Annotated in this window: 51 protein-coding genes, 2 tRNA genes and 1 pseudogene (2 of these 54 running past the window's edge); 17 read left to right on the plus strand and 37 right to left on the minus strand. The window is 66.2% G+C overall.

All coding sequences use genetic code 11. From position 1 onward, the window contains the following. Positions 1-651, minus strand: the beginning of a protein-coding gene (locus tag G7Y50_RS00460) for a Sapep family Mn(2+)-dependent dipeptidase (protein ID WP_165047176.1). The gene continues 756 nt to the left of window position 1, outside the view; 651 of the gene's 1,407 nt are visible here — the first part of the coding sequence; the start codon lies at positions 649-651; its stop codon lies off the left edge, out of view. Between the two features lie 351 nt (positions 652-1,002). Here G7Y50_RS00460 and G7Y50_RS00465 point away from each other — a divergent pair. Both G7Y50_RS00465 and G7Y50_RS00470 read left to right on the plus strand, forming a co-directional pair. Next, positions 1,003-1,086: transfer RNA gene (locus G7Y50_RS00465), tRNA-Leu, on the plus strand. A 304-nt stretch (positions 1,087-1,390) separates the two neighbouring features. Further along, positions 1,391-2,605 carry a Fic family protein gene (locus G7Y50_RS00470; protein WP_165047178.1) on the plus strand — a complete coding sequence of 405 codons (1,215 nt, stop codon included), beginning with the start codon at positions 1,391-1,393 and terminating at the stop codon, positions 2,603-2,605. An 862-nt stretch (positions 2,606-3,467) separates the two neighbouring features. On the opposite strand, the gene G7Y50_RS00475 is transcribed toward G7Y50_RS00470, so the two are convergent. The 5 genes from G7Y50_RS00475 to G7Y50_RS00495 form a co-directional block, all read right to left on the minus strand. After that, positions 3,468-3,842, minus strand: coding sequence for a hypothetical protein (locus tag G7Y50_RS00475; protein ID WP_165056899.1), 375 nt, complete (start codon positions 3,840-3,842; stop codon positions 3,468-3,470). Position 3,843: 1 nt separating this feature from the next. After that, complete coding sequence (locus G7Y50_RS00480; RefSeq protein ID WP_165047182.1) at positions 3,844-4,074, minus strand: hypothetical protein; 231 nt, start codon at positions 4,072-4,074, stop codon at positions 3,844-3,846. Between the two features lies 1 nt (position 4,075). Further along, a complete protein-coding gene (locus G7Y50_RS00485; protein WP_165047184.1) occupies positions 4,076-4,654 on the minus strand; it encodes a UbiX family flavin prenyltransferase in 579 nt (192 codons plus the stop codon). Between the two features lie 117 nt (positions 4,655-4,771). After that, the gene (locus G7Y50_RS00490) at positions 4,772-4,978 is read right to left on the minus strand and encodes a non-oxidative hydroxyarylic acid decarboxylases subunit D (protein ID WP_165047186.1); all 207 of its coding nucleotides are present in this window, start codon (positions 4,976-4,978) and stop codon (positions 4,772-4,774) included. Positions 4,979-4,993: 15 nt separating this feature from the next. Continuing rightward, positions 4,994-6,415 (minus strand): UbiD family decarboxylase, encoded by a 1,422-nt coding sequence (locus tag G7Y50_RS00495; RefSeq protein WP_165047189.1) that lies wholly within the window; start codon positions 6,413-6,415, stop codon positions 4,994-4,996. 527 nt (positions 6,416-6,942) lie between these two features. Between G7Y50_RS00495 and G7Y50_RS00500 the strand changes: the two genes are divergently transcribed. Continuing rightward, positions 6,943-8,511 carry a helix-turn-helix transcriptional regulator gene (locus G7Y50_RS00500; protein WP_165047191.1) on the plus strand — a complete coding sequence of 523 codons (1,569 nt, stop codon included), beginning with the start codon at positions 6,943-6,945 and terminating at the stop codon, positions 8,509-8,511. A 136-nt stretch (positions 8,512-8,647) separates the two neighbouring features. On the opposite strand, the gene G7Y50_RS00505 is transcribed toward G7Y50_RS00500, so the two are convergent. Continuing rightward, the gene (locus G7Y50_RS00505) at positions 8,648-9,409 is read right to left on the minus strand and encodes a nitroreductase family protein (RefSeq protein WP_165047193.1); all 762 of its coding nucleotides are present in this window, start codon (positions 9,407-9,409) and stop codon (positions 8,648-8,650) included. A gap of 104 nt (positions 9,410-9,513) precedes the next feature. Beyond that, positions 9,514-11,073: an SLC13 family permease gene (locus G7Y50_RS00510; protein WP_165047195.1), complete on the minus strand. Its 1,560-nt coding sequence runs from the start codon at positions 11,071-11,073 to the stop codon at positions 9,514-9,516. Positions 11,074-11,461: 388 nt separating this feature from the next. Between G7Y50_RS00510 and G7Y50_RS00515 the strand changes: the two genes are divergently transcribed. The 3 genes from G7Y50_RS00515 to G7Y50_RS00525 all read left to right on the plus strand — a co-directional run bounded on the left by G7Y50_RS00515 (position 11,462) and on the right by G7Y50_RS00525 (position 14,921). Continuing rightward, positions 11,462-11,971 (plus strand): hypothetical protein, encoded by a 510-nt coding sequence (locus tag G7Y50_RS00515; RefSeq protein WP_165047197.1) that lies wholly within the window; start codon positions 11,462-11,464, stop codon positions 11,969-11,971. Between the two features lie 336 nt (positions 11,972-12,307). After that, entirely contained in the window at positions 12,308-14,590 is a 2,283-nt protein-coding gene (locus G7Y50_RS00520; RefSeq protein ID WP_165047199.1) for a molybdopterin-dependent oxidoreductase, read from the plus strand. Next, positions 14,583-14,921, plus strand: a complete 339-nt coding sequence (locus G7Y50_RS00525; RefSeq protein ID WP_165047201.1) for a 4Fe-4S dicluster domain-containing protein — start codon at positions 14,583-14,585, stop codon at positions 14,919-14,921. Before G7Y50_RS00520 ends, G7Y50_RS00525 begins: the two co-directional genes overlap by 8 nt. Positions 14,922-15,110: 189 nt before the next feature. On the opposite strand, the gene G7Y50_RS00530 is transcribed toward G7Y50_RS00525, so the two are convergent. From G7Y50_RS00530 to G7Y50_RS00540, 3 genes are all read right to left on the minus strand, one after another. Beyond that, entirely contained in the window at positions 15,111-15,671 is a 561-nt protein-coding gene (locus G7Y50_RS00530) for a hypothetical protein (protein WP_165047203.1), read from the minus strand. Positions 15,672-15,854: 183 nt separating this feature from the next. Beyond that, on the minus strand, positions 15,855-17,249 hold the full coding sequence (locus G7Y50_RS00535; RefSeq protein ID WP_165047205.1) for an RNA-binding domain-containing protein: 1,395 nt from the start codon (positions 17,247-17,249) through the stop codon (positions 15,855-15,857). A gap of 178 nt (positions 17,250-17,427) precedes the next feature. Beyond that, a complete protein-coding gene (locus G7Y50_RS00540) occupies positions 17,428-17,901 on the minus strand; it encodes a helix-turn-helix transcriptional regulator (RefSeq protein ID WP_165047207.1) in 474 nt (157 codons plus the stop codon). A 126-nt stretch (positions 17,902-18,027) separates the two neighbouring features. Here G7Y50_RS00540 and G7Y50_RS00545 point away from each other — a divergent pair, with 126 nt between their 5' ends. Genes G7Y50_RS00545 through G7Y50_RS00555 form a run of 3 tightly spaced genes read left to right on the plus strand, consistent with a single transcriptional unit; the run spans position 18,028 to position 18,604 of the window. Beyond that, positions 18,028-18,255: a hypothetical protein gene (locus G7Y50_RS00545; RefSeq protein ID WP_165047209.1), complete on the plus strand. Its 228-nt coding sequence runs from the start codon at positions 18,028-18,030 to the stop codon at positions 18,253-18,255. Beyond that, positions 18,252-18,401 carry a hypothetical protein gene (locus G7Y50_RS00550; RefSeq protein WP_165047211.1) on the plus strand — a complete coding sequence of 50 codons (150 nt, stop codon included), beginning with the start codon at positions 18,252-18,254 and terminating at the stop codon, positions 18,399-18,401. Before G7Y50_RS00545 ends, G7Y50_RS00550 begins: the two co-directional genes overlap by 4 nt. Positions 18,402-18,409: 8 nt before the next feature. Further along, positions 18,410-18,604 (plus strand): Sec23/Sec24 zinc finger-containing protein, encoded by a 195-nt coding sequence (locus G7Y50_RS00555; RefSeq protein WP_165047213.1) that lies wholly within the window; start codon positions 18,410-18,412, stop codon positions 18,602-18,604. 221 nt (positions 18,605-18,825) lie between these two features. Here G7Y50_RS00555 and G7Y50_RS00560 read toward each other — a convergent pair whose 3' ends face one another. Both G7Y50_RS00560 and G7Y50_RS00565 read right to left on the minus strand, forming a co-directional pair. Then, positions 18,826-19,197 (minus strand): DUF86 domain-containing protein, encoded by a 372-nt coding sequence (locus G7Y50_RS00560; protein WP_165047215.1) that lies wholly within the window; start codon positions 19,195-19,197, stop codon positions 18,826-18,828. Beyond that, positions 19,194-19,493 (minus strand): nucleotidyltransferase family protein, encoded by a 300-nt coding sequence (locus G7Y50_RS00565; protein ID WP_165047217.1) that lies wholly within the window; start codon positions 19,491-19,493, stop codon positions 19,194-19,196. Before G7Y50_RS00565 ends, G7Y50_RS00560 begins: the two co-directional genes overlap by 4 nt. A gap of 138 nt (positions 19,494-19,631) precedes the next feature. Here G7Y50_RS00565 and G7Y50_RS00570 point away from each other — a divergent pair, with 138 nt between their 5' ends. Together G7Y50_RS00570 and G7Y50_RS00575 are read left to right on the plus strand one after the other, a co-directional pair. Then, a complete protein-coding gene (locus tag G7Y50_RS00570; RefSeq protein WP_165047219.1) occupies positions 19,632-19,907 on the plus strand; it encodes a hypothetical protein in 276 nt (91 codons plus the stop codon). Beyond that, complete coding sequence (locus G7Y50_RS00575; RefSeq protein ID WP_165047221.1) at positions 19,904-20,170, plus strand: CopG family transcriptional regulator; 267 nt, start codon at positions 19,904-19,906, stop codon at positions 20,168-20,170. The genes G7Y50_RS00570 and G7Y50_RS00575 overlap by 4 nt, the downstream gene beginning before the upstream one ends. A 208-nt stretch (positions 20,171-20,378) precedes the next feature. On the opposite strand, the gene G7Y50_RS00580 is transcribed toward G7Y50_RS00575, so the two are convergent. The 10 genes from G7Y50_RS00580 to G7Y50_RS00625 form a co-directional block, all read right to left on the minus strand. Then, the gene (locus G7Y50_RS00580) at positions 20,379-21,317 is read right to left on the minus strand and encodes an aldolase (RefSeq protein ID WP_165047223.1); all 939 of its coding nucleotides are present in this window, start codon (positions 21,315-21,317) and stop codon (positions 20,379-20,381) included. Positions 21,318-21,449: 132 nt separating this feature from the next. After that, complete coding sequence (locus G7Y50_RS00585; protein ID WP_165047225.1) at positions 21,450-22,343, minus strand: TVP38/TMEM64 family protein; 894 nt, start codon at positions 22,341-22,343, stop codon at positions 21,450-21,452. Beyond that, positions 22,321-23,523, minus strand: a complete 1,203-nt coding sequence (locus G7Y50_RS00590) for a PRC-barrel domain protein (RefSeq protein WP_165047227.1) — start codon at positions 23,521-23,523, stop codon at positions 22,321-22,323. Before G7Y50_RS00590 ends, G7Y50_RS00585 begins: the two co-directional genes overlap by 23 nt. Positions 23,524-23,700: 177 nt before the next feature. Next, complete coding sequence (locus G7Y50_RS00595; protein WP_165047229.1) at positions 23,701-24,285, minus strand: YtxH domain-containing protein; 585 nt, start codon at positions 24,283-24,285, stop codon at positions 23,701-23,703. A gap of 157 nt (positions 24,286-24,442) precedes the next feature. Then, the gene (locus tag G7Y50_RS00600; RefSeq protein ID WP_165047231.1) at positions 24,443-25,453 is read right to left on the minus strand and encodes a D-alanine--D-alanine ligase; all 1,011 of its coding nucleotides are present in this window, start codon (positions 25,451-25,453) and stop codon (positions 24,443-24,445) included. Then, entirely contained in the window at positions 25,453-26,763 is a 1,311-nt protein-coding gene (locus tag G7Y50_RS00605) for a PLP-dependent aminotransferase family protein (protein WP_241156402.1), read from the minus strand. Before G7Y50_RS00605 ends, G7Y50_RS00600 begins: the two co-directional genes overlap by 1 nt. Positions 26,764-26,833: 70 nt before the next feature. Next, positions 26,834-27,235, minus strand: a complete 402-nt coding sequence (locus G7Y50_RS00610) for a hypothetical protein (protein ID WP_165047235.1) — start codon at positions 27,233-27,235, stop codon at positions 26,834-26,836. Between the two features lie 4 nt (positions 27,236-27,239). Continuing rightward, positions 27,240-28,442: a hypothetical protein gene (locus G7Y50_RS00615; RefSeq protein ID WP_165047237.1), complete on the minus strand. Its 1,203-nt coding sequence runs from the start codon at positions 28,440-28,442 to the stop codon at positions 27,240-27,242. A 30-nt stretch (positions 28,443-28,472) separates the two neighbouring features. Further along, positions 28,473-29,768 carry a serine--tRNA ligase gene (serS, locus tag G7Y50_RS00620; RefSeq protein WP_165047239.1) on the minus strand — a complete coding sequence of 432 codons (1,296 nt, stop codon included), beginning with the start codon at positions 29,766-29,768 and terminating at the stop codon, positions 28,473-28,475. 90 nt (positions 29,769-29,858) lie between these two features. Further along, complete coding sequence (locus G7Y50_RS00625) at positions 29,859-32,414, minus strand: hybrid sensor histidine kinase/response regulator (protein WP_165047240.1); 2,556 nt, start codon at positions 32,412-32,414, stop codon at positions 29,859-29,861. A gap of 159 nt (positions 32,415-32,573) precedes the next feature. Between G7Y50_RS00625 and G7Y50_RS00630 the strand changes: the two genes are divergently transcribed. Both G7Y50_RS00630 and G7Y50_RS00635 read left to right on the plus strand, forming a co-directional pair. After that, positions 32,574-32,771 (plus strand): DUF6724 family protein, encoded by a 198-nt coding sequence (locus G7Y50_RS00630; protein ID WP_165047241.1) that lies wholly within the window; start codon positions 32,574-32,576, stop codon positions 32,769-32,771. 2 nt (positions 32,772-32,773) lie between these two features. After that, on the plus strand, positions 32,774-33,643 hold the full coding sequence (locus tag G7Y50_RS00635) for a PfkB family carbohydrate kinase (RefSeq protein WP_165047243.1): 870 nt from the start codon (positions 32,774-32,776) through the stop codon (positions 33,641-33,643). A gap of 144 nt (positions 33,644-33,787) precedes the next feature. Here the strand turns inward: G7Y50_RS00635 and G7Y50_RS00640 are convergent, their stop codons facing one another. Both G7Y50_RS00640 and G7Y50_RS00645 read right to left on the minus strand, forming a co-directional pair. Next, on the minus strand, positions 33,788-34,891 hold the full coding sequence (locus G7Y50_RS00640; protein ID WP_165047245.1) for an ATP-binding protein: 1,104 nt from the start codon (positions 34,889-34,891) through the stop codon (positions 33,788-33,790). Positions 34,892-35,119: 228 nt separating this feature from the next. Further along, positions 35,120-37,360, minus strand: a complete 2,241-nt coding sequence (locus tag G7Y50_RS00645) for a serine/threonine-protein kinase (RefSeq protein ID WP_165047249.1) — start codon at positions 37,358-37,360, stop codon at positions 35,120-35,122. A 329-nt stretch (positions 37,361-37,689) separates the two neighbouring features. On the opposite strand from G7Y50_RS00645, the gene G7Y50_RS00650 reads away from it, so the two are divergent. After that, positions 37,690-37,776: transfer RNA gene (locus G7Y50_RS00650), tRNA-Leu, on the plus strand. 589 nt (positions 37,777-38,365) lie between these two features. Here the strand turns inward: G7Y50_RS00650 and G7Y50_RS00655 are convergent. From G7Y50_RS00655 to G7Y50_RS00675, 4 genes and pseudogenes are all read right to left on the minus strand, one after another. Then, on the minus strand, positions 38,366-39,772 hold the full coding sequence (locus tag G7Y50_RS00655; RefSeq protein ID WP_165047252.1) for an ABC transporter permease: 1,407 nt from the start codon (positions 39,770-39,772) through the stop codon (positions 38,366-38,368). After that, a complete protein-coding gene (locus tag G7Y50_RS00660) occupies positions 39,759-41,114 on the minus strand; it encodes an ABC transporter permease (protein WP_165047254.1) in 1,356 nt (451 codons plus the stop codon). The genes G7Y50_RS00655 and G7Y50_RS00660 overlap by 14 nt, the downstream gene beginning before the upstream one ends. Before the next feature lie 568 nt (positions 41,115-41,682). Next, positions 41,683-42,369, minus strand: a pseudogene (locus tag G7Y50_RS12230) (ABC transporter ATP-binding protein); the annotation flags it as partial. A gap of 109 nt (positions 42,370-42,478) precedes the next feature. Beyond that, positions 42,479-42,679: a DUF4177 domain-containing protein gene (locus G7Y50_RS00675; RefSeq protein ID WP_165047257.1), complete on the minus strand. Its 201-nt coding sequence runs from the start codon at positions 42,677-42,679 to the stop codon at positions 42,479-42,481. 154 nt (positions 42,680-42,833) lie between these two features. On the opposite strand from G7Y50_RS00675, the gene G7Y50_RS00680 reads away from it, so the two are divergent. From G7Y50_RS00680 to G7Y50_RS00690, 3 genes are all read left to right on the plus strand, one after another. Next, positions 42,834-44,228, plus strand: a complete 1,395-nt coding sequence (locus tag G7Y50_RS00680) for a sensor histidine kinase (protein WP_165047260.1) — start codon at positions 42,834-42,836, stop codon at positions 44,226-44,228. A 220-nt stretch (positions 44,229-44,448) separates the two neighbouring features. Next, entirely contained in the window at positions 44,449-45,168 is a 720-nt protein-coding gene (locus G7Y50_RS00685) for a response regulator transcription factor (protein ID WP_165047262.1), read from the plus strand. A 425-nt stretch (positions 45,169-45,593) separates the two neighbouring features. Continuing rightward, positions 45,594-47,558 carry an MDR family MFS transporter gene (locus G7Y50_RS00690; protein ID WP_165047264.1) on the plus strand — a complete coding sequence of 655 codons (1,965 nt, stop codon included), beginning with the start codon at positions 45,594-45,596 and terminating at the stop codon, positions 47,556-47,558. Between the two features lie 89 nt (positions 47,559-47,647). Here the strand turns inward: G7Y50_RS00690 and G7Y50_RS00695 are convergent, their stop codons facing one another. The 8 genes from G7Y50_RS00695 to G7Y50_RS00730 form a co-directional block, all read right to left on the minus strand. Continuing rightward, entirely contained in the window at positions 47,648-48,667 is a 1,020-nt protein-coding gene (locus tag G7Y50_RS00695; protein WP_165047266.1) for a hypothetical protein, read from the minus strand. Positions 48,668-48,804: 137 nt separating this feature from the next. Further along, on the minus strand, positions 48,805-50,139 hold the full coding sequence (locus G7Y50_RS00700) for a histidine kinase (protein WP_165047268.1): 1,335 nt from the start codon (positions 50,137-50,139) through the stop codon (positions 48,805-48,807). A gap of 57 nt (positions 50,140-50,196) precedes the next feature. Further along, positions 50,197-51,123 carry a sulfite exporter TauE/SafE family protein gene (locus G7Y50_RS00705; protein ID WP_165047271.1) on the minus strand — a complete coding sequence of 309 codons (927 nt, stop codon included), beginning with the start codon at positions 51,121-51,123 and terminating at the stop codon, positions 50,197-50,199. Positions 51,124-51,153: 30 nt separating this feature from the next. Further along, positions 51,154-52,524, minus strand: a complete 1,371-nt coding sequence (locus G7Y50_RS00710) for a glycosyltransferase (RefSeq protein WP_165047284.1) — start codon at positions 52,522-52,524, stop codon at positions 51,154-51,156. Positions 52,525-52,691: 167 nt separating this feature from the next. Next, on the minus strand, positions 52,692-53,741 hold the full coding sequence (rsgA, locus tag G7Y50_RS00715) for a ribosome small subunit-dependent GTPase A (protein ID WP_165047292.1): 1,050 nt from the start codon (positions 53,739-53,741) through the stop codon (positions 52,692-52,694). Further along, complete coding sequence (locus tag G7Y50_RS00720; RefSeq protein WP_165056901.1) at positions 53,741-54,409, minus strand: hydrolase; 669 nt, start codon at positions 54,407-54,409, stop codon at positions 53,741-53,743. The genes rsgA and G7Y50_RS00720 overlap by 1 nt, the downstream gene beginning before the upstream one ends. Further along, the gene (locus G7Y50_RS00725; RefSeq protein ID WP_165047301.1) at positions 54,406-55,929 is read right to left on the minus strand and encodes a TrkH family potassium uptake protein; all 1,524 of its coding nucleotides are present in this window, start codon (positions 55,927-55,929) and stop codon (positions 54,406-54,408) included. The genes G7Y50_RS00720 and G7Y50_RS00725 overlap by 4 nt, the downstream gene beginning before the upstream one ends. A 3-nt stretch (positions 55,930-55,932) precedes the next feature. Next, positions 55,933-55,987, minus strand: the end of a protein-coding gene (locus G7Y50_RS00730; protein ID WP_165047304.1) for a hypothetical protein. The gene runs 83 nt beyond the window's last position; 55 of the gene's 138 nt are visible here — the last part of the coding sequence; its start codon lies off the right edge, out of view; it ends in the stop codon at positions 55,933-55,935.

The raw sequence follows: 55,987 nt of genomic DNA on the forward strand, positions 1-55,987 counted from the left end.
GGCCGCCCCGCCCTCGAACTCCACGATGGCGCCGTCGCCGAGCGGCGCGCTCGTGATGCGCGCGTCGAAGCCGCCCTTCTCGCCGTAGCACACGGGGAACTCCGCGTCAGGCGTGAACAGGAACGTCGGGTCGGCGTAGCGCGCACGGTAGTAGGGGACGTCGCCCATGCCCGACTCCTCGTTCGCGCCGAAGAGGAAGCGCACCGTGTGGCGCAGCGGCAGGCCGAGGCCCGCGAGGAAGCGCATGGCGTGCAGCGCCACCACCGAGGGGCCCTTGTCGTCGAGCACGCCGCGCCCCACGAGGCAGCCCTCCTTGACCGTGACGTCGTAGGGCTCGAAGCTCCAGCCCGGGCCCGCCGGCACCACGTCCATGTGCCCGATGATGCCGATCTGCGTGCCGGCCGTGCCCTCGAGGTCAGCGAAGCCCATGTAGCCGTCGACGTCACTCGTCGCAAACCCCATGTCCGAGGCGATGCCGAGCACCGCGTCGAGCGCGGCGCGCGGGCCCGGCCCGAAGGGCGCGCCGGGAGCCGCGGCGCCGAGGTCCTCGAAGCTCGGGATGCGCACCAGCGTGGTGATGTCCTCGAGCATGGTAGGCCAGTTCTCTTCCACGTACTTATCGGCGGCGGTCATGACGTCGTTGCGTTCCATGGGCTTTCCTTTCGTCGGAGGGTTGCGTCAGGATGGCGCGTCGGGCGGTGCGATGGGCGGTGCGATGGAGCGTCGGCAGAGCGTCGGTAGAGCGCGTGGCAGAACGTTGGCGGGACGTCACGTCAGGCGTTGCAGGTGAGCGCCCCGTCAGGGCATTGCGGTGGAGCGTTTGCAGCAAGGTGCTGCGCCAGGTGCAGCGAAGCGCTGCGCCAAGATGTCGCGTCATAAGCGCTACCCTCCATTATGGCGGCTCGGCGCCGAAAAAGCACGCAGAACAGGGAATTGTTTTTCACCCGGAATCACGTCGAGCCCTCGACGCTGCGCAGCCGTTCCGCTATACTGGGTCGATGCGCCCGGGTGGTGGAACGGCAGACACGTCGGTCTCAAAAACCGATGCCGAAAGGTGTGTGGGTTCGAATCCCACCCCGGGCACCATCTTCTTCTTCTTCGCAATCCCACGCAACATGCCGCCAAGCGAAAGCCTCCCAGCCGCATCCAACCTGCCGCTGACTAACTCGAGCCGCTTCAACGTCCTGCCCCACATCAAGGTCCGCATGTCTGCACTTACCCGTGCAAACCCTGTCGAGATTTAACTTGGTTCCTCATTTTCGGCAAAACACTGTCGAAAATGAATGGTTTTTTAACTCAGTTTTTCATTTTTCACGTAAACCTGTCGAGACTCGACTTACTTTTAGCTCAAGTTATTGTGTCGAGTCGCATAACGAAATCTGGGAAAGCCATGGCCTACACTCCTTTGAAGAAGATCTTTCACATTGACTTCGTTCGCTACGAAGAGACGTACACGATGCGCTTCTCTTCTGAAGAGGCCGTCAAGGTCAGCATGAACGTGTCGGGCGACCCCGCCTTCTTCCTCATCCCGAGCGAGGCTTATCGAAACGAAGTTGAGGCCGCTCGCCTCGACAAGGAGATATACAAGCTCATTCACTCGCTTCCCCCGAAGGCCATAGGCGACTACATGAACTCATGCCTCATCGACGAGATTGTTCTCACCAACGAGATCGAGGGGGTGAATTCGACACGTCGGGAAATCGGCGAAGTGCTCGAGAGGCTCAAGCAGAACGACAAACGCGGGCGATTCAATGGCCTCGTGCAAAAGTACCTGATGCTCGCCGGCAGACGCGAAATCCCCGTCAGCTCGTGCGAAGACATCCGCGCCATCTACGACGACCTCGTCCTCGACGAGGTGCTCGCCGCCGACGCAGGCAACGCTCCCGACGGCGACCTCTTCCGCAAAGGCTCCGTCAGCGTATGCGACGCAACGGGAATTCCCATACATCAGGGCATCGAGCCAGAGAGCAGGATAAAAGCCTGTCTGGACGAAGCGCTTCTGATGCTGCACAGCGAGGATATCCCCCTCCTCGCGCGCCTGTCGGCGTTTCACTTCCTCTTCGGCTACATCCACCCCTTCTACGACGGCAATGGGCGAACCAATCGCTTCATCAGCAGCTCCATGCTCTCACAACACTTCGAGCCGCTCGTAGGGCTCAGGCTCTCCTATTCCGTGAAGCAGGGCATCAGAAAATACTACAAGGCTTACTCAACCTGCGAGCACAAGCTGAACAAAGGCGACGTGACGCCCTTCGTTATCGCCTTCTCCGATCTTGTCGTCGACGCCATGAGAAGCATGCGCGACTCGCTGGCCGACAGAAAAACGCGCCTCGAGAGATGCGAGGAAGCCCTTCGGAAGGCGATGCTCGACGAGCGCGAGGAAACGCTCCGCATGGCAAGTGCCCTCTGCGCAGCGGCCCTGTTCGCCGACTACGGGACGACGGCAGTCGACCTCGGCAAAGACTTCGGCATCTCGAGGCAAACGGTCTACAAGAGGATGGAACCGCTCAAAAGGCAAGGCCTTGTGGTCTCCGAGAAAGTCGGCGTCAAAACATATTACCGACTCGATGTGAAATCCCTGCTGGCGAAATCGGAATCGAAGTAACCCCCCAGCAGAGAGAAGGGTAGCGTGCTCATTGTTGGTGTTTGGCGATTCCGCTTTGGAGAGCAGGCCGTAGGGACTGGTCGAGAAAGCGGAACATCATCTAGAGCATGATCTACACGCATGATGAGCCGCATCGCGCCTCAGACAAGGAAAACCGTTCCGGGAGCTTGAGCCGATTTTAACTTTCTGGAATGCTCTTGCCGACCGCGCTAGGCGGAGGGAATGCGGCCAGATGCACAATCGCCCGCCCACGCTCAGCGCCGGCGGGCGCTTTGCTGTCCTGCCCGCTCTGGCAGAAACCGACGCAACGATCGTGCTACGATGAGGTAATACCGAATAGGGCTACCGCAGATAGGGCTAACATTGGACAGGGTGTTCGTGCTGGACAGGGTGACGGAGCGCCATCCCGAGCTGACGAAGGAGGACGCCGCCCATGCCTGGGAGTTCTGCATCACCTCGCCTGTCGGTCGCCGGCAACGTTACCGACAACGACCCTTTTCCATCCACCCCTCAAGTGATCCTGGATGAAATGAGGCCGTTATCGGCGATTTCTTGGAAAAAGTGGATGCAAAAGCGCCGTTGTCGGTGATTTTCGGGACTCGAACCGCCGATAACGGGCGTTTTCCATCCATGTTTTCAAAACTGTGGATGCAAAAAGGGCGTTGTCGGTCACTCGGGTCTCAAGGATGCGAAGAGGCTGCATCGGCTTCCAGCGGCCCCTCGACTTTGCGGAGTGGCCTGCTTGAAAGGATTCAAGAGCATCGAAGGGCGCGCAGGCTGCGGGGTCGACCTATGACGCGCTGCAGGAGTCGGCCTAGGGGAGCTTGCGGGAGTCGACCTATGGCATGCTACAGGAGCCGGCCTATGGGAGCTTGCGGGAGTCGAGCCAGATGCTCGCCGCCTTCTTCACGTTCCCCATGACGAGTTCTATGTCCTCAGGTGCGGCGTCGTTTACGTGGATGCCCGCCGTGACGGACGCCACCTCCCCCGTCCCCAGGGCGAGGGCGGTCGCAACCGACGCGGCTGCCAGGACATCCTTATGCCCGGGAACGCAAATCTGGGACACGTCGCACGTCAGCCCGTCTCCATTTGAGCGCGGTCGGGGCACCGCAACGGCCACGCCCCCCACATGGGGCTCGTCGCCGCCTGAGAGGAACGCGCACAGGCCACGTCCCCTCGTCTCCGCAACCTCGAGCCTGACCCTCAAGGACCCTTCGCCAACTTCAACGCAGGCCATGTCACTCGCCCCCGCTTACCGTTAGAGACTCCTGGTCGCCCAAGCCCGCGCTCCCGCGCGATGACGCGCCTGCCGCAGCAGGCGCCTTCGCGCCGCACGCGCTGCAGACGCTCGCCCCCTTCTCAAGGACGGCCCCGCAGAACAGGCACTTCCGAGGCGCGTCGTAGAACGCCTGCATCTCAGGCGACAGCGGCTTTCCGCAGCGGCCGCACCCCATGCAAAACAGGCACACGCTACTTCTCGCCCCCCTTCGTCACGCCCTCCCACGGCTGGAAACGATCGTAGTCAAGGTCGAACTGCATGAGGATCTTCCCGATGACGTGGTCGACCTGATCGACCGCCGTCGGGTAGCTGCTGTAGAAGGTGAGCATGGGGGGTATGATCGTGCAGCCCAGCTCGGCAGCTGAGAGCAGGTTTCTGCAATGCACCTTCCCGAGGGGCATCTCGCGCGGGACCAGGATCACCTTGCGGTTCTCCTTGAGGCAGACGTCCGCAGACCGCACGATGAGATTCTCGGCGTATCCGCACGCGATGGCCGAGAGGGTCTTCATGCTGCAGGGAACGACGACCATCCCGTCCGTCTTGTACGAGCCGCTCGAGATGCTCGCGCCCAGGTTGCCGTTGTCGTATACGACGTCAGCCGCCCCGCACAGCTCCTCGTACGAGATGCCGCTCTCCAAGGCAAGGGTCACCTTGGCGCCCTCGCTGACCACCAGATGGCTCTCCACCTCGGGAAACTGCCTCAAGGCCTGGAGGAGCCGGTACCCCATGCAAACCCCGGTCGCCCCCGTGATGCCGACGATGATCCTCATGCAGCACCTCCCTTTTCCACATCGCCTCACCTGCGGTCTCGCTCAAGCCCCTGCGCCCGCGAACCCCGCTCACAGCAGAGTCCACGGGCGCAGGCGCGTCAACCTCAAGCGCCTCGCCTACACGAAGCGCCCCAGATGCGCGATGTCCTCGTTCGTCATCTGGAACCGCGGATCCCTCTTCGCGGGATCCAATATGTAGTCCTGCTCGCTCGTTCGCCAGTTGTAGTGGCACGTCGAGCATGCGTAGACTTCCCAGGCGCCGCTTCCGTCAGGCGCGTCGGCTACTTTCTCCGCGGTGTCGTTACCGCAACGCAAGCACTTCATTCAGGTCTCCCTTCCTTACCCGCGGAGCCCCGCCAGAAGCTCCTTGAGCAGGGCCGCCTTCTCCGTCGTGTCGATCTCGATCTGCTGCACGTCCCTCATGTGGTCGGGATGAACCGGGGTCGTCGCGTCGATCATCACGCGACCCGAGACGCCGACGGGGTCGTTGCTGGGATCGAGGCCCATTCCGATGTCGTAAGGCGCGATGATGATGTCCTTGTCGGGGCGAACCCTAAACGCCATCTTGGTGAACACCTGCTCGTAGTCGAAGGGGTCCACCCAAGGGTCGACCACGATGATGATCTTGCCGTGGCCGAGGCCGGCCGAGGACGACGCCGCGTTGTACGCGACGGCCTTCGCGAAGTTCCCGAAGCGGTTCTTCGCCGCGATGATGAGCACCATGCCGTGGGCGACCATGGCGTTCACGGCGACGATCTCGTTCGGCATGCGCTCGCGGATGGCCTCCGTGTTGGAGATGCACGTGATGAGGTTCGACATGCAGTTCCCCTCGGCATGGCCGTCGCCCAGGTACAGCTCCTCCCAGATGGGGTCCTTGCGATGCGTTATGCGCGTGATCTTCACGCGGCACTGGTTCCTGACGCCCGAGTAGGTACCGGGGAACTCGCCGAACGGCCCCTCGGGCTCACGCACCCCGCACAGGACCTCGCCCTCGAGCACGTACTCGCTGTAGGCGGGCACCGGAAGCCCTGCGCTCGTCTTCGCCAGCTTCAGCATGGAGCCCTGCAGGCCTGCGGCATACTTGAACTCGGACTGGTCCGGGTTCAGCGGGATGCAGGCAAGGGACGACACGGCGGGCGGCGCGCCGACGCATATCGCGATGGGCATGTTCTCGCCGGCAGCCTCGTACTTGCGCAGATGCGAGGCCCCGTCGTGGTCGAACATCACCTGGAGGCCGCACATGTTGCGCTCTTGGACCTGGACGCGGTACATGCCGATGTTCGTCAGGTCGAGGTTCTCGGGATCATCGCGGTCAACCGTCACGATCGCCGGCTTCGCGATGTAGAACCCTCCGTCGCCGACGTTCGAGCGGAACACGGGGAAGTCGTACAAGTTGACGTCGTCGCCCTCGATGACCTCTTCCTGGCAAGGAGCGTTGTCGATGAACTTCACGCGACCGCGGCTGCACTTCGGCCAGCGCTTCTCCATGATCTTGTACTTCTCATAGACCGTCGTGTTCTCGTCGACGTCGAAGGCCGTCGCCCAGTTCTTCCAGCTGGCCAGCGTGTTCATCACCATGCGCTGACCCTTGAAGCCCCTCATGTTCTCGAACACGAGCGCCGGCCCCGCTTCGGGGTCAGCCAGCGCCGCCTTCGCGAACTGCGCCGCATCCGGCTCGACGTCAATCTCGTCGCAGACGTGCACGACCTGGTTCTTCGCCTCAAGCGCCTGGATGAGCCCGCGCAAGTCGACTATTCCCATATGCAACCTCCTTTGTCGCCTGTGGTATCTGGGAGACAAGCTGCCTCCGACATGCTGCCGTGCAGAGAGGCGGAGGCATGGCGAAAGCGGCCCGCCGATCGTTGAGCTTGTCACTCATCAATCGGAAGACGCTGCGACGCTGCCCGCTCCGCACGCAACCCAAGTTAAAGCCCCGTCGCTTGGGCCGCATCGTGCATCTTGCTCGAAATGCCCGCAAACGCCATGGCGTAAAACACCTGATTTATCATGCTATGCCTTTGACCTGGTCATTTGGGAGATCGGACCCCCTCGCGAAGAGGCCTCTTCCCGTTTATAATAAGTAATGGCGCGCATTCCGCGCCCCCTCAGGCTTCACGCCTTGACGCTTGACAACATCCAGAAGACATCCGTCACCCATTAACCGCCTGCCTCGTTGACGGTTTCTTCACCTATGACATAGAGCGTCGGGGGACGCAAGGTCTCGCGGCTCTCGATGCTTAGCATAATGAGCTCATGCGCACGCAAAAAAAAGGGGGGGGGGAGCGAGCATGAGAACAAACGAACAGCGCTTGAATCCGCCCGAGGAAAGGACGGCAGGGCCAAGGCTCTCTTTCTGCCTTGTCGGATTCGGCTTCTACCAAGCTTGGTTCGCGATGCTGCACAAGACGGCTATCCTGACTCCGCTCTCGGGACTTGACGGCGCGCCTTTCATCACGCTTCGCTTAGTCGGGATCATCTGCCAAACGATCGTCATCCTCGCCCTGTACCTCCTCTTCAGGAAAGCCGCTGCGTCTCCCGAAGACGGCCAGAGGCTCTGCCTCCTCGGAAGCCTGCTCGGCGTGCTCTCCACGCTGCTCATCGCAGCTGGCGGCAACCTGAGCGGCATTCTCGGAACGGCGGCGAGCGTCCTCGGCTGGCTGGCATGGGGCGTTGCCAGCGCGCTGATCATATTCCTCTGGATGAGGATCTACTGCGTCGCGAACACGCAGGAGCTCTGCCTGTACCTCTCCGGCTCGCTGCTCATCAGCGCAGCCGTCGTCTTTCTGCTCTGCAACCTGCCCGCCGTCATCGCCATCACCATCGCGCCCGCCCTTCCCCTAGGCGCGGCAGCCCTCTCCGTCCAAGCCGACCGAAGCCTCGGCCGCAGCGAGACGGCCTCCCAGACGCACGACGCCGCGAGCGAGGGCAAGACCATCGCCAAGAACGCCCTGGGCCTCTTCGCAGCCATCGCAATCTACGCGTTGATCGACTATGCGCTGGTCGAGCCCTTGGAGACGCGCCGTGGCTTGGGAATCGAGTCAAGCGGGGGCTTCATGCTCCTCGCCCCCGGCATCGTAGGGACGGCGCTCTTCGCGTTCTCGTGGCTCTCCTCCAGCAGGGCGTCCTACATCAAGCTCTACCGGTTCATCCTCCCGACCATAGCCCTCTCCCTGTTCATCTTCCCGTTCGCCTCGGGCTCGTCCCTCATCGCAGCCGGGCTCATAGGGACGCTCGGGTTCCAGTGCTTCAACATCATATCGATCATGCTCATCGCCGCCGTGGCGCAGCGAAACGGGCAGTCCACGTTCGGCTCGCTGCTGCTCGGACGCCTCTTCCAGAACGTCGGCATGGCGGCAGGCGGCGTCATGGGAGGCCTTCTGGCCGCGTTCGAGCTGTTCAAGGACAAGGACCTCTTCGCGTTCCTCTGCCTCGGCTCCGCCCTGGCGTTCATCGTCATCACCTCGACGCTTCTGCGCGAGGAGGTCCTGTTCGGATACAGGATCGACCTGGACCAAGGCGAAGAGGGCGCGAAGGGCGCGCCCGCCGACGCTCCCCGGGAAACCGTCGTCCTCCCCTCGTCGGAGGAGATCTTCCAGGAGAAGGTCCGGCGAGTCGCCACCCGCTACAAGCTGACGGCACGCGAGACTGAGGTCTTCTTCCTACTTGCGAAGGGGCGGTCGAACAAGCTGATCCAAGAGAGGCTCGTCATATCTCCCCACACCGTCGACTCCCACATCTCCCACATCTACCGCAAGTGCGGGGTTCACTCTCGCCAGGAGATCATGGACTTCATCGAGCAGGAGCACATCGAGGTACAGGAGCTCGTCGCGACGAAGGACCAGCCGCCGGTGCTCTGACCGCCCGGCCGCGCGCCGAAGGCCTAGGGCCCAAGGCACGTAAAATCAAGGCGCGCAAAAAAGGGCGATGCGCAGCTCGGCGCATCGCCCTCCCCCCAACGAGCCTCAAAGGCCGGCGAGAACTACCTCTTGAGAACTACCTCTTGCCGTAGTTCCCCTTGCCCTGACCGCGAATCTTCTTGAGGTGCTCGAGGAACTGCTCGCCCTTCATGAGCTTCGCATGGTCGTACTTCTCGTAGTGAACGAGGTCCTCGAGGGGGAAGCGCCGCGGCGGACCGGGCTGGTACGCGCGATGCCCCACGGGAACCATGGTGTACAGGCGAACCGGCTCCGGGATGTCCAGCACCTTCCGGTATCCGTCTTGGGAGTTCGTGTCGATGCGCGCGGAGCTGAGCCCCAGGGACGCGGCTGCGAGCTGCGTGAGCATGGACACGTGGCCCATGGAGCACGACAGGACGCTCACGCTTCCGTCCGCCAGGTTGGCGCGCGCCGACAGGACGGACCCGAACTGCTTGCGCGGGTCGTAGCAGATCGCGATCATGGCAGGGGCGTCAGCCCACCCCGTCGCACGCACCATCTGCTCCTCGATCTCCTCGGGCGGGTAGTTGAAGTAGGGATGCCGGTACTCCGGATCGCGCTGCTGCTCAAGCCAGTACGTGAACTGGTAGTCGTCGCTGACGTACACCTCGCGGAGCTTGCGCATGGTCTCCTTGTCCTTGATGATGATGAACTCCCACGGCTGGGAATTCGCACCGGACATCGCAAGGCGCGCTGCGTCAACGATCTTGAGCAGATCTTCGTCAGACACGGGCTCGTCGGTGAACTTGCGGATGCTTCGACGCCAGTTAAGCGTCTGCATGAGCGCATCATAGGTATGCGGAGTCTCAACAGGTTCCATATCTTTCCCTTTCCTTCCGTCGCCTTACGCAACGGATCTTGCCGTCAGGCGCGCGTCGAAGCGCGCCTGACTATGCCGACAACGTGCGAGCCGATAGGCGCCAGCTACAGAATGCCCACGCTGACGAGGAACGGCCACCACAGGTAGAACAGGATCGGCGTGGCGATCACCTTGCCGACCACGACGATGAGCTGGTACTTGATGTAGTCGCCCTGGGTGTAGCACCCGTAGTCCGCGCAGACGAGCGGGGCGGGCGCATGGTAGTACATGACCGTCGGCTGCATGTACCCCTGGAGAAGAGCCGCGTACACGGGGGGCAGGCCCAGACCGGACGCGATGGGGAACATGAACGGGACGAACAGCAGCGGCGAGCCGATCGCGAGGCCGAGCCAAGCGGTGATCTGGGCAAGCAGCCACAGGAAGATGACGAAGCCGAGCGAGCCGCTGAAGAACGGCATCATGCTGTTGAACAGCGTCGTGAACGCCTCGTTCATCCCGACGGCCTCCATCATGCTCGGGATGCCGAGGACGGCGCCCACGAACAGGATGATGGGCCAGTTGATCTTCTTGATCGTGTCGCGGAACTCGAGGCAGCCGATGCGCGGCAGCATGGCGACGATGGCCACGCCGAGGGCCGTGATGGCAACGTGGATGTGCGTGAAGGCGTTGGTCACCCACAGGACGAGCGCCACGAGGAAGAGGATGCAAGCCTTCTTCTCGTCAGCGCTGAACTTGCCCATGTCCTTGAGCTGTCGGATGATCTCCTCGCGACCGCCCTCGATGGTGGTCTTCTCAGGCTTCAGGAACACCTTGTAGGAGACGAGCACGATCACGGAGACGATGATGGTGTCCGGGAGGATCGCCAGGAACCAGCCGAGCCAGCTGATGCCGATGCCCGCGTCTTCGAGGCAGCCGAGCAGAACCAGGTTGTGCGAAGACCCCGACATCGACTCGTTGCCGCAGAGCAGCACGAAGATCGGAACCGTCAGCATGAGCATCTTGGCCACGTTGCTCTTCTCGTCCACGCCGTACAGCTTGATGAGCGGGTAGACCTGCGCGCCGAGGAGCAGGGACAGCACCGTGCCGGAAGGCACGACGAGCGTGAGCAGGAACGCCAGCACGATGACGCAGATGACGACCTTCCAGATGCTGAGCGACTTGCCGCCGAAGAGCTTGACGATGGTCAGGGTGATCCTCTTGTCGAGGCCCGACGTGGCGATCATGCGCCCGATGATCAGGCCGCCGACCAAGAACCAGGTCGTCGAGGACTGGAAGCCGCTCACGCCCACTTGCAGCTTCACGATGCCCAGGATGACGGGCAAGAACATCATCAGCATGCCCGTCAGCTCGGCGGGGATGGGGTTGAAGATCCAGAAGATCAGGCAGAGCGCGAACACGGCGAGCATGTGCATGCCGTTCGCCTCGAGGCCCAGCACCGGCGGCGCGAACCAGACGGCGATGAGAACGACGATGCCGAGCACGAACCCGAAGATCTCAAACGGCGTGCTCAGGGGCTTCTTCTTCGGACGCCCTCCCGGCCCTCCTCCACCAGGCTTTCCGGGACCTTTTCCAGAAGGGGCCGCGGCCTCCTTCGGCTTCTCCTGCGCTGGCAGCGCAGTTGCTGGAGCAGCAGTCGCTGTCGCAGCAGAGCTCTCGTCCTTCATTTTCCCTCCTTTTCCTTAGGTTGAAAGCGAGTCGCTACATCGATTGGCCTCAAGGGAAAGCTCGGATGAGGGCGCGCCAGGCCCAAGCACCGCGACCATCCTCCCCTCCCCCAGGAAAACCAACCGCACCTTGAACTCTAGGAAATGCGAAGGGGCGCTCCATCACCCGAATGCCCTGATACCTCGAAGAGGCGCCCATGAAGTTGGCGCACTTCCCCCATGAGGCGCCGCGAAGCGGACATCAGGTGCAATCCCCCATCTGTTTCAGGTGCCGTCAGTGATGATCCACGGCGGGCAATGAGTTATTTTGCATGCGTCATGCGGACGCCAAGCCGTCGAGCGCAGGCGCCCGCAGCGACCCGCAGCGTCTTCTCAGAAGGAGGCTCCCATGAAAGAGCATTGGAACAGCGGGGCGGACTGCCCGGGCAAAGACGTTCTCGAGGAAGCGATCCGAGGCAGGGTGACCGCCAACCGCAAGAACAGCGTGAAGTACATCGCCGCCACCTTCATCTTCGCCGCCGTGCTCTGCGCGCTCTCCGGCGAAAGCTACGCCCTGCTGGCCGCCGCCGCGTTCTCCATCGCGATCGTCCTCGTCATGACGTCTCGCGACAAGCGCTGCCTCGAGGTGTCGAGCAGCATCGCCGACGGGGACTTCCAATGGGTCGTCGGGAAGCTCGAGAACAAGTACCGCCGCGACCTTCTCGACATCAGCTCCTCCACTCCCGCCTACCAGATCCGGTGCAGAGGGCAGTGGATCGAGTCGGACGTCACCACGTACATGGACTGCAAGGTTGGCGAGCGCATCATCCTCGTCACCACGGACGAGCAGACCATCGGAGTCCCCTTCCCTGAGACCCTGAAGCTCAAGTGCGGGGAGCTTCTGCCCCGGCAGGCGTGAGCGCTCTTCTTCGATGATGCGCCTTTAAGTCTCTGACCTGGTGTTTCTTTGCCCATGCACCACCTTTGAAGCGCCATATCAGGTGTTTTCCACGATGCGCGCCCAGGCGGTTTGGCGGCTTACCGCTGATGCGCTCACGAGCCCTGGCTCCTATTCTTGGGTCGAGGATCTTCGCTTGAAGCCGACGGATCTGCATGTTCGCGAAAGACAGGTGCCGGCCGGAAGCCTTCGGTCGGCGCTCTTCAGGCCCTCGCAACGTGCGGAGCGAAAACCTCCTTGCCACGAAGCGCGGCGGCTGATCCTCGAGAGAATCCTGAGAGAAAGGAGAGGTCTGTAATGTCTGGAAGGCCATTGACCAAGAAGGAAGACATCATTCAGGTTCCTCACGTGCACAAGGAGCACCAGTGGCAGGAGGGCGACCTCACCGTCACGCGCGGCAGCGGCTGGTCGGGCCCCGGCTGCCATGACGGCTGCGGCGTGCTCATGTACACCGACAAGGACGGCAAGCTCGTCAAGGTCGAGGGCGACCCCGAGAACCCCTACAACCAGGGCCGCCTCTGCGTCCGATGCCTGAACCTTCCCGAGGTCGTCAACAGCGAGTACCGCCTGAAGTACCCCATGAAGCGCGCCCGCGACCAGCGCGGCAACCCCGACGCGTGGGAGCGCATCAGCTGGGACGAGGCCATCGACATCGTGGTCACCAAGCTGACCGAGATCAAGGAGACCTACGGGCCCGAGACCGTGTGCTTCTACCAGGGCACCGGCCGCGACATCAGCGCCTACCTCACCCGCATCTGCTACGCCTACGGCAGCTCGAACTACTGCTACGCGCTCGACGGCCAGTCCTGCTGGATCCCGCGCATGGCCGCCGGCTTCGCCACCGCGGGCGGCTTCTACGTCATGGACTGCTCCCAGCAGTTCCCCGACCGCTACGAGAACCCCGAGTGGCGCAGGCCCGAGACCGTCATCCTGTGGGGCAACAACCCCGTCGTCGCGAACGCCGACGGCTTCTACGGCCACTGGTTCACCGACATCCTCAAGCGCGGGAGCAAGCTCATCGTGGTCGACCCGCGCATCACGTGGCTCGCGACCAAGGCGGACATCGTCCTGCAGATCCGCCCCGAGACCGACGCGGCGCTCGCCCTCGGCATGCTCAACGTGATCATCAACGAGGACCTCTACGACCATGACTTCGTCGACCGCTGGACCTACGGCTTCGAGGCCCTGCGCGAGCGCGTCCAGGAGTACCCCGTCGACAAGGTGGCCGAGATCTGCTGGGTCGACCCCGAGAAGATCCGCGCCGCCGCCCGCATGTTCGCGACCAACGGCCCCGGCGCCATCCAGATGGGCTTGGCCATCGACATGTCCCGCGTGGGCATCCCCGCCGCGCACGCCGTCAGCGCCATCTACCAGATCTGCGGCTACGTGGACATCCCCGGCGGCATGACCCCCGTCGTCACCTTCCTGCTCCCCGACCAGTCCTCCGGCAACGAGTGGGTCACCGAGAAGGCCGCCAAGGCCCGCCTGGGCATCGACAAGTACCCGCTGCTCTCGTTCGGCGTGCAGCTCGCCTCCACCGAGGAGGTGCTCAAGGCCATCGAGACGGGCATCCCCTACAAGCCGCGCGCCTGCTGGTTCATGCAGACCAACATCCTGACCTGCACCTCCGCCGAGCCCCAGCGCGTGAAGAAGGCCTACGAGACGGTCGACTTCATCCTCGCGAACGAGCTGTTCATGACGCCGTCGGTGCAGGCCCTGTGCGACCTGGTCCTCCCCGCGCAGACCTACCCCGAGCGCAACGGCATCGTCGCCGGCTGCGGCATGCAGCGCGCCGAGGCCATCAACAAGGCGTGCGACGCCATCGGCGAAAGCAAGTCCGACCCCGAGATCGTCCTCGAGATCGGCCGTCGCCTGAACCCCGCCGCGTTCCCGTGGGACACCGTCGAGGAGATGTTCGGCGCCATGTGCGTCGAGGGCGGCCGCGACCTGACCTTCAAGGACCTCCAGGAGGTCTCGCCCGGGTTCCTCCCCTTCACGTACAAGAAGCATGAGAAGGGCCTCATGCGCCCCGACGGCCAGCCGGGCTTCATGACCGCGACGGGACGCCTCGAGCTCTACTCGAACTTCTTCGAGCAGGCCTGCCGGATCAACCCCATGCCCTACTACGAGGAGCCGACCTTCTCGCCCATCTCCACCCCCGAGGAGTTCGAGAAGTACCCGCTGATCCTCATCACCGGCGCCCGCAACGCGGCCATGTTCCACTCGGAGCACCGGCATCCGGGCCGCCTGCGCGACATGAACCCCGACCCGCGCGTCGAGATCAACCCCGAGACCGCCGAGAAGTACGGCGTCAAGGACGGCGACTGGGTGTGGCTGGAGAACTCCATCGGCAAGGCCCAGAGCAAGGTGAAGGTCGTCCCCACCATCAAGCCCGGCATCCTGAGCGCCGACCACGCGTGGTGGCGCCCCGAGGGCGATCCCAACGACCTGTACGGCATCGAGAAGCTCAACATCAACAACCTTCTCGTCCACCATCCCGGCGACTCCGGGTTCGGCGCCGACTACAAGGCGCTTATCTGCAAGATCTACAAGCTCGAGGAAGGTGAGCAGCATGCCTAAGGGAATTTTGGTCGACTACGAGTGGTGCTCCGGCTGCCGCGCCTGCGAGATGGCGTGTCGCGTCGAGCACGACTTCCCGAAGGGGGAGAACGGCATCATGGTGGTCCAAGCCGGGCCCTACCAGGTCTCCGAGGGCGAGGACAACTGGGTGTGGATCAACATGCCGGTGTTCACCGACCAGTGCAACCTGTGCGCCGAGCGCCAAGGGAAGGGCAAGCTCCCCACCTGCGTGCACCACTGCCAGGCGGCGATCATGAAGTACGGCGAGCTCGACGAGCTGCAGGCCGATCTTGCCGCCAAGCCCAAGCAGGTCCTCTACTCGCTCAGGTAGCTGTTCTGGTAGCAGGGGCCCCTTCTCACTCGAGCAGCCGCTCGGGCAGCAGAGGTCCCCTGCTCGCTCAGGCAGCATCAGCCGAGCGTTGAGGAGCAGGCGGTCGCCCATCCCCTCCCTTGTCGAGCTTCCGCCTGCTTTTCGCAAACAGCGCCCGCCCGCGCTCAGCGCCGGCGGGCGCTTTGCCAACTAGTCGGCGATTTTGTAGGTGCGGCTGACACTCTGCCCTTCGGCCACCACGATTCCCTTGTCGGCAAGTCGCCTGAGAACGTCACCGAGCGTCCTGCGCTTCATGCCCAACCCCTCGACTATCGCCGCCGCACCTGTTTCGCCGTGTCCGATAAGGTATTTGCACACAGCACGCTCGCTCTTGCCGAGCGCACCCCACGAGATCCTGTCGCCACAGCCGCCTTCCCTGTCTTGCTGACGGATTGCTGGCGGATTGCTGGCGAGCTTTCCGCTCGCTTCGCCAGCTCGAATTCTCAAGAACTCCTCGTTGATGCAGGCGGCGGCCATGGTGTAGTCATCGGTTTCGTTGTCCGGCGTGAATACAAGTGGGGGCGAACCGTTTGCTGCCATCGCGCGCTTCGCGCGGCGTATGCCCGATCCGTACGACTCAACGAGATCGAGGGCAAAGAACATATCCCTTATCTCGGGGCTCAGGTAGCCGCGACTGTCGAAGTCCTCGCGCTCGTTCAAGTCCCGTATGGTTACCGGCGGCAGCGGGCGGTTGTAGTTGACGAACGTCATCTTGTCGGGATATTTTATAAAGATAAGCAGCAAACGCGCACGGTACCGCCCGATTGATTGCTAGCGCCAATCGGACTTGTTTCTCACCGTGACCAGAAAAGGAATCACAAGAGACCTGAGCAAAACTGCACTTGAGATGGGCATTGATGAGCACTCATGTGTCTGGCACTTACCAGCTCTCGGCTACTCGATTACGTGCCAATGTCCCGACTTGTTCGATCCTACGCGCTCAATGGCCCCTGCCTTCTTCAGCGCCGCCACGGCTCTGTCAATGCTGCTTTCGCTGACGTCGAGAAGGGTTGCCAGGCGTGCCTTCGTAATGTTCGGATCGCTCCTCATAGCTGAGAGCACACGATCATGGAGCTTTTCTTTTGCAGATGGAGAGAGCTTTTGGGCTGACACGGGGCCCTTTTCATCCACGTTCCCATTCACCCTGGTAAACGGTATCGTCACCACAATGGAAGTCTCCCGGAATTCGAAGGACGACCGGCCGCAGCGCTCGACGATCCTGGGGACGCCACGTCCTGTTTTTTCGCTGATATGGAGTTGAAGGAAGATTTCCGAGAGCTTTCTATTCACTGGTACGGACTCGCCTGCAAAGAACCCACGCATGGTCTGACGCGGTGGCAACGTGCCGCGCGAGAGGATTTCGATACGGTCGGAGAACACCGTCACCATGGGCTCGTTGCCATCAACCCATGCGTTGTGCACGAATGCGTTGACGAGCGCCTCGCGAAAGGCCTCCTCATCAAAAAGGGGGATGTCCTTGCGCTCGACCACCCGATCCCGTTCGTCAGCCTGCATAACGTTCACCACATCTCCGTAGCGAAGTATCTCGTCGAGAGAGTAGAACAGACACTGATGCCCAAACTCTCGTATTGAGTACATATTGCTGGTCTTATCCTTGCCAGTGAAGATAGCGACACGTATGGGCATACCTGAATCGTCGGATAGAAGTTGCGCCAGGAGATTGTAACGTCCGTCATTCATTCGCAACCCCAGGTTGGTCTCGAACGTCTCCGGATTGAGCTTGACTCCCTTGGCGGCGTAATACACCAGAAGCTGGCTGAACGAGAGATTCTGGCGTTCGGACGGGGTGTTTTCGACGGTAGGGACTCCATGTGCAAGAACGCCGAACAAAGCAGCCTCTCGCTGAGGATACCTGCGAAGATTCTCTTTGCTGGATCCTATGCGGATAAAGCGGCTGCCATTAAACGCCGTTGGAGCGATTCGCGCACAGCCAATTCGGAGAACGACCACTCTTTTTCCGCCAACGTCTCCCTCGAAGAAGTCAAAATCCGCACTTGGCTCAAGTTGTCTCGCAAGAAAATGCTTCAATGGCTCTTGGTTGACTTCGCAATCGGGGTCGAAGCTAGTTCCCACCAACTCGTGGCCTTCCTCGTCGCTCACGCCCCATACGAAGTATCCGTGTTTGCGACCAAGCATGGCAGCGCTGTTTGAAATGGCGGAGACGTACTCGCCAAGTTGCGCAGGCTGCAGCCAATTCTCCTTGAATTCGAACCATTCTTTTTCAAAGCTGTAGGACCGAAGCTCGCTTACGAGCGCTGCTAAATCCATACTTATCACCCCATTTATCACTTCATGATTTTAGCATTGAAGTGATAAATGGGGTGATAAGTATGGCCAACAACAGATTTCGTAGTCCCAATAATGGCTTCTTAGGCGAAGCATGGCAATTTGAGACCATACCCGACATCTAGCAGTCTCGCACCTTCCACTACCCCGCATTCATCCGCTACCCATTGCCTCTGGCCGCCTTCTCTACCCAGAGTTGCAAGGCTTCAACAGATATTGACAACTGCTCGAGCTGCTCCTGTATCTTTACGAACTCGGCCTGCTCGGATTCGTCTATGTTTCCATCCGCCGCTATGGCGATAAGTCTATCCTTCATTGCGTTTACGTTGTTCAGCGTTGCGATCATCCCAAGAACAATACTGGGCAACTCCCTTGTGTCAACTTGAGGAACATACCGCTGCCCAATGCGGCATTGACCAGAGCAGTAAGCATTGCAAAGAGAAGGTTCACCATATTTGTCGGCAAATTGGAGGATATCATCGGGCGTTGCGGCTATACGTCCATTTTCAATCCCTTCGAGCCTGTCTTCAGTAATTCCATCTAATAACTCTGCGGCCTTTGCACGCGAAAGGCCGAGTTCCTCGCGTTTAATCTGATAAGGCGTTTTATTTAGCTTGGTTGACTTTCTTGGCATAACGTTCTCTATCCTGGGACTCTCGCAGTAAAACCCGTGCTTATTCCTGCAGCATAGACCCTAATCACGCTCTCCTACAACTAAGAAAATATACATCATCAAGGAAATAGCGGCGACACAAAGGAGGTGATCGACGCGGATGCTTCGACGCGTATTTCCCGCTTGAGGCTTATGTCGCTCATCAAAGCACATCCTGACTTCGCTAAAGACATAGGCATTAAAGCGCATTTGGCGCCTGCGCCTATCTTTAGACAAATTGGGCCTGAGTTAAATGGTGCGTTGGCAGCAACCACTGTGGGCAAAGAACGAAAATCGGCAAGGTTTGCAGTTCTTAAACGAAAGGAAGAGCAATGATCAGAAGAATTCGCAGCGACTGCAGGATAGGCACCCTGGAGAGAAAGCTTGGCCTTGGAGCCGGAGCTTTTCGCCACAAGAACGGTCGCGATATCAGGAGCGACATGAAGTTGAGCACGCTGCGTAAGATGACGAAAGGAAAGTGAGGAGTGCAATGAGCGCAAGGTTTCCCGGCACTGACTGGTGGTACGACCGCTGCGATGCCTACCTGAATGATCAAGACAATTTTGATGACCACCATTATGTCTGGCGCTGTATCGAATGCGGCCATAAAAACAGCATCTCGTCGGACAACATCTACGATTCCGAAGATGACTTCCGAAGCGGCTTTGAGGAAGATGACTGTTAAACGGCGGCGACAAGGAAGTCTCTGACGAGGGCATCTCTGTGCCCTCGATCTTCTGACAGCGACGCCCACTCTAACCGCAAGCGCTTTAGTGCGGGAACCGTCAGTCACCTTGAGCGGCTATTGCTTGAACTTTCCAGCACCTACTGAACAAGCTAGGCCGGCAAAAGAGCAGTTGCCGCGTTTATGCACGATATCGGCTTCCAACGTTGCGGAACGCGTAATCAATGCCATTCCCGCGAAGTGCCCACCTGCTCTTTTTCGGAGACGATCTCCTCGACCCTCTTGGTAAACGGAGCGAGGTCATCCGAGAGAACAGAGCCGATCATGGTCCAATTTGTGCCCTCGTAGTTGTGGGCAAGACGATGCCTCAAGCCAGCCACACTTGACCACGGCTGATCTGGATAGTCCTGAACGAACTCGGCTGACAAGCAGTTCACCTGCTCACCTATGTTGAAAAGAGGTGTCGCAACCAGCCACTGTTGTTTGAAATTAGCAGCCAGCGTTTCGGCCGTGATACCTTCTTCCTCAACAACCTCGAGCAGTTGATTGCCCATCTCCACTATGCGGCGGAGACGATAGAGATCGGTCTTCATGACAGCGGCACCGCCTCTGCCATGACGGCTTCGCGGAACGGCCCTTCTTTGAGCTCGGAGATCTCATAGACGTCAACGCGCTTGCCTGAGGCGCGATGAAGTTCCTCGGCAACTCCGAAGATATTGAGCGCCTTAAAGCCTTCGCCGCCTTCGAGAAGCACGTCAATGTCCGAACCCTCATTGGCTTCGCCGCGAGCGTATGAGCCAAACAGGCTCGCCGAGGCCATGTCGTACTTGCTCAGCAGAGGCACGATCATGTCACGAAGCTCATCGTGCGTGTAGATCTTGCGAGTCATCTCGGCACCTCCTCAAGCTGCGTCTCCAGGCGCATCATATCATAGCTTTATCGTCCTGCCCGCTCTGAAAGAAGTCGACGAAACGATCGTGCTACAATGAGGTAATACCGAATAGGACTACCGCAGATAGGGCTAACATTGGACAGGGTGTTCGTGCTGGATAGGGTGACGGAGCGCCATCCCGAGCTGACGAAGGAGGACGCCGCCCATGCCTGGGAGTTCTGCATCAGGAGCATGCCGAGGCTCGGCAAGGAACCGGAAGAGCACGTCGGCATCGGATACGACGCAAGCGGGCGACTTGTCGAGGTCGTGGCCATCAGGAGCAACGCGGGCGATTGGCTGATAAAGCACGCGCAGACACCGCCGCAGGAGTCGATAAAGCGCGAGCTTGGCCTCGGAAGGAGGAAGGCATGAGCGACAGGGATCTGTGCGAGATGTTCGGCACCACGCTTGAGGAGGTGGAGGCCGACGCAGAGAAGCACGAGAGCGGGGATTTCTCGAGCTTCGATTTCGGCAAGCCGATCGACGGGAGGCCGACCGCGAAGATGAGGACGACCTCGCTGAAGCTCTACGACTTCCAGCTCAAGGCGATAGACAAAGCCGCGGAGAAAGAGGGCGTCTCGCGCTCGGAGTTCGTGCGCCGCGCGATAGACAACGAGCTCGTGGCCCTGGCGTAACGCCCGAACACCCGCCGGCGCTGGTGGTGCAGGCGAGCGGTTGAGGGCCGCTGCGCAAAAAGGCGCCTGCCGCGGGGATGCGGCAGGCGCCTTCGAGATACGCGTCAGGCGGCTGAGGCCGCCAGGCTTGTCGGGTTCGCCAAGCTCGCCGGTCTTACCAGGCTTGCCAAACTTGCCGGACCCGCCAAGTTCACCGAACTTGCTTCGCTTACAGCGCGAACTCCTTCTCGCCGTTGAAGACCGCGAGGGCGTCCTCGACGCTGTAGTCGGCCAGCGTGATGGCGCTGATGGCCTTGGTCAGGCGCACGGCCTCGTCGAGCGAGCGCTGGTGGATGTTGCGGCCGGTGGCGTTGCCGCAGGCGCCGCCCACGTGGATCTGGTCGTGCAGCTGGGTGAGGAACGTCTCGGCGTCAACGGTGGAGCCGCCGGCGCACACCAGGCCGGTGCGACCGGAAGCCATCGACGCGATCTTGAGCGCCTCGGCCGGGGTGCGGCCGTCCTCGGGCTTCGGCGGGTTCACCTTCACGAAGTCGGCGCCCAGGCACAGCGCCACGCCCGCGGCGCCGGCGATGAGGTCCGGGTCCTTCTCAGCGGTGACGGCCTTGCCGCGCGGATAGATCCACAGCACCACGAGCAGGCCGTTCGCATGCGCCTGCGCGATGAGCTCGCCCGCCTCGGCCATCATGGTGGACTCGTACTCGCTGCCCAGGTAGATGGTGTAGCCGAGGCCCACGATGTTCACGCCCGCCTCGCGCATGGCAAGCACGGGCTCGAGGTCGGTGAGCTGCGGGGAGTACGGGTCCTCCTGCTTGGTGCCCACCAGGTTGGTCTTGGAGTTCATCTTGACCAGGTAGTTGATCTCGGGATAGTCAGCCGCGTAGCGCGCGATGAGGCCGCGCTGGCCGGCCAGCACGCCGCAGACGCCCTGGCTGCCGATCTTGAACAGATGCTCGGGCTCGGCGTCGGCGATGTCAATGCCCTCGCCGTAGAAGTCCTTGTTCAGGTGCTCGATCTTCTGATCGCAGGCGAACAGCATCAGGCGGCCCGTCTCGCGCGTGGCCTTCATGTAGTTGTCGACGTACACCTCACGCATGTCCGGCATGACGTCGGCCGGCACCTTCACCTGATCACGGGTGATCTTCGGCATGGGTTTCCTCCTTAAGGTTGGCTGTGCACGGAAGCGCCTCGCGCTTCCCAAACGTTCTTCTATTGTACCGAAAAGGAGCCGCCTGAGTGACGGCAGCGCGACGGCATCAGGGCGAAAGACCGGTTTTCCGGCTTATTTTCGCGACTCGTAGTCACGTGGGTCGAGCTTGTCGAGCTCGCCCGTGCCCTCGGGCACCACCGCGCGGCGCTCGAGCAGCTTTATGATGCGGTTGTAGCCCAAGATGCCCGCCACGGCCACCAGCGCGGCGACGGCGAATATGATGGCGCTCTGCAGGTAGTCGCCCTGCACAATGCCCGCCGCCGCGTACGTCGACACCACGATGCCCGGGATGCGCGCGATGTTCGACAGCAGCAGGAACGCCCGCATGCGCATGTCGGTGAGGGGCACCAGGTAGGTGAACACGTCCTTGGGCAGCCCCGGGATGAGGAACAGGATGAACACCACCATGTTCAGCTTGCCCGACGCCTCGAAGCGGCGGAACTTGTCGAGGAACTTGGTGGGCACCATGCCCTGCACGAACGGGGCGCCGAGCTTGTGGACGAGCACGAAGATGAACGCGCTCGAGAACACGCAGCCCACGAGCACCACGGCAGCGCCGCCCCACGGGCCGTACAGCATGCCGGCCGCGATCTGCACCACCTCGCCGGGAATGAAGGCCACCACGATCTGCAGGAACTGGATGGCCAGCAGGATGGCCACGCCCGCGGGCCCGGCGTGCTGCACCTTCTCCATGACGCGGTCGAGGCCGCCCGGCTCGAATATCTCGTGGACGTAAGGCCAGATCAGCACGCACACGCCGCACATGAGCACGAAGAACGTCACCAGCCCCGCGAACTTGAAGATGTCGGCGGCGCTCATGACGTGGCCGTGGACGACCTTCTCCTCGTGCGCCTTGTCCTTCAGCGCGTCGATGCGCGGGTGCTCGCGGTCGTGGTTGCGGCCGTGCACGGGCGCGCCTGCGGCCTGCCCTGCGGGCTCTTCGCTACTCTTTTCGCGCTTTGTCATATTCCTCCTTGAAGGCGGAGAACATGCCGCCTGCTTTCCTCAGGTGCGATCCCACCGCCTGCACCGCGCCCTCGGCCCCCGCGCTCGCGCGCGAGCCGGCGGCGGCAGCCGCGCTTGCCCGTGGCGGCTTGCCCGCCTCGATGACGACGTCGTCGGCGAAGTCGAACGCCTCGCCTAAGAGGCTCGGGTCGCTGATGACGTTTCCGTCCTCGTCGACGAACACCACCTCGTTGCCGTCCTCGTCGACGAACACGTACTCGACGTCCTCGTCCGCCTTCGATGCTGCCGCGGCCGCCTCACGAGAAGATGACGGGAGGCTTGCGGATTCGTCAGGTTCGCCAAGCTCGCCCGACGCTCCCGACGCGCGCGCCTTGCCCGAGGCGCGGGCGAACTCGTCCTTGAAGTCGGAGAACATGTGCGTCGCGCGCTTGAGCTGGCGGCCCGTGGCGTACGCGCCCTTCGTGGCCGCCTCGCCCGCAGCCGCCTTCGCCTCGTCGATCTTCGGCTTGGCCGCGTCAACGGCCGCGCGCGCCTTGTCGCCCGCCACCGCCGTGGCCTCCCCCGCCTTCTCGGCGAGACCGCCCTCCACGGGCAGGTCCTTCACGGCGTCGTCCACCAGGATGGCACCGCGCACCACGTCCTCGCCCGCCTCCTGGTCAGACACGGAGAGCTCGGCCCCCATGCCGTAGCGGAAGCCGCGGATCAGGCTGGCGGGCACGTGGCGCATGCCGAGAAGCGCGTTGGCCGTGGCGCCCTGCGTCACGTCGAGCGTGACGATGGCGCCCGTGTCGGCGTCGTAGGTGATCGAGCCCACGAGCCCGAAGGCGGTGCCGTCCTGGCACATCACGGGCAGGCCCACCCACAGCACGCACTCGTCCCAGTCCACGCCGAGCGCGTTGCACGCACCCTTGTCGGTGGCGGAGGGGTCGTCATGCACGAGGATGGCGCCGTCGAGCAGCTCATAGCCGTTGTACGCCACGAACAGGTCCTTCCGGCGGAACATGAGCGCGAGGTCGGGCCGCTTCACGATGAATCCCACGCAGCGCTTCTCCTGCGGGTGGAACACGCACGCGCGCACCTTTCCCATCCTCTTGGCGGCGTCGGGGTCCTTCTTCTTCGGCTTCTCGATCCAGACCCTCATGCCCACGAGGTCCTTGGTACAAATCAGTCGCTGCGTCACGAACTCGTCCTCACTACGAAAATGCGGTCAGGCCGGGGGTCGACCCCGTGCCTGACCGCATTATATCGGTACCGTATGAAGGGCGCGTCGGAAGTTGATGCTATCTTAGTGCAGAAGCGACGCGCGAACGCGGGCGCAGCCAGCGCGAGCGTACGCGGGTGCAGCTAGCCGCGAAGGCTACTGCGGGTCCACCGCGTCAGCCGCGCGCTCGGCGGCGTGCTTGGCGCCCTCGACCACGTCGGCGGCCTTGTCCTCGGCGGCGTCGACCACCTCGTGCGCCTCGGCGGCGACGGCGGGGATGGCCTCGTCGGCGGCAGCGGCGCTCTCCTCGGCGTTCTTCGCCACCTGGGCGGCGATGCGCGCACGCGCGGCCTCGATCTTGTCGCGCAGCTCGTCGTTCTTCTCGGTGAACACCGGCTTCATGCTGCCAGCCGCCTCCTGCACGTTCTCCACCACGTCAGCGCCCTTGTCGCGGACCTCCTCGACGACCTCGGCGCCCTTGGCGCGCACGTCGCTGGCGATCTCGGCGCCCCTGGCCGTCACGTCGCCCACGACCTCGGCGCCCTTCGCGGCAGCCTGCTGGTACACCTGCTGGGCGCCAGCCGCAGCCTGCGAGCCCCAGTCCTGGGCGTCGCCGAGCACGGCGTTCGCCTTGTCGGCGACGATGGCGCGCGTCTCCTCACCGGAGCGCGGCGCCGCGAAGAGCGCGGCAACGGCTCCGACGATGCCTCCGATGATAAATACTCCGAACTTGTTGGCCATGACTGCCTCCTTGGGATTGCTTGAGCGTTGGGCTCATTATAGGTGAGCCCCGCCCCCGCGCCCGCATAAAACATGAGGGTTCTACTTTTGGGAACCCCGCCGTTACCTGGTGGGAAGAAAGGCCCCGCGGCCGAGGGCCGCGGGGCGGGCAGGGAGGCTAGATCGCGTGGAACACGTCGCCGCGCGCGTAGGCTTGCTCCACCAGCTCGTTCAGCACGGCGGGCAGCGTGAGGCCGGCGGCGGCGCAGGCGGTGGGGAACAGCGAGCGCTCGGTCATGCCCGGCGACACGTCGAGCTCGAAGCAGCGCGCGGACCCGCCGTCCCAGATGAGGTCGACGCGGCCGAGGTCGCGTACGCTGTAGGCGCGGTACACCTCGAGGGCCGCGCGCTCGATCTCGGCGCGGATGGCCTGGGCCTGCGCCTCGTCGGGCGAGAGCGACGCGAGCCGCACGGGGCAGTGGAAGTCGACGAGCCCGTCCTTGATGCGCGCCTCGGCGTCGTAGAACGCGCCCTTCGGCACGATCTCCACGGGCGGCAGCGCGTAGGCGTCCCAGCCCGTGCCCAAGATGGCCACCGACACCTCGACGCCCTCGACCCACTGCTCGATGTTCACCGCGTCGTCGTAGGACAGCGCGTCGAGCACGGCCTCGCCGAGGTCCTCCTGGCAGTCCACGCGGTGCACGCCGAGCGCGCTGCCGCCGTGCGCGGGCTTCACGGCCACCGGGTAGCCGCCGATCACGCGCTCGGGAACCAGGTCGAGCGCCGTGGCGGCGCCCATGCCCTTGAACGCGTCGCGCGCGATGAACACGCCCTGCGGCCACGAGGCGACGGCCGCCTCGCCCGTGATGGAGCGGTACTTCTCAAGCGAGGAGTGCAGCGCGTCCTTGTTCCACGAGCGGTGGCACACGCTGGCGGGCGAGCCCACGAACGGGATGCCCAGAAACTCCAGCAGGCTCTGGATGGTGCCGTCCTCGCCGTGCTTGCCGTGAAGCGCGTTGTACACCACGTCGGGCCGCTCGCTGCGCAGCGTGGGGACCAGGTCGGCGTTGGTGTCGAGCGGAACCACGCGATGGCCCGCCTCCTCGAGGGCTGCGCATACGTTCTTGCCGCTGGCCAGGGAGAACTCGCGCTCGAACGACGAGCCGCCCATCAAAACCGCAACCTTCATCATTCGCTCCTTGTCTGCTCGAAGTCGGTGGCCTTGCCCGAATCCCTGCTTGAACCCTTGCCCAAGTCCTTGCTTGAGCCTTTGCCCAAGTCCTGGCCCAGGTCCTTGCTCGAGTCCTTGATCGCGCCCGCCTCCAAGAACACGCGGTAGAGCTCGAGGCGCTCCTCGATCACGCCGGCGAGGCGGCGGACGGCCTCGGTGATGTTCTCGGGCGTCTCGTAGCTGAAGTTGATGCGCATGCAGTTCTTGCCGCGCTGCCCGTCCGGGAAGAACGAGTCGCCCGGCACGTAGGTGACGCCCGCGTCGAGCGCCGCGCCGAGCATGGAACCCGTGTCCACGTAGGTGGGCAGCGTGACCCACACGAAGAAGCCGCCCTCGGGATGCGTCCAGGTGGCCTCGGGCGGGAAGAACTCCTCGAGCGCGGCGAGCATGGCGTCGCGGCGCACGCGGTAGGTGCGCACGAACTTCTGCAGCGTGCGCTGCCACGGCGTGTCGGTGAAGTAGTGCTCCACCACCACCTGGTCAAACGAGCTGCCGCACAGGTCGGTGCCCTGCTTCACGAGGTTCACCTTGGAAAGCACGCTCTTCGGCGCCACGATCCAGCCCGTGCGCAGGCCCGGCGCGAACACCTTCGAGATGGTGCCGAGGTAGATGACGTCGTCGTCAAGCGCCTTGAGCGGGATCTGGTGGCCGCCCTCGTAGCGCAGGCGCCCGTAGGGGTCGTCCTCGATCACCATGAAGCCGTACTCGTGCGAGAGCTCGAGCAGGCGCTTGCGGCGCTCGGGGATCATGGTGACGCCGCCGGGGTTCTGGAAGTTGGGGATGACGTAGCACAGCTTCAGGCGCGGGTTGCCCTTGCCGATGCGCTCAAGCTCCTCCTCCAGCAGGTCCATGCGCATGCCGTCGGCGTCGAAGTCGATGCAGCGCACGTCGGCCTCGTAGGCGGAGAACGCCTGGAGCGCCGTGAGGTAGGTGGGGCCCTCGGCCAAGATGATGTCGCCCGGGTCGATGAACGCCTTCGCGAGCAGGTCGATGGCCTCCTGCGCGCCGCTCGTGAGCAGAACGTTGCCCGGCTTGCAGCGCACGCCGATGTCGCGCATGAGGTCGCAGAACACCTGCCGGGTCTCCACGCGGCCGTCGGTGGCGCCGTACTGCAGGGCCACCGCGCGCTGGTCGTCGACCGCGGCGCGCACCGCCTTGCGCACCGCCGACGCAGGCAGGAGGGACACGTCGGGCATGCCGCCCGACAGGGAGATGATGTCAGGACGGACGGCGGCTGAGAACAAGTCGCGCACCGCCGACGAGCGCATCTTCGTCACGCGCCGGGCAACCTTGTCACCCGTTTGATCGAATGTGATATGTGCTGTTGACATGCCTCTCTTACACCACCTTTCCGTTTACGAACGACAACGCGTTGCGCATCGCCTCGAGCGCAACGAGATCATCCAAGAAGTTTACTTCAACGCGCGCCAGCCCCGCCGCCTCGTCGAGCCATTCCGTCGTTCCTACAAACGTTGCGTCGGTGAGCGAGCGCGGATGCCGCACCTGCTCGTCGATGATCGCGTGCTCTAACACGTGCGGAAGGGACGTGCGGGAGATGGCGTCGCCGAAGGTGGGGCCGAAGGGGTTCACGCACGTGTGGTACGCCAGCGTGGGGCGCTCGGCGAGGAGGGCGCGCGCGAGGGCGGGGCTCGTGAGGCGCGGGGCGTCCGGCGCGACGCGCACGAGCAGCGAGAGCCGCCCGCGTCTGACCGAAACGCGCTCGACGGCGAGGGCGCCCACGGGGCTACCCGGCCGCGGCGGGGTCGGCGCTGGCGGCGGGGTCGGCGGCGCCTTCCGCAGCGGCCGCAAGGTTCCCCTCGGCATGGGCCGCGGCATCGGCCGCAGCTTCGGCCGCGGCGGCGCCCTCGGAGGCCGACGCGCGCGAGAGCAGCGTGACGTCGCCCTCCCCCGCCGGCGAGGCGGGCGTGCCCTGCGCCGCGGAGACGAGCGCGTTCACCGTCCACCCGAGGTCGTCGACGAGCGTGTCCCACCAGCCGTAGGTGCCGTCCATGATGGCGAGCTGCTGACGGTCGAGCGAGAAGCGGTAGTGCCCCGCGCCCTGCAGGTAGCTGAAGGTGAAGGCGATGGTCTTCTCGTCGGTGTTGAGCACGTAGCGGTACGTGACCTCGTCGTTGAGGACGATGGCCTCCTCGGTGAAGGTGATGGGCACGTCGGTGCCCTCGATGTACCACAAACCCTGGACATCGGCGGCGTCATCCGCATAGCCCCAGCGGAAGAAGGAGAAGCCGCCGATCACGCCCGCGAGCACCGCCACCACGACCGCGCAGGCCACGAGCGCGACCAGCTTGCCGCTCGGCGGGGCGATGCGGCGGCGCTCCGGCTTCGCGCCAGCGGGCTTCGGCTTCGCAGGCTCGTCGTCCTTCGCAGCGCGCGCCACGCGCGCGGACTTCGCAACCGAGGGCCGCGCGGGCTGCGCGTTGTCGGAGGGGCTCTCTGCGTCGGCGGGTTTCGCGCTGTCGGAGGGCTTCGCGGAGCCAGCCGCCCCCGCGGAAACCTCACCCGCTTCGGCAGCTGTGCTCGCCCCAGCGTCGGCCGCGCTCGCCGCAGCGGCCGCGCTCGCCTCGCCAGCCGCGCTCGATCCGCCTGCCGCACCTGCCTCGCCAGCCGCGCGCACCCCAGCGCCCTCGCCCGGCGCGCTCGCGCCTTTGCCGGCGCTTCCCTTCGCCGCCTCGGCCTTCAGCACGCGCGGGTTGTTCGTCTTCGCAGCCCTACCGGCTCGCGCCTGGGGCGCGCCGCCCGCCGCGTCGGCGCTGACGGCGGAAAACGACCCCGTGGCGCGCCTCAGGTGCTCCTCGCGCGTCCGCGGCGCCTGCGAGGAGGCGCCCGCGGGCTCCTCCGCCGCAGGCTGCTCGGCGCCGAGCGAGCCGCGCGCCTGGGCGATTATGTCAACGGGGCTCAGGCTCCCGTCAGGCTTCTCGTCTGCCACCAGATGCCGCCAAACGCGCGGGACGCGAGCTTACAGCTCTTCGGGCTTGATGACCGTCACGCCGCCCATGTAGGGAACGAGCACGTCAGGCACGGTCACCGTGCCGTCGGCGTTCTGGTAGTTCTCGATGACGGCGGCCATGGTGCGGCCCACCGCCAGGCCGCTGCCGTTGAGCGTGTACACGTAGCGGCTCCCCTTGAAGTGCTCGGGGTCGCGGTACTTGATGTTCGCGCGGCGCGCCTGGAAGTCGGTGCAGCAGCTGCACGACGAGATCTCCTTGTAGCCGTCGTAGCACGGCAGCCACACCTCGAGGTCGTAGGTCTTCGCGGAGGAGAACCCGATGTCGCCCGTGCACAGGCTGATGACGCGGTACGGCAGGCCCAGAAGCTGCAGGATGTTCTCGGCGTCGGCCACCATGGTCTCGAGGTCGTCGAAGGCCTCCTCGGGCTTGGCGTACTTCACCATCTCCACCTTGGAGAACTGGTGCACGCGGATGATGCCGCGCGTGTCGCGGCCGGCGCTGCCCGCCTCCTCGCGGAAGCACGGCGTGAACGCGCAGTACTTGAGCGGCAGCTTGTCGGCGTCAAGCACCTCGCCGGCGTGGATGTTGGTGAGCTGGACCTCGGCCGTGGGGATGAGGTAGAGGCCGCCCGTGGTCTTGAACAGGTCCTCCTCGAACTTCGGCAGCTGCGCCGTGCCCGTGAGGGTGTTGGCGTTCGCCAGCGCCGGGCACCACCACTCCTTGTAGCCGCGGGAGGTGTGCGTGTCGGCCATGAAGTTGATGAGCGCGCGCTCGAGGCGGGCGCCCAGGCCGCCGAGCAGGTAGAAGCGGCTCTCGGCCAGCTTCACGCCGCGCTCGAAGTCCATGATGCCGAGCTCGGGGCCCAGGTCCCAGTGGGCCTTCGCCTCGAAGCCCTCGGCGGCGAAGTCGCGCGGCGTGCCCCAGCGGCGCACCTCGGGGTTGTCGTTCTCGTCGTCGCCCACCGGCGTGGAGGCGTCGGGCATGTTCGGCACGCGCATGAGCAGGTCGCGCAGGGCGGTGTCGGCCTCCTCGCGGCGCGCGGCCACGGTCGCCAGCTCGTCCTTGATGGCGCCCACGCGCTCCTTGGCAGCTGCGGCCTCGTCCTTCTTGCCCTGGGACATCATCTGGCCGATGGACTTGGAGAGCGCGTTGCGCTCGGCCTGGAGGGCCTCCTCCTGCTGGATGGCCTCGCGGCGGGCTTCGTCAAGCTCTGAGAACGCCGCTGAATCCCACGGGGCGTGGCGATTCTTCATCGCCTCGGCCACGGCGTCGAGGTTTTCGCGGACGAACTTGATGTCTAGCATGAACAGCGCTCCTTCGTTGGTCGGCGGCGCGCGCCGCGCGCGCCGAAGCCTGCGCGGGCGCCGTCCGAAACCGGTTTCCCAATGGTCGCCCTAGTATAGCGCATGGCGCGGACGGCGACGGGCCATTTCGGTGATGAGGGTGCTCGCCAGCTCGGCCATGTTGACGGGCTTGGACAGATGCGCGTTCATGCCGCTCTTGAGCGAGGCGAGCACGTCGTCGGCGAACGCGTTGGCCGACATGGCGATGATGGGAACCTCGCGCGCGTCGGCGCGGTCGAGCGCGCGGATGGCGCGCGTGGCCTCGTAGCCGTTCATCACGGGCATCTGCACGTCCATGAGCACGGCGTCGAAGGTGCCCTCGTCCGAGGCGGCGAACGCGTCGAGGCCCGCCTTGCCGTCGACGGCCCACTCCACGTGCGCGCCCTCGAAGGCGAGGAGCTCGCTGGCAATCTCGGCGTTGAGGTCGTTGTCCTCCACGAGCAGGATGCGCGCGCCCGCGAGCGACCCCGCGGCGGGGGCGAGGGCTGGGGCGTTCGCGGGGCCGCCCGTGCGCGCAACTCCCTCCGCGCCTGCACCCGCAGCGTCTTCAGCGGAGGCGATCGCGTTCGCGGGGCCGCCTGCACCCGCAGCGCCTGCACCCACAACTCCCTCCGCCCCCGCACCCGCGGCACCTTCCGCACCCGCACCTTCCGCGCTCGCGCCCTCCGCGCCCCCGCAGGCGTCGCCCTCCTCCGCCAGGCGCAGGTCGACCACCACCGTGAAGGTGGTGCCCTCGCCCTCGGCCGTCTCCACGTGGATGTCGCCGCCCATGGCGCTCACGATGTTCTTCACGATGGGCATGCCGAGGCCCGTGCCCTGCGAGCGCGAGCGGCCCTCCGTGGCGAACGGCTCGAAGAGGTGCTCGAGGTAGCCCGGCGCCATGCCGATGCCGTTGTCGGACACCGTGAACGTGAGGCGCCGGTAGCCCGCCGGGAGCGTGGACGCGCAGGCCGCCGTCACCTCGAGCTCCACGCGGCCGCCGTCAGGCGTGTACTTCACCGCGTTGGCGAGCAGGTTCACCAGCATCTGGCGCACGCGCACGGCGTCGCCCAGATACCACGCGTCCACCTGCCCCGAAAGCGCGCACGAGAACGTCTGGCTCCTGCCGCGGCACTGGGGCGCGACCAGGTCCTCAATGGAGCGCACCACGTCGCGCAAGTTGAAGGGCTTCTCGTCGAAGCCCGCCTTGCCGCTCTCGATCTTCGAGATGTCGAGCACCTCGTTGATGAGGTCGAGCAGGTGCGCCGAGGCGTTCTCGATGTTGTCGAGGTTCGACGTGAGCTTCGCAGGGTCGTCCATGTTGCGCCGCGCGATCTTGAGCATCCCCAAGATGACGTTCATGGGCGTGCGGATCTCGTGGCTCATGCGCGAGAGGAACTCCGACTTCGCGCGGTTGGCCGCCTCGGCCGCCTCCATGGCGTCGCGCATCGACAGCTCGATGGCGCGGTCGGACGTGATGTCGCGCAGGATCACGAGCACCTGCCGGCGGCCGTCGTAGGAGAGCGGGCGCACCGTGTACTCCACGTAGCGCTGGCGGTCGTCGGCGGCCGTGAAGGAGAACTCGCCCTTGGCGAACGCGCCGACCTCGCCCTCGCGCAGGCGGCGAAGCAGGCGCGCTCCCTCGTTGGAGAAGCGCAGCCGCGCGGCCAGGCCGGGGTCTTTGATGAGCTGCTCCAGGTTCGCGCCGAAGATGTCAACGCCCTTCGCCACGATAGGCGTGACGTGGTCGTCTGCCGGGGAGTACAGGTTGACGGCGAACTCGAGGCTGTCGGAGAGCGCCTCGTAGAGGCGGGTGCGCATCCTGATGGCGCGCTCGCGCGCCTGGCGGCGGTAGGCGGACAGCGCGAGCACGATGGCCAGGATCACGCACGCCACGCTCAGCACGAACACCACGGTGAACACCGCCGACACCACCTCGGCCTCGGCGCGCATGTCGGCTGCGGGGATCATGCTGCAGACGTACCACGCGCCCTCGCCCACCGGGGCGAGGGCCACGTAATACTCGTCGCCGTGGGCAAGCCCCAGGTCAAGGTAGGTGTCGCCGACGGCGATGGCGGCGCGCATGCGATCGATGCTGCTCTGCGCGCTCACCTCGGCGCTCGGCTCGAAGGGAAGGCGCAGCGAAGACGACGCGAGGCGCTCGTCGTAGGCGTACAGCATCTCCCACGCGAGGTCGTACACAAGCGCGCCCGGCTCGACGGATTGCGCGAGCAGGCCCTCTTCGGTCGATGCCTCCGCCACGCGCCCCGTGGCGGCGTCGAACACGAGGATGGTGTCGATCTTGCCGAACGCCGCCGCGCCCTGCGGCGGCGCCGGGGAAGCTGCGGGGTCGGCCGCGCCCGCGGCATCGGCGGGGTCACCCGCGCCCTGCGGCGGCGCCGACGCACCCCCCTCCCCTTCGCCACCTGCGCTTTCTCCGGTGCGCATGACCTCGTTGGCGAACTGGGCGGCCTGCACGGTGAGCGCGAGGGCCTGCCGCTCCCCCGACTGCTCGAGTTTCTCCTCGAGGTAGCCCGACAGGGTCACGAGCACGAGCGTCAGCGCCGCGAGCGCGACGACGCTCACGACGACGAGTCGGCTGCTCTTCTTCCGCATGCCGGCGGCCAAGGCTTGCCCCCTCTTTCGATCGCGCGCAAAAGCGCCAATCCCCGTGGAGATTGCGCCAGCGCACGTGATAGATAGTATACTTTCTCCGATTCAAGTAGCTTAAGCGATGGCGATCTTGCGCAGCGCGCCTGATCCTGAAACGTAACGAGGCTGTTAACTATGGACATTGGCGAGGTTTACCACTTCCTGTTCGAAACGATGCCGGGCATCGGCGTGCTCATCGGCGCCGGCGTGGTCCTCAGCATCATCGCGTGCATCATCCTCGAGAGAAAGACGCGCAAGCAGTTCAGGAACCACGCGAAGACCGAGGACGACTGGTCGCTGTTCGGCGACGACGATGACGAAGAGGAGAACTAGCTTTGAAGCTCTACGAACGTGAAGGCGCCTACATCCCGCGCGTCGCGGCCGTGCACGACCTGTGCGGCTACGGCAAGTGCTCGCTCGGCGTGGCCATCCCCGTGCTGTCCGCCGCCGGCTGCGACGTGTGCCCCGTGCCCACCGGGCTGTTCTCGTCGCACACGGCGTTCCCCGGCTGGTACATGCACGACACCACCGACATCCTCGTCGACTACCTGGCCGCATGGCAGGGGATCGGCGTCGAGGTCGACGCGGTGTACTCGGGCTTCCTCGGCGCGCCGGAGCAGGTCGACGTCATCCGCTCGCTGTACGAGCGCTACCCGAAGGCGCTGCGCGTGGTTGACCCGGTGATGGCCGACCACGGCAAGGTGTACCCCACCTACACGCCTGAGCTCTGCGACGCCATGGCAAGCCTGGCCTGCGACGCCGACATCCTCACGCCCAACCTCACCGAGGCCGCCATCATCCTGGGCGAGCCCATCGGCGACGAGTGGGCCGGGACCGACATCACCGACGCGGAGGCCGCGCGCCTCGTGGGAGCCCTCGTCGAGCGCGGCGCGAAGAACGTGGTGCTCAAGGGCATCCAGCGCGCGGGCGAGAACGTGATCCGCAACTTCGTCGGCGGCAGGGACCTGCCCGTGCGCGAGGTGTCGAACGAGTACCTGCCCTACATGCTGCACGGCACCGGCGACGTGTACGCCTCCTGCGTGATGGCCGCCGTGATGGCCGGGCGCGACCTCGAGGACGCCGTCGCGTTCGCCGGCGACTTCGTGCACGACGCCATGATCGTGAGCGCCCAGCAGCCCGACTTCCGCGACCGCGGCGTGAGCTTCGAGCCCCTGCTGGGGAAGGTCGCCGCGCTTCTGGGGTAAGAGAGGCGGCCGCGCGAGGGCGAGGCGCTGGAAGCGAGCGAGGACGATATCCCGCGCGAAGGCCGCATGAGAATCGCGCGGGATGCGCGAAGGTCGCGTCTGGGTGGCAAGCTTGATGGCGCCTGGCGCCTGGCTGCCCAGACGCTATTCGAACTGATAGCGCAAATAGCTTGCCAGATGGGGCACGGCGAAGGACACCTCACCACGCCTGGCCGCCTCGATCACGCCTGCGTCTATGAGGCGGCGGCGGTACTTCTGCGCGTAGTCTTGCGTGACACCCATGCGCTCGGCGACGTCGGCGATTCTGCTTGCACCGTCATCGCATGCCATGGCCTGCAGAAACTCCACGTCTTTGCCTGACAAGGCCGCGAGTGCCGTGCCGCACACGTCGCTTTCGAAATCCGCTTGAGCGCTCGCAAGCGCATCGCCGAGCTCCTTTTCGCCGACAACGCCGTTCTCGGGGGCGTACGCCACCACGTTGTGCCCGATGAGCTGGAGAAGGTAAGGCGATCCCTGCGTCGCGCGCGCAGCCTCCCTGCGCAGATCGGGAGAAACGCTCAGTCTCAGTTTCTCAAACGAGCGCGCGAAGAACGCGTCCACGTCGCTTGTGCTGAGCGGATCGAGCGTCATTTTCCGTGCGCGGTTGAGAAAGGTAAGCACATGATCGTTCAGCGTCGCCGAGACGGCTCCCGGCAGCCCAGCCATCACGAGCGCGATGTCAAGCCCTTCGCCGACAATCTCCTGGTAGGCGATAACCAGCTGACGAATCTCAGGTGAATTCGCCTGAAGCTCGTCAACGAGGATCAGCACGCCCCTCTGCTGCGAGGCGAGCTTTCGGCAAAGGCTCGTGAGCTTGTACTGGAAGCTCTTCGACTCCTGCACGTCACGGCTAAACTGCAACCCCGCGGAAAAGCCCAGCGCGCCGAGGGTGCCTCCCGTTACGCGCGCCCTCTGGTTCTTCACGTAGCGCTCGCCATCGTCTTGGATCTTCTCCACGATGCGCTCGAGCATCCCCTCTGAGGCGACCGTGGGATTCGCCACCACAAACCCCTCTTCGCGTGCGCGATCAGCAAGCTCCCACAGAAGCACGGTTTTGCCGCTGCCCCGCTGGCCGAGCATCATGACGGCGCGCTCCCTGCTTCCAGGAGGACAGCGCAACCCGGCGAGAAGCTTGCTCAGCACAGCCTCGCGTCCAACGAGGTACGAGGGGCGATTGCCGAAAGCAGGCGAGAAGATGACGTCTTGCATGGGTTCCCGTCCTTTCGCTGAGCAGTTTTCCTGCCTTTTCCTTTTTTTCCTATTCTTTCCTTTTTTTCCTATTCGTCAAGAGGCGGCCGCGCAGCAGCGAGCGCGCAGCTCGTTGCTCGCGCAACGCTGAGCAGGTTACGGCATGCACAGACGCTCTGACCCGAGCACTCAGAAACGATCCGCGCACGGTGACGCGCATCTCATTCGGCCTAGCTGACAGGAGGCGCGCTACCACTCGCCTTCCTCGAGGCGAACGCGGTCGCAGAGGCTTGCTGCGGCGAGGATGATGCCGACCGCCCCGGGAACGAGCGCACCCACGAGCGCGAGGGGGCTCGGGAGCGCGGCGGGCGCGGCCGCGGCGGAGCTGGCGGCTGTGGCTGCAGCGTCGCTGGCAGCGGAGCTAGCAGCTGCGGCTGCGGCTGCGGCGGAGCTGGCGCTGGCGGCGGAGCTGGCGGCTGTGGCTGCAGCGCCGGCGCCCACCCCGGCGGCCAGAGCCGTTCCCGCCACGACGCCGACGACGAGGACCGCCGCAGCCGCGCAGGCGCCCGCAACATCGAACGCGCGCGTCCCCCTCATGCAGAACAGCGAGAACAGCGTTGCGGCCGCAATCCAGCTCACCGCGACGCACCAGGTCAGAGGCGTGGCAACCACGTCCACGAAAGCGTTCGCCACGCTCGCCCCCGCGATCTGCGCGCTCGCCGGCAAAAGCGCGTTTGCGAAGACGCCCCAGCCCATGAGGTCGCATGACCCCAGCGACGCGAAGGCGATCGCCGACACGACGGAGAACGCCGCAGTGGCCGCCGCCTCGCGCACGTCGAGCACCGCGCCCGCCGCCACGGCGGAGAGCGCACCGAGCCCGACCGAGCCGCAGAGCGGCTGCAGCAGCGCACAGACGGCGGGCCCGTCGCCGAAGCGACCCACGAACCACCACCACGCGCCCGTCGCCGCCAAGAGCAGCAGCCCGGGGACGAACGCGAAGTTGAGCAGCAGCATCACCGCGAAGCACAGGTAGGCGGCGGGCGCGCCGAAGGCGGGCCGCCACGCCGAGAGCGCCGCCAAGGCCGCGAGCACCGCCCAGAACACGACGGGGAGGTCTGACGCCACGCCGAACAGCCCCGCGCCGCCGAACCGCATGTTCACGAGCGCCACCGCGCTCACCATCACCACGGACGCGACGGCGAGCACGCGCGCGACGACCGCCGCACCTGTCGGCCCCAGCCGGTCGACCAGCGGCGGCAGGGGCTCGCGCGGCGCCACGGGCTCGGGCGGCGCGTCGGGCTCCTCTTCCTTCACGATGGCCGCGAGCGCGCGCTTGCCCGCCCGCGCGTTGCCCAGAAGCGGCGTGAGCTCGTCGGCGAAGGCAGCCACCGACTCGTAGCGCTCATCCGGGTCGGGGTCGAGCGCCATGAACATGATGTCGTCGGCCGCCGCGTCGAGCGCGTCCCAGCACAGCGACGGCAACACGAGCTCGGCTTCCTCGATGGCCTGCTCGGCCTCCGCAAGCCCTGGCGCGGAGAACGGGTTCGCGCCGGAGAGCATCTCGTAGGTGAGGCTCGCGAGCGCCCATTCGTCGGTGCGCACGTCGAGCGCTTCCTGGCGCATCTGCTCGAGCGGCATGTAGCCGATGGTGCCGCCGCCCGCGGTGCCCTGGCCGCTGGCGTCCATGAGCGTGGCCAGGCCGAAGTCGGTCACCTTCACCACGCCCTTGGTGTTCACGATGACGTTCTCGGGCTTCACGTCGAGGTGCAGCACATCGGCGTCGTGCGCGAACTCGAGCGCGTGCGCCACCGAGCTGAACACCGCGACGATCACGTCGAGGCTGATGTCGTCGCCCATCTCGCGCATGATGCGCGCGAGCGTCTTGCCCTCCACATACTCCATGATGATGTAGGCCGTGGCGCCCTCCACCGCGCAGTCGTACACCGTGACGATGTTGGCGTCGTTGAGCTTGGCGACAGTCTGCGCCTCAGCGAGGCCGGGGATGTGGTCGAACAGGTCGTCCGCGTCGAGGTCGTCAGGATCGTCGAAGGAGGCGGAGGGGGCGGAAGCGTCGCGTGCGTCGCGAGCGCCGCGAGCGTTGGCGCCGCGGGTGCTGGCGTCGCGGGCGCCGCTGCCGGCACCCGAGCGGCGGCGCAGGAAGGCCGGTTCGTCGGGAGGGTCGAGGGGGTCGGGAATCTCGAAGTCGTCCTCCCAGGGAAGCGGCTCGCGCGCAGGCGCGGCGTCAAGCTCCGCGCGCGCCGCCTGCTCTTCCGCTTCGCGCGCCGCGCGCTCCTCGGCCTCGCGCTGCAGGCGCTCCTCCATGGCGAGCAGGTGGGCGCGCGCCACGTCGGATTCGGAGAGCTCGATGCACTTGATGGCGACGTCGCGCTTGAGGTGGGTGTCGTAGGCGTGCTGGACCGTGCCGTAGCCGCCCGCGCCGGCCTTGCCGATGACGCGGTAGCGGTCGAGTATGAGCTGGGTGCGGGCCATGCCTGGTGGGCGCCTCTCGTGGTTCGCTCGTAGTTCGTTTGATCTGCGATAAGGCGAGCGCACGCCCGGGCGGCGCTCACGCACATGCTATCATACTTCCCAGGAGTCGCCCGAGCCATCAGCCTCCTGCACGTCCACGCAAATCCAACGAACGCGAAGCGCAGGTGCCCATGCCCCATCCCGCCGCCGCGGCCTTGGCGCTGGCGTTTCGGGCGTTGCTCAGCGTGCCCACCGGCCTGTGTCGCAATAAATCGCGAAAATGACCCCTTGCGCTGGCTTCTTCGTTCGGTTATCATAGCTGTTGCTGTCAACGCAAGTCGACATCATGTGCGGGTGTGGCGGAATTGGCAGACGCGTACGGTTCAGGTCCGTATGGGGGCAACCCCATGAAGGTTCAAGTCCTTTCACCCGCACCACTTACACACACCGGGGCCCGGGCAACTGCCTGGACCTCGTGCTTTTCGCCCGATCACGTTGATGTAGCCCCTGTTGCAGCTCGAAGACGAGGCGGGGCCGGCGTCTTCCTTCCCCCTGCGCACTGGTCGCCGACGGCGTCACCGACAACGGCGCTTTTCCATCCACCCCTCAGGTGATTCTGGATGAAACGAGGCCGTTATCGGTGGTTTTTTGAGAAAAGTGGCTGGAGAATGCGCGTTGTCGGTGGTTTTAGGGGCCCGAAGCACCGACAACGAACGTTTTCCATCCAGCTTTCCCGGGCTGTGGATGCAAAGGGGGCGTTGTCGGTGGCGCAAGGCTACCGCGGTCCGTGGCGCCGCAGGCACGAGGCAACCGCGGACCGCGGCAGCGCAAGCGCCCGGCAACCGCGGACCGCGGCAGCGCAAGCGCCCCGCAGCTCCAAGGCGTGGCAGCACAAGCGGCCGGCAACCACGGGCACGGCGGCGCCGCAAGCACGAGGCAATCGCGGACACGGCAGCGCAAGCGCCCGACAACCACGGGCATGGCAGCGCAGACACCCGGCAACCGCGAGCCGCGGCGACGCAGGCGCTAGACGGTTGCCACGGTCTTGGCTGCGGCGGCGCCCTTCACCCCGGCGTTGCCGAGGCGGATGCGGCCCACCGCAAGCGCCACGGCGAAGAGCGCCGCCGCGAACAACAGCACCATGCCCATGGCGATGACCGCAGGCGCGAGCGCCTCCCAGGTGAGCGCGTCGGCCTGGGCGATGTTCACGAGCGCCTGGCCGTGCCAGTACGACGGCGTGAAGCGCGCGACCACTTCCATGCCCCCGCCCATGAGGCTCACGTCCATCCACGACCCGCCCAGAAACGACAGCACGAGCCCGGTGATGTTCGACGCCGCGTTCGCCGTCATCTCAGAAGCGCCGGCCTGCGCCAGCAGAAAGCCGAACGCGAGCGCGAACAGGACGAACGCCAGCGAGTCCGCGATGCACAGCGCCACGCGCCACGCCTCGGTGCCCGAAAGCGACCCGCTGAACACCACCAGCCCCTGAGCCGACAGCCAGCCCCACGTAATGAGCGCGCACACCACGCCCGCCGCCGCCAGCCCCAGGCTGAGCGACAGGCTGCTCACCGGCGCGGAGAGGTTGCGCCGCCGCACGTCCGTGCGGTTGAAGCCCGCCATGGTCACCGACACCAGCACGCCCACCGCGCACAGGATGGGGTAGGTCTGCCAGCGGTTGTACAGCAGGAAGTCGTCGGGCAGAGGCGAGGCCTCCCCTTCCTCGACGGCGTAGGAGGCCGCCGTCTCCGTGCGCATGTCGTCGAGCGCGGCTGCCGTCGCCGCGGCGAGCACGTCGTCGGCGACGTCCGCGTCGCTTGCGGCCGCGCCGCCCGCGTCGGCCGCATCACCCGCACCGGCCACGTTGCCCGCGTCGGTCGCGGTCGCGCTGCCCGCGTCGGCTACGCCGCCCGCCAGCACATCACCCGCGTCGTCCGCCAGCACGCCCGCCGCGTCCCCTTCCGCGCCGTCCGCGTCGAGGGCCACGTGCACGGCCGCGCACGCCAGGTACATCTGCAGCTGGTTCTCCACCTCATAGCCCGACGTGCGGTCGAAGCTCGCCACCGTCTGCACGCGCGGCAGCTCCTCGCCGGCACGCGCCGCCTCCACGAACGCCTCGCCGTATCCCTCCGGCACGATGACCAGGCAGTCCGTCGTGCCTTGCGCCACTGCGTCCTGCAGGGCGCGCTCGGTGCCGTCTACCTCAACCATGTTCGAGCGCTCGGCCAGGGTCTCGGAGATGCCCCCCGCCAGCGCGCTGCCGTCGCGGTCGATCACGGCCACGTCGGCGCGGTCCTGCACGAAGTCATCGGAGCTGACGCCATGGGTGTTCCCCGTCGCCACGAACACGCCCATGAAGCCGAGGAGCACCACGTAGATGAGGATGTACGTGCGCTGCTTGAGCAGAATGCGACACGCGGTCTTAAAGATGTTCATGCTGCTGCCTCCTTGAGATGAGCGCGGCCGCAACGAGGAGCACCGCCGCCATGGCCACCAACGCGCCAACCGACATGAGGAACGGCTGGTAGCTGTCGTAGTAATACAAGGCGTAGAACGCCTGCGAGATCAGACGCGCGGGGTTCACGTAGGCGGTCCACGGCGCGGCGGCGGCGATCTCGTCCGCCAGGCTCATGCACGCCTGCCCGTAAAGCCCCGCGAACAGCGCCGACAGGCACGTGACGCACGTCATGACGCCGTTCTTCGCCATCTCGGGAATGCCAGGCAGCGCGCCCACGAACACGCCGAGCGCGCACGCCGTGAACGCCGACGCCGCGATGGCGCCCACGCACGCGGCGTCCTGCCCGCCGAAGTCGACGCCCAGCACCAGGCGGATGTACGCGAAGGCCACCAGCAGGCACACAAACGCCAGGACCCACGAGACGGCGAACGTCGCCGCCAGCACCTGCGCGCGCGGCACGGCGCCGAGCACGCGGCGCGCGCCCACCTCCGAGGTGTTCGGGCAGGCGCGGCTCATGGCGACGAGCCCGATGGTGGCGGCGAACATGGTCGCCATGCCCAGAAGCGCGTAGTAGTAGCGCGTGGACTCCGTCGGCGCGTTGTGCGTGACCGACACGCGCTCGGTGAACGTGCTGTCAGCCACCTCGAGCGCCTGGTCAACGAGGGCTTCGACGTCGATGCCCATGCTCAAGAGCAGAGCCGAGGCGTCTTCGACGTCATCGGACGAGATCGAGGTGCCCTGCTCGTAGTCCTTGACGGAGGCGGGCAGCGTCGAGGGGTCGAAGGCCGCGGGGGAGAACGCGCCCGAGGTCACGGCTTGCTCCACGTCGGAGCGGACGCGGCTCTCCACCGCGTCGGTCACGGCCCCCTTCGTGCGCTGCGCGCCGTCGAGCACCGTCTTCACCACGGTCTGCTGCGCCGTGAGCGCGTTATCGGCCGGGTCGAGCTTCATGTGCAGGTGCGGCGATCCCTGCGCGCCTACCGTGAGGTAGGCGATGGCGTCGGTCTCGGCGAGCGCGCGCTGCGCCGCCTCCTCGCTCTCCACGTACTGCGGCACCACGAGGCTTCCCACCTCGTCGGCCGCGGTGCCCGGCTCGCTCACCGCGTCGACCACCTCGCGCAGCACCACCGCCTCGTCAGACTCCCACACCTCGTCCTGCACCACCACGAGTCCCAGCTCGGTGGCGTAGACCGTGTCATCGAGTCCCGCGAACATGAAGGAGAACAGCGTGGACAGGATGATGGGGAACGCCAGGGACCACACGAGGAGGTCCCGGTCGCGCATGAGGTAGAGCGCCGTGTACTTGAACGTGTTCCACATGATGTGCCTCCTGCCCGCGCTAGTCGCGCAGCTCGGTGCCGGTGATCTCGAGGAACACGTCGTTCAAGGTAGGCGGCTCAGCGTAGATGCGCCCGAACGCGATGCCCTGCGCGCTGAGCAGGTCGAGCACGTCGGCCAGGTTGTGCGCGCCCGCGGTGCAGTCGACCGCGAGCACGTCGCCTTCGAGCTCGGCGCGCAGCGTGTGGGGCAGCTCGCGGACGCGCGCGAGGAGGTCGGCGTGCGCGGGGGCCGTGGGGACGGCAGCGTCCGCGTCCGCACCCGCCGCGCCCGCTGGCAGGCCCATGGCCGCACCCGCCGCAGCCGTACCTGCCGCAGGATCAACCGCGGCCGCACCCGCCGCGCCCGCTGGCAGGCCCGCAGCCGCACCCGCGCCCATGGCCGCACCCGCCGCAGCCGTACCTGCGGAAGGATCAACCGCGGCTGCGGCCGCTGGCAGGCCCGCTCCAGCCATGCCCGCCGCAGCCGTACCCGCCGAGGACACGAATGTTTCACGTGAAACATTCGCGTCAGCGTCGGCCGACAGGCCCGCCGCACCTGCACCCGCCAGCTGGATGCGCAGCTTCTCGCCCGTGCCGATCATGGCTTTGAGCTCGGAGTTCGTTCCGCACGCCACGCCGCGGCCCTTGTCCATGATCATGATGCGCGAGCAGATCTCCTCCACTTCCTCCATGTAGTGGCTCGTGTAGATGATGGTGGAGCCCTCGGCGTTCAGCCGCAGGATGCCCTCGAGGATGGCGTTGCGGCTCTGCGGGTCGACGGCCACCGTGGGCTCGTCGAGGATGATGAGTTCGGGCTTGTGCGCGATGCCGCACGCGATGTTGAGGCGGCGCGCCAGGCCGCCCGAGAGCTTCTTCGGGCGGAAGCGCTCGTAGCCCTCCAGACCCACGAAGCGGATGGCCTCGTCCACAAGCGCGCGGCGGCGGCCCTTGTCGGGCACGTAGAGCGCGCAGAAGTAGTCGATGTTCTCGCGCACGGTGAGCTCTTCGAACACGGCGAGGTTCTGCGGCACCACGCCGATCCGGCTTTTGAGGTCATAGCGCGTCGGCGCCATGGCCTCGCCGAACAGGCGCACCTCGCCCTTGTCGTATGTGAGCAACTGCAGGATGCAGTTGATGGCCGTGGTCTTGCCGCTGCCGTTGGGCCCGAGCAGGCCGAACACCTCGCCCGGCTCTATCGACAGGTTGAAGTGGTCGAGCGCGATGGTCTCCTTGTAGCGCTTGACCAGGTTCGACACCTCGACGACGAGGCTGCCTGCCGCGCCTTCCGCGCGCGTCGCGCGTGTTGTGCCTGCCGCATCCGTCGCGCGTGTTGCGCCTGCCGCGCGCGTCGCGTCCTTAGCGTCTCTAGTCACGCTCGTCCTCCTTCTCGAACACCAAGTCAACGGAGAGGATCTTGCCGCTCGGCCCCATGAGCGTGGGCACCCACCCCGCGAAGGCGAAGCCGTCGGCAGCGCGCTCGTCGATGATGCGGCGATGCTCCTCGCTGCGCGCGGTGGTCAGCTTGCTGTTGCTGAACTCAACGGGCACGTACTCGTATCGTTTCATGCGATCCTCCTTCTTCGCGCTCCCACAGGCCGGGCGCGCTCCTCTCAACGTAGCTTCAAGTATCCACGCGAGGGGGATTCGGCAGAAGTGACTTTTGTCACGAGTTCACCTGCAAGAACGTGTTCGGCGCGGGCGCTTGCCGTATGATGGAAGCATGGAACGCGTCTTGGACAAGATCATCGTGTTTGCGGGGTGCTGCCTGGCGCTCATGCTCGTCACGCCCTCGACGCTCGAGGTGACGGGGCTGCTCGCCGCCGTGACGGCCGCGGCGCTCTTCGAGGTGGTGCCGGGCCGCGCGCGACGTGCGGGGACGGCCGCCTACCTGGTGCTGGCGACGGCCTGCGCGCCGTGCGCGCTGTTCGCGCCGCTGGCAGCTTACGACTGCATCCGCAGCGAGCAGGACGGCGAAGGCGAAGGCGCGGGCGGGAGCGGGAGCGCCGGCCGGACCGCCGCGGGAGCCGCGGGCGGCAACGCCGCACGAGGCGCAGGCGCAGGCGGAAGCGGAGCGCGGACGCCCAGCGGGGGCGTGCGGGCGGATGCGGAGGCGCCATGGGAGACGCGCGCCCTGCGCGTGCTGTGCGCGGCCGCGCTGGCGGCCGCCCTGCCGCGGCTTCCGCTTAGCGCCGCGGGCGTCATGCTGGCGATGGCCGTCGTGGCCGCGCTGCTCTCGTGGCGCACCTCGCGCCTGCTCGCCGACAAGAAGCGGCAGCGCATCGCGCGCGACAGCATGCGCGAGCACTCCCTGGCGCTCGAGCTGCGCAACCGCGACCTGCGCGACAAGCAGGACTACGAGGTGCACGTGGCCACGCTCACCGAGCGCGGGCGCATCGCGCGAGAGATCCACGACAACGTGGGGCACCTGCTCACTCGCGCCATCCTGCAGGTGGAGGCCATGCAGGTGGTGCATGCGCAGGACGCGCAGGTCACGCGCGAGCTCGCGCCCGTGAGCGCCACGCTCTCCGAAGCGCTCGCCTCGGTGCGCGCAAGCGTGCACGCCCTGCACGACGACGCGCTCGACCTCGAGGGGCAGGTGCGGGAATGCGCGCGGGGCTGCGAGGCGGCAGGCATCGCCGTGACGATCGACTACGCCGTCGACGACGCACCCGCGCCCGTGGCGCTCTGCCTCATCGCCATCGCGCGCGAGGCGCTCGCCAACGTCATGCGCCACAGCGGCGCCACGAAGGCACACGTGCGCCTGACGGAGTACCCCGCGCTCTACCAGATCACCGTAACCGACAACGGAGGCGGCAACGCGGGCGCAGGCGCGAGGGCGGCGGGGCCGGCACGCGGCAGCGGCATGGGGCTCCAGTCGATGGAGGAGCGGGTAACCGCGCTCGGCGGCTCCTTCCGCGCGGGCTTCGAACGCACGGCGAGCGCAAGGGCAGCCGGCGCGGGCGCAAGGGCAGCCGGCGCGAGCGCAAGGGCAGCCGGCGCAGGCGCCGCGAGAGGGGCGGGCGACGGCGCGGCGGGCGCATGCGGGCACGAAGGCCAGCGCGCGGGCTTCCGCGTGTTCGCCTCCATACCCAAGGAGGCCCCGGATCGCCCATGACATGCACACCACAACGCCAGAAGTGGCGAGAAACCCGCGATCTGATACCGCAGGATCTCCAGCCGAAGCGTCGCGGCCCCTCACGTCCCGGAGAAAACCCTGGTGGCGCGAAATCCGATCCTGCACGCCAAGACGCATCCACCGCAAGCGGAGCGCAAGACGGTATCAGATCGCGGGTTTCTCGTCACTTCCCAACTGAAACCGTGAAAGGAGCCTTCTCATGCGAGTCATGATCGTCGACGACGACCCGTTCATCACGGAGTCGCTCACCACCATCTTGGACGCGCAGCCCGACATCGAAGTGGTGGCGACCGCGCTCGGAGGACGCGAGGCCGTGCGCCTCTTCTCGCAGGTCGCACCTGATGTGCTGCTCATGGACATCCGCATGCCCGAAGGCGACGGCCTCAGCGCGGCCGAGCGCATCCTCGCGGACAGCCCGCAGGCGCGCGTGGTCTTCCTCACCACCTTCGCCGATGACGACTACATCGTGCGCGCGCTGCGCCTTGGCGCGCGCGGGTACCTCATCAAGCAGGACGTCGCCTCCATCGCGCCCGCGCTACGCAGCGTGATGGCCGGGCAGAACGTGCTCGGCAGCGAGGTGATGGGGCGCATGCCCCACCTGGGGGCGCGCGCAGAGGCGCCCACGAGCCGAGAAGCGGTGGAAGCGAACGCGAAAACCGCGGGCCCCAAAGCCACAGGGGCGGCCGCGCCCGACGCGCCGGCCGTCGCGGGCGACGCCTTCGCGAACGTCCAGCTCACCGAGCGCGAGCAGCGCATCGTGGAGCTGGTGGCGCAGGGCCTCGACAACAAGGCCATCGCAGGCACCGTCTATGTGAGCGAAGGGACGGTGCGCAACCACATCAGCTCCATCCTCGCGAAGCTCGGCCTGAAGAACCGCACGCAGATCGCCGTGCACTACTGGAAGAGCCTCATGGGGTAAGTAGAATGCAAGCGAATGCCGCATGAGAGCCCACCATGCTTGGGGCCAGATCCTTCGACTCGCTTCGCTCGTTCAGGATGACAGGGGGGGTGGCTTGCCCAGGATGAGACCCGTAGCGATTATCAGCAACACGAGGGATGGCTACTCATTCAGGATGGCGGAGGAAAAGCCTGGGCATCGGAGAGTCATCCGCCGGAAGCTCGGACGCAGGGGGTGTTCGCTGGAAGCTTGAACGGTGAAGCGTCGTCGGCTGTCCGGGTCTGCGACAGAGGGGGAGACTCGAACGGCGAGCGTCGTCTGTCGGATGGGTCTGCGACGTGAGGAAGTCGCGCGTTTTCGGGTACGGGCTGTTGACGATCGCCTGAAAAGGTGTTCTCCTACTCTTTATGCAAAAAATCGCACATGAGAGATAAGGAGCATATCAGATGGGTCTTACACGTCAGCAATTCGTCATGGTGGCCGTGCTGCTCTCCGGCACTCTGCTCGCCGTGCTCAACCAGACGCTGCTCTCGCCTGCGCTGCCCGCCATCATGGCGAGCCTGCAGGTCGACGCCACCACGATCCAGTGGCTCACCTCGGGGTACTCCCTGGTGGAAGCCGTCATCATCCCGCTTTCCGCGTTCCTGATCGGGCGCTTCACCACGCGCCAGCTGTTCATCACCGGCTTCGCCATATTCACCGCCGGCAGCCTTCTGGCCGCGCTCGCGCCCGCGTTCCCGTTCCTGCTGGCGGGCCGCGTGCTGCAGGCCGCGTGCACGGGCATGGTCATGCCCATGGTGTTCACGGTGATCCTGCTGGTGTTCCCGCGCGAGAAGCGCGGCAGCGCCATGGGCGTCATCGGGCTCATCATCGGGTTCGCGCCCGCCATCGGCCCGTCGGTGTCCGGCCTGCTCGTTGACTCGGTGGGCTGGCGTGCGCTGTTCGTCATCGTCACCGCGCTGTCGGCGCTCGTGCTCGCGGCGTCGGCGCTCGTGCTGAAGAACTACGGTGATTTCGAGCGCACCACCTTCGACAAGCTCTCCGTGATGCTGAGCTCAGTGGGCCTCGTGTGCCTGCTCTACGGCCTGTCCACGTTCGCCTCGAGCAGCAACATGGCCGTCACCGGCGGGCTCATCGCGGCGGGCATCGTGCTCATGGCGCTCTACATCCGCCGCCAGCTGCGCCTCGAGGTGCCCATGCTGAAAGTGTCCATCCTGAAGGCGCGCCCGTACGCCACCGCCGTGTGCACGATCGTCATCATCCAGGCGGCGCTCATGGGCACGGGCGTCATCACGCCGCTCTACATCCAGGGCGTGCTCGGGCAGAGCGCCACCATGTCAGGCGTGGCCATGCTGCCCGGCGCAGTGATCGGCGCGTTTCTGGGCCTGGTCGCCGGCCGCCTGTTCGACCGCTACGGCGTGCGCCGCGTGGTCATCCCCGGCGGCATCGTCATGCTGGCGGGCGCGGCGGGGCTCGTGCTTCTGGGCATGAACACGTCCATCGTGATGGTAACGACCGTTTACACGGTGCTCACCATGGGCCTGCAGTTCATCATGACGCCGCTGAACACGTGGGGCCTGAACTCGCTTGACAACTCCGTGATCCAGCACACGCAGGGCCTGTCGAACACGCTCAACCAGATCGCAGCGTCGTTCGGCACGGCCATGCTGGTATCGGTGTCGGCGCTCGGGTCGTCGTTCGCGGCGAGCGCGGGCGCTGCGGGCATCGAGCAGTCGTTCGCCGGCACCCACCTGGCGTTCTGCACCACGAGCGCGCTTCTGGTGGTGGCACTCGTGGTCATCGTGGCGCTCGTGCGCGACAAGGCGCCGGCGCGCGCGGCGCGCGCCGAGGACGCGAAGGCGAAGGCAGGCGAAGGCGTGGAAGCGAACGCCGCGGCGGGCAGCGGGGCCACGGCCTCCGCGACAGCCGCAGACTCCGACGACGTGCGCGTGCGCGACGCCATGAACCTGCACCCGGTCTACGTGTCGGCGAACGCGACCATGCGCGACGTGGTGCTGCTGATGGCCGAGACGGACACGAGCGGCGTGCCCGTGGTCGACGAGGACTACGTGGTGGTGGGCTTCGTCACCGACGGCGATGTGGCTCAGTACCTGGGCAAGAATGACATGGCGATGTTCGACGCGTCGCTCAACCTCTACCACGCCGTCGACGACGGCAGGATCCAGGAGCGTCTGAGCAACCTGCTCGACCTCAACGTGATGAAGATCGCCACGAGGCGCGTGCTGTCGACCACCCCCGACGCGCGCATCGACGAAGCCTGCCACATCCTGGCCACCAAGCGCATCAAGAAGATGCCCGTGGTGAACGCCGAGGGCAAGCTGGTCGGCGCGCTCAGCCGCCGCAACATCATCCACGCCATAGCTGCCGGCGAGCAGGCCAAGCAGCGCTAGTGCGCGTGGCGGCCGCGCGACGGCGGGCTGTCCGCGCAGGTCGCGTTGGCTGTGCTGATCGCGTTGGGTTACCGAGCTAGAAGCTTGGGTTAGCGCGCGTGGCGGCCGCGCCCTCCGGCGGGAGCCGGCTGCTGCTTGGCAGGGGCCGGCTGAGCAACGGCGGGCTGGGCGCCTGCCTGCGCGCCTGCGCCTGCCTGCGCGCGCGCAGCGGGCCGTGCGACGGCGGGCTGGGCGCTACCAGCAGCCTGCTGGGCGGCGGTGGGCTGAGCGGTGGCTGCCTGCGCGCGCGCCTGGCGGCGGGCCGCTATGCGCTGCTGGCGAGCAGCGCGCTCAGCTGCGCGGCGCGCCTCCTCCTTTGCACGCGCCGCGCGCTCGGCAGCGACGGCGTCGAAGCTTTCGCGCACGGCAGAGACCGCCTGCTGGGCTTGCGGGCTCGGCTCGGGAACGCGCTGCTTGCGCGCAGCGGGCTTCGCCCCCTTGTCAGCGCCGCGCGGAATCGCGGACTCCTTGCGACGCGAGCGGGAGCGCGCCGGCTCGGCCGCGGAAGTCACACGCTGCGGCTCGGCCGTACGCTGCGGCTCCTTCGCGACGCGCTGCCGCGCCTGCTGCTGAGCCTGCACAGGAGGATTCGGCTGGGGTGACGGCGCCTGGGGCCGGGCAGGCTGCGCCCCAGATGCAACGGGCTGCGCCTGGGACCGGGCGGGCTGCGCCGCCTGCTGCGGCATCTGCCCCGCAGGCCGCTGCCCTTGCGGGCGCGCGCCGTCCTGCGGGCGTCCCGCCGCGCCAGCGCCTGCGGGCCGCTGTCCCTGCGCCACCGGCTGCTGCTTGCCGACAGGCTGCCCTTGCGGCCGCCCTTGCGCGCCGCCCTGCGGCCTTTGGGCCCTGCCCCTTCCGCGCGGCGCGCCGTAGCCGCGGGCCGCCACGTTGCGGCGCCCGATCACCATCTGCATCTCGGCCACCTTGCGCCGCTCGGCCTCGAGGCCGTCGACCACGCCGCGCATGCGGCGGTCGAGCGTGATGATCCAGACCACCAGCAGCACGATGGCGACGGCAAGCACCGCGAGGCCCAAGGCCACCAGCGCAACCGGAGATGAGATGACTTCAGCCAAGCGAATCGCTCCCTGATGAGAATCGAGGCCAACCAGCAAACCTGCAGACGAAACTGCCTTCGATCATACCGAAGAGCGCGGAACTTGTCCACGGCCGCGCCCTCCTTCGGCAACCTTGCGGCAGCCTTTCGGCACGATCACGAAATCGGGTCGATCGCCTTCACCGCGCAGTCGGGGAAGCGCAGGGTGACGGTGGTTCCACGCCCGAGCTCGCTCTCCACGCGCATGTCGGCGCGCTCGCCGAAGAAGCCCTTCATGCGGTCGTGCACGTTCTTCACGGCGATGCCCATACCCGTAGACGACTCGGGGTGCATGATGTTGTTGCATGTCTGCTCGTCCATGCCCACGCCGTCGTCAGACACGCTGACCACCACGTCATCGCCGTCGACCTCGGCCAGAATGGAGATGATGAGCTTGCCCTCCGACGGCATGGCGTGGCGCACCGCGTTCTCGACGAGCGGCTGGAGAATGAACGGCGGCACCATCATGTCCTGCAGTTCGGGGCCCGCGCCCACGCAGAGGCCCACGCGGTCCTCGCCGAAGCGCGCCACCTCGAACGAGAAGTAGCGCATGGTCTGCTCGATCTCGCGCGAGAGCATGATGCGCTCGGAGGAGTCCTCCAGCGTGCGGCGGTAGAACACCGCGAACTCGCGCAGCAGCGTGCGGGCCTTCATGGGGTCGGTGCGAATGAGCGAGGCGATGGTGTTGATGGTGTTGAACAAAAAGTGCGGGTTGATCTGGCTTTGAAGCATCTTGAGCTCCATGGCGGTGGCCAGCTTGCGCTGGTTCTCCATCTCGGCCGCCGCCATCTGCGTGGACAGCAGCCGCCCGAAGCCCTGCGCGATGGACTTCTGCGTCTCGGTGATCTTCTTCGCGCTGCGGTAGTAGAACTTCAGCGTGCCCTCGACGTTGGAGCCCACGCGCAGAGGAACGATGATGGCGGCCTTGATGGTGCTGGCGCCCTCCGGGAAGCCGATCTCCTCGGCGCTGTAGAGCACGCGCGCCACGCCGTCGGCGATGGTGTCATGCGTGGCCTGCGTGCGGATGTCGGCGCCGGCGGGGTTCTCCGCCTCCTGGAAGCCGACGTACCCGAGGATCTTCTCCTTGTCGGTGATGGCCACGGCGATGGCCGCGGTGTTCGGCAGCAGAAGCTCGCAGATGTCCTGCGCCGACTGCTGGTTGAGCCCGTCCTGCATGAGGTCGAGCGTGGCGCTCGAGAGCTGCAGCATGGCGTCGGACTGGTGCGCGCGCACCGAGTCAGGATCGCTGAGCAGGCGCATCACGATGACGAGCGAGAGCGTGAAGATCACGCCCGCCACGATGACGGTAGGCACGCTCACCGTGGGCGACATGAGCGCCCCCACCATGACGAGAGCGGCGAGGGCGGCGATGGTCAGGGCGAGCATCTCGAGGTTGAAGAACCGCGGGGCCATGCGCCTGTTGTTTTTCTTGGTGTCGATGATCTCTTGCATAATGCGCTTAGTATACCAGCTAACTTTCACGTAGGGAGCGGGCAGGCCCCGTGCGGCTCAGATGACGCCGGCCTGGTCCACCACGAGGAGGGCGGCGGCCACCAGGAGGAAGCAGCCGAAGGCGAGGCGAAGCGCCCGCTCGGGAATCTTCGTGATGTAGCGCGCGCTGAGGGCGGCGCCGGGGATGGAGCCGCAGGCGATCGCGATGCCGGCGATCCAGTCGACGTTGCCGAGCATGCCCTGGTAGACCACGCCGGGAACGGCCAGGATCATCACGGAGATGAGCGACGTGCCCGAGGTGAGGCGCATGGGCAGGCCCACGAACGTCACGAGCATGGGCACGATGAGGAACCCGCCGCCGAGGCCCACGTACCCCGAGGCCACGCCCGCCACCATCCCGATGAGGAAGGTGAGGACGACCTGGCGCGTGGTGACGCGCGGAAGGGCGGAGGCTGCGGAGGGTGCGGGGGCGTTTGCGGCTGCGGGGGCGGGCGCGGACGTGGATGCGGGCGCGGAGGCAGCTGCGGGGGCGGATGCGGGCTTGGAGCTCGCCGCCTTGGCCGCCGCCGCAGCCCCGGGCTCGGCCGCCGCCTCGGGCGCGCCGCTCCCCCTCCCCGCCTTCGGCGCGGCGAGGGCCTTCTGCAGCATGGTGATGGCCGAGTACGCGATCACGCAGGCAGCCGCCACCATGATCATCCAGTCCTCCGAGCGCGTGGCCAGCCACACGCCCACCGGCGAGGTGAGCGCGCCGCCCACACCCGCCGCCACGCCGAGCTTCGGCAGGCAGGTCTTGTGGCGCACGTGCGTGATCGCGCCCGACACGCTGGTGGGGATGATGGTGAACATCGAGGTCGCCGTGCTCACGATGGGCTCGAGCGCGTACCCCAGCTTGAGGACCGGCACCAGTATCGTGCCGCCGCCGATGCCGAGCAGGCCCGACAGCACCCCTACGAAGAGACCCACGGCCAGCGAAGCAGCTATCATGCCGAGCTCGTCCACCGTCTCCCCGCCTTCCTATTCCGCGATGTTCAGGCGGATCTCGCAGGTGAGGCCCGGGTCGACCGACGTCGACGGGGCCGCCACCGGCGCGCCCGCGCCCGCTCCCGCGCCGCCAGCCGCGCCGCCGCCCGCAGCCGCGCCGCCAGCCGCGCCGCCGCCTCCGGCGTCCCCGCCCGCGCCGCCCACGGGCTCCATCAGGCACGAGCGCACGAGCGCCGTGGTGAGCATCTGGTCGGAGTCGAGGCGCGCCATGGCCTCGGGCCACACGTACTGGAACTCGAAGTACTTGGCGCAGTTCGCCTCCGCGTAAGCCGACGCCTCGCCGGTAGCCGCCTTCGCCGCGCGCCGATACGCGCGCTTGTCGGGCCGGGCGAGGCTGCGCAGCAGCGCCGTGAGGCGGATGCGCCGCGTGAGGCCCGGCTCCAGGAACGGCCCCGGGTACGGCTCGAGCGAGGCGGGCTTGACCTGCTGCAGGTCGATGAGCGCGCGCGAGTACTCGAGCTTGCGGTACTCGTAGATCCAGCGGAAGATGTCCTGGCGGAAGCGGTCGCCTTCGCTCTGCGTTTCCGGCGGGAGGTGGCGCAGCACCCAGCGGTTGTCGAACCAGATGTCCGAGCCGTACATGCGCAGGTTGAGCATGTAGTCGAGGTCCTCGCCGCGCGTGATCCACGGGTCGAAAGCCAGCCGCTTGAAGGCCTCCTTGTGGATGGCCAGACAGCCGCCGCACACGTGGTTCGAGCGCGACAGACGCGGGCCCTGCATGGCGCGCGAGATCCACGCGTTGAACGCGCGACCCTGCTGCCAGAAGCGGTTGTACCACTTGTCCTCCCACTTCGAGAGGTATGACCCCTGGTCGTTGAGGTAGTAGCCCGTCTTCGCCAAGATGGGGATGCCCTTCTTCGTCAGCTTGCCCAAGCCGTACATGGCGTTCTTGAGGAAGGCGGGGTCGTCGATCACCTCGTCGTCGTCGAGGAACACCACCGCGTCGAAGCCGAGCGTGATGGCGACCACGAGCCCCAGGTTGCGGACAGCGCTGTAGCCGCGCAGGCCCACCTCGTCCTCGAGCCGCCCGATGTTGAGCTGCTCCATGCGCTGGCGCACGAGCGCGAGCTCAGCCGCGCCGATCACGAGCACGCTCAAGCGGGGGTGCGACGCGGCGACGGCGCGGACCTTCTCCGCCGCCTGGTTCTCAAGCCCTGCGTCGGCCGCCACCAGCACCACCACGAGCCCGACGCCTTCCACCCCCTCGAGCGAGGCGAGGCAGCGTCCCAGCTCGCCGGACTGCGTGATGGCGGTGGTGTGGTCGTAGCTGCCCACCACCTCGCGGCTCTCGCGGCGACGGCGCGTGGCCGATATGTACGTCGGAATGATAACGACTGGCTTCATGCGTTCCCTCTATCTGCTCGCTGCTTACTGCTGCTGACTGACTCTGCCTATCCCTGTCCGATCTGCCTTCTGCTTCTGCCCTCTAGCCGCCCTTCGGCGTCGGCTGCCTTTCGGCGTCGACCGCCCTTCGGCCCGGTCCGCTTCCCTACTCACGTCCGCGGGACGCGCTACCGCTTGCCCTTCCCGCGGCGGCTGGCGGAGGCGGGCCTCCCCCGGCCGCGCGGCGCGCGCTTGGCGGCGGGCGTCTGCTCGCGCTGCATCCAGCGCGCCTGCTCGCGGCGCTCCTTCATGGCCGCCGTCTCCGAGCGCAGCGCCTGGTAGGACGCGAATCGCTCGGCGGGCACGTCGCCGGCCTCCACGGCGGCGCGCACCGCGCAGCCCGGCTCGCGCTCGTGCTTGCAGTCGCGGAAGCGGCAGTCGCGCGCGATGAGCTCGATATCGGCGAAGGCCGCCTCGATTCCCGCGTCGGCGTCCCACAGCCCCAGCCCCCGCACGCCGGGCATGTCCACCACGCGCCCGCCGCCGGGCACGTCGAGCATCTCGCGGCTCACCGTGGTGTGGCGGCCCTTGCCGTCGCCTTCGCGCACCTGCGCCGTCTCCTGCACATGCTCGCCCAGAAGCAGGTTGACCAGGCTCGACTTGCCCACGCCCGAGCGCCCGACGAGCACCGTGGTGGTGCCCGCGGGAAGGAGCGCGCGCACAGCCTCCACCGAGGCGGGGTCGTTGGCCGACACCACGAGCGTCTTCACGTCGGGGCCGGCAAGTGCGCGCACCTGGGCGCGCACGGAGTCGATCTGCGACTCGTCCTGCGCGAGGTCGGCCTTCGTGAGCACCACGGTCACCTCGGCTCCGGTCTCGTACGCCAGCACGAGCTCGCGCTCGAGGCGGCGCATGTTCACCTCGGCGAGCGGCTGGACCACCACCACGCGGTCGAAGTTGGCGGCGAGCACCTGCGGGAGCGCGCGCTCGGTGGGGTCCTTCCGCACAAAGGCGCGCGTGCGCGGGAAGATCTCCTCGATGAGCGCCTTGTCGTGCGCGCTCGGCAGGCGCACGCCCACCTTGTCGCCGATGGCCGCGCGCTCGGCGGCGCCCTTCAGGAGCGCGGTGGCGTGCTCGCAGCGCAGAAGCTCGCCGCTCTCAAGCCTGACCAGCGGGAACCCGCGGTCGAGCTTGATGACCTCGCCACGCGCGAACGTGGTTTCGCAACAGCCCTCCATCAGCGGCGACTCTCCCTCATGTGGCGGAACACCAAGACGAGCGCGAGACCCGCCAGCACCAGCAGGACGCCGGGAACGAACCGCAGCGCGTCGGGCGCCTCGCGCACCGCAGCGCCCTTCGACACGAGCGAGACGTGGCTGGCGTGCAGGTCGGAGAGGCCCGCGTGGTCGGGGCACGACAGGTTGAACGTCCCGCGCACCTGCAGCACCGTGCCGCGCTTGCCGTAGGCGCCGTACGTGTCGATGACCGAGGTGGCGGCCAGGGTGGTGAGCACCGGCACCTCGGCGAACGAGCCGTCGGTGGCCTCGAGCGTGATCCAGCAGTGGTCGAAGTCGAGCTCGGCGTTGATGCGATCGCCCACCACCTCGCCGGTGACCTGCACGGTCTGGCCGTCGAGGTAGGAGTCGGCCGTCTCGAGCTCGGAGATCGAGGTGTCGTAGATGAACGAGCTGTCGGGCAGCTGCTGGGGGTTCACCTGGTTGCTCGGGTCGGGGCCCTCCTCAGCCCACGCCGCCGGCACCGCCACCAGAGCCGCGAGCGCCAGAGCGCACGCCAGGGCAAACGCAAGGGCGAAAGCGCGCGCAGAGGCGAGCGAGCGTGCGGGAGCGAAAACGTATGCAAGCGCCCGAATGCGCGCGAAAGCGGACATGCGCGTTTTCCCCATCATGACGCACCCCTGACCTTCCGGCGCGGGAGGATCGAGGCGCCCACCTCCACGATCAGCGCGAGCAGCGTCACGAACTCGAGACGACCCACCCACATCTGGAAGATGTAGAACAGCTCGAGCGTGAAGGGCATGCCCGGGCTCACCACGCCCGTGACGATGCCGCCGTTCGACGTCATGGCCACCGACTCGAAGATGGCCTGCGTGGCCTCGTGGCCGTGCGCGATGCCCACGAGCGCGCCGAGGGCGTAGGTGATCACGTAGAGGATGAACACCGTCATGGCCTCCTTCACCACCTCGGGGCTCAGGATGCGGCGCCCGACGTGGTTGTACGCCACCACCACGCGCGCCGAGTCGGGCGCGAGCGCCTCCTTCACCGTGGAGACGATGGACTTGAAGATGATGCCCACGCGGTAGAGCTTGATGCCGCCCGCCGTGGAGCCCGCGCTGCCGCCGACGGCCATGAGCAGCGCCAGCGAGAGGAAGGCGCCCGACGAGAGCACCGTGGTGAGCTGGTTGGTGGTGATGGTCTGGAAGCCCGTGGTGGAGTACGCCGAGATCACCATGAACAGCCCGCGGCGCAGAAGCGCGGGCAGGTCGGAGAACAGGGGCCAGGCTGCCAGCGACGCCGTGAACACGACCGTCATGGCGGCGATCCAGAGCGCGGTGGTGTGCGTCTCGATGTCGCGGAAGAACGCGCCCACGCGCCCCTTCCACACCTCGGCGTACATCACGAAGCTGACAGAGCCCAGGATCATGAGGAAGATGAGCACGAGCTCGATGGGGAACGAGTGGTAGTACAGGATCGACTGGCCCGCGGGCGCGAAGCCGCCGGTCACGAAGCTGGAGATGGCCATCCACAGCGCATGCAGAATCGCGCGGGCGGGCTCCATGCCCGCGACCACGCACAACAGCGACAGCAGCACGGTGGCCAGCAAGATGACGGCCGCCGTGATGCGCGCGATGAACTGCGTGGTCTGGATGACGTTGGGGACCACGTGCTCGCGGCGGCCTTCCGAGGTGTACAGCGAGGCGCCCGCGCGCTTGCCGAACAGCCCGATGGAGAGCGCCACCACGATGAGGCCCAAGCCGCCGATCAGGTGCATCATGAAGCGGAACATGTTGTCGGCGTTCGACAGGTGGTCCAGGTCGACCACCACCGACGCGCCCGTGGTGGTGAGGCCCGACACGCCGTCGAACAGCGCGTCGAGGTAGGTGAGGTAGTGCCCCGAGAAGTACAGCGGGACGGAGTACACGAGCGCCAGCACGATCCACGCCAGGCCCGTGACCGCGAGCGCCTGACGGCGCGTGAGGCGGCAGGGCTCGACGCGCAAGAAGCGCAGAAGCGCGCCGAGGGTGAGCGCGCCGCCGGCCGCGGAGAGGTAGCGCGCGGCGGGCTCCCACTCCTGGAAGAGCAGCGCCATGGCGAGCGGGACCGCCATGAGCAGCGCCGAGAACATGATGAGCGTCCCCAGGTAGTGGCCGATCACGCGCAGGTCGTCGAGTGTGAACCGCTGCCACATGAGCTATCCCATGACCACGCGCACGACGGTGATGATGACCCAGAGCGCCACGATGAAG

It is taken from the genome of Adlercreutzia sp. ZJ176, from assembly GCF_011038975.1.
Lineage (GTDB): Bacteria > Actinomycetota > Coriobacteriia > Coriobacteriales > Eggerthellaceae > CAAEEV01.

Excerpts from the sequence above, each read along its gene's own strand:
- G7Y50_RS00470 (WP_165047178.1), top strand. The coding sequence starts at position 1,391 with ATGGCCTACACTCCTTTGAAGAAGATCTTTCACATTGACTTCGTTCGC.
- G7Y50_RS00705 (WP_165047271.1), bottom strand. The coding sequence starts at position 51,123 with ATGATAGCTGCTTCGCTGGCCGTGGGTCTCTTCGTAGGGGTGCTGTCG.
- G7Y50_RS00530 (WP_165047203.1), bottom strand. The coding sequence starts at position 15,671 with ATGACGTTCGTCAACTACAACCGCCCGCTGCCGCCGGTAACCATACGG.
- G7Y50_RS00540 (WP_165047207.1), bottom strand. The coding sequence starts at position 17,901 with ATGCCAAGAAAGTCAACCAAGCTAAATAAAACGCCTTATCAGATTAAA.
- G7Y50_RS00645 (WP_165047249.1), bottom strand. The coding sequence starts at position 37,360 with ATGGCCCGCACCCAGCTCATACTCGACCGCTACCGCGTCATCGGCAAG.
- G7Y50_RS00680 (WP_165047260.1), top strand. The coding sequence starts at position 42,834 with ATGGAACGCGTCTTGGACAAGATCATCGTGTTTGCGGGGTGCTGCCTG.
- G7Y50_RS00580 (WP_165047223.1), bottom strand. The coding sequence starts at position 21,317 with ATGCCGAAGATCACCCGTGATCAGGTGAAGGTGCCGGCCGACGTCATG.
- G7Y50_RS00490 (WP_165047186.1), bottom strand. The coding sequence starts at position 4,978 with ATGAAGTGCTTGCGTTGCGGTAACGACACCGCGGAGAAAGTAGCCGAC.
- G7Y50_RS00585 (WP_165047225.1), bottom strand. The coding sequence starts at position 22,343 with ATGACAAAGCGCGAAAAGAGTAGCGAAGAGCCCGCAGGGCAGGCCGCA.
- G7Y50_RS00515 (WP_165047197.1), top strand. The coding sequence starts at position 11,462 with ATGAAAGAGCATTGGAACAGCGGGGCGGACTGCCCGGGCAAAGACGTT.
- G7Y50_RS00560 (WP_165047215.1), bottom strand. The coding sequence starts at position 19,197 with ATGAAGACCGATCTCTATCGTCTCCGCCGCATAGTGGAGATGGGCAAT.
- rsgA (WP_165047292.1), bottom strand. The coding sequence starts at position 53,741 with ATGGAGGGCTGTTGCGAAACCACGTTCGCGCGTGGCGAGGTCATCAAG.
- G7Y50_RS00600 (WP_165047231.1), bottom strand. The coding sequence starts at position 25,453 with ATGAAGGTTGCGGTTTTGATGGGCGGCTCGTCGTTCGAGCGCGAGTTC.
- G7Y50_RS00555 (WP_165047213.1), top strand. The coding sequence starts at position 18,410 with ATGAGCGCAAGGTTTCCCGGCACTGACTGGTGGTACGACCGCTGCGAT.
- G7Y50_RS00500 (WP_165047191.1), top strand. The coding sequence starts at position 6,943 with ATGAGAACAAACGAACAGCGCTTGAATCCGCCCGAGGAAAGGACGGCA.
- G7Y50_RS00685 (WP_165047262.1), top strand. The coding sequence starts at position 44,449 with ATGCGAGTCATGATCGTCGACGACGACCCGTTCATCACGGAGTCGCTC.
- G7Y50_RS00495 (WP_165047189.1), bottom strand. The coding sequence starts at position 6,415 with ATGGGAATAGTCGACTTGCGCGGGCTCATCCAGGCGCTTGAGGCGAAG.
- G7Y50_RS00520 (WP_165047199.1), top strand. The coding sequence starts at position 12,308 with ATGTCTGGAAGGCCATTGACCAAGAAGGAAGACATCATTCAGGTTCCT.
- G7Y50_RS00510 (WP_165047195.1), bottom strand. The coding sequence starts at position 11,073 with ATGAAGGACGAGAGCTCTGCTGCGACAGCGACTGCTGCTCCAGCAACT.
- G7Y50_RS00720 (WP_165056901.1), bottom strand. The coding sequence starts at position 54,409 with ATGATGGGGAAAACGCGCATGTCCGCTTTCGCGCGCATTCGGGCGCTT.
- G7Y50_RS00565 (WP_165047217.1), bottom strand. The coding sequence starts at position 19,493 with ATGACTCGCAAGATCTACACGCACGATGAGCTTCGTGACATGATCGTG.
- G7Y50_RS00675 (WP_165047257.1), bottom strand. The coding sequence starts at position 42,679 with ATGAAACGATACGAGTACGTGCCCGTTGAGTTCAGCAACAGCAAGCTG.
- G7Y50_RS00575 (WP_165047221.1), top strand. The coding sequence starts at position 19,904 with ATGAGCGACAGGGATCTGTGCGAGATGTTCGGCACCACGCTTGAGGAG.
- G7Y50_RS00660 (WP_165047254.1), bottom strand. The coding sequence starts at position 41,114 with ATGTGGAACACGTTCAAGTACACGGCGCTCTACCTCATGCGCGACCGG.
- G7Y50_RS00655 (WP_165047252.1), bottom strand. The coding sequence starts at position 39,772 with ATGAACATCTTTAAGACCGCGTGTCGCATTCTGCTCAAGCAGCGCACG.
- G7Y50_RS00485 (WP_165047184.1), bottom strand. The coding sequence starts at position 4,654 with ATGAGGATCATCGTCGGCATCACGGGGGCGACCGGGGTTTGCATGGGG.
- G7Y50_RS00690 (WP_165047264.1), top strand. The coding sequence starts at position 45,594 with ATGGGTCTTACACGTCAGCAATTCGTCATGGTGGCCGTGCTGCTCTCC.
- G7Y50_RS00550 (WP_165047211.1), top strand. The coding sequence starts at position 18,252 with ATGATCAGAAGAATTCGCAGCGACTGCAGGATAGGCACCCTGGAGAGA.
- G7Y50_RS00475 (WP_165056899.1), bottom strand. The coding sequence starts at position 3,842 with ATGGCCTGCGTTGAAGTTGGCGAAGGGTCCTTGAGGGTCAGGCTCGAG.
- G7Y50_RS00595 (WP_165047229.1), bottom strand. The coding sequence starts at position 24,285 with ATGGCCAACAAGTTCGGAGTATTTATCATCGGAGGCATCGTCGGAGCC.
- G7Y50_RS00605 (WP_241156402.1), bottom strand. The coding sequence starts at position 26,763 with ATGCGCTCGTCGGCGGTGCGCGACTTGTTCTCAGCCGCCGTCCGTCCT.
- G7Y50_RS00725 (WP_165047301.1), bottom strand. The coding sequence starts at position 55,929 with ATGTGGCAGCGGTTCACACTCGACGACCTGCGCGTGATCGGCCACTAC.
- G7Y50_RS00535 (WP_165047205.1), bottom strand. The coding sequence starts at position 17,249 with ATGGATTTAGCAGCGCTCGTAAGCGAGCTTCGGTCCTACAGCTTTGAA.
- G7Y50_RS00505 (WP_165047193.1), bottom strand. The coding sequence starts at position 9,409 with ATGGAACCTGTTGAGACTCCGCATACCTATGATGCGCTCATGCAGACG.
- G7Y50_RS00700 (WP_165047268.1), bottom strand. The coding sequence starts at position 50,139 with ATGCAAGAGATCATCGACACCAAGAAAAACAACAGGCGCATGGCCCCG.
- G7Y50_RS00630 (WP_165047241.1), top strand. The coding sequence starts at position 32,574 with ATGGACATTGGCGAGGTTTACCACTTCCTGTTCGAAACGATGCCGGGC.
- G7Y50_RS00525 (WP_165047201.1), top strand. The coding sequence starts at position 14,583 with ATGCCTAAGGGAATTTTGGTCGACTACGAGTGGTGCTCCGGCTGCCGC.
- G7Y50_RS00640 (WP_165047245.1), bottom strand. The coding sequence starts at position 34,891 with ATGCAAGACGTCATCTTCTCGCCTGCTTTCGGCAATCGCCCCTCGTAC.
- serS (WP_165047239.1), bottom strand. The coding sequence starts at position 29,768 with ATGCTAGACATCAAGTTCGTCCGCGAAAACCTCGACGCCGTGGCCGAG.
- G7Y50_RS00710 (WP_165047284.1), bottom strand. The coding sequence starts at position 52,524 with ATGAAGCCAGTCGTTATCATTCCGACGTACATATCGGCCACGCGCCGT.